Consider the following 56,441-nt stretch of genomic DNA (forward strand, 5'->3'; position numbering starts at 1 on the left):
CAAGGCTGTCCACGAACGCTGCCGCAAACCTGACAGGATGGTCGTCCGGGATCAGTTCCTCCAGCGTCGGCGGCAGCAGCCAGGCCTGTTCACGACTAAACGGTCGCAACGGCATCGTCACTACCTCTCTACCAACTATCCCACCACCTCACCTTGCTCCTCTTCACGCCAGTATACATCCGGTAGAACTACTTTTGAGACAGCCTCCCAGGGAGAGGGAGTAGTTCTTGCGCCTCCGGCCGGGGTTCCGCAACGGTCTCCCCAGGGAGAAGGGGTCTTTTTGCTTGCCGACCTGAGTTGTGCAAGTATCTCCGGTGCAAGCAGTTTTGTCAGTCCCGTACTCGACTCGGGGTCTAAGAATTGAGACCGAGAATTTGCTGCTCCGCCATCCAAACCTGTACGCGGGTTGCCCTACGCGCCGAGCCGGGGGCCTCCACTGGGACAACACAAGCCTTTCTGCCATGGGCAGATGTTGTGTGCAGGTCCTCTTGTTGGGACGCCAGTCGGACTGGGCTGTGCCTCTAGCGCGCCACTTCAGCCGCGCCGCTTGCGGTGGAGCTTTGGTCCCATTGTGGTGAAGATGGGGATTCATCCCTGGCGTTCACGACCGCCAATGCGGAGAGGACCCCAAGGAGTACGCCGAGCAGAATGCCGATACTATGCACGAAGAGACTATCCACGAGACTGTGGGCACAGAAGGCAGCCAGACTGCCCATCAGTCCGAGTGCGAGCAAGCGCCCCCACGCGTCGGAAGTTTGCCGCCAATTGTGAGCGGCCAATCGCCAGGCGAGACCCAAGAAGAGCAGAAAAGCGGTGAGTGTTAGCAGTCCCCCTTCTGCCGCTAGATTGAGGTAGTAATTATGCGCGTGGCCGACGCCGGTCGGCCAGCCGGGCAACGCATAGGTTGCATATGCCTTGGGGTAGTTGCCAATGCCCACACCGAGGAAGGGATTTTCGGCAAACATCTGCCAGCCGGCATACCACTGCGAAACCCGCTCTAAGATAGCCCAGTTGTCAGGGTTCGGTCCGGCGCGCAATTCTTGCACCAGACGCGAGCCATACGTGAACAAATCAGTCACACGGGTTAGCAATGCCTCCGGCACTAACCCAAACACCAGGACAACCAGCGTTCCCGTCATCCCACCGTATGCCAGCGCGATGGCACGCATTCGGTTGCGTTGGCTGTCGAGCAACCAAACCATGCTAAGCGCCGCCAGCGTTCCCAGCCAGGCTCCCCGCGAAAGGCTGAGCGCAATGCCGACTGCCAGTGCGATACTTGCACCCCATCCCAATAGACGTATATTGCCACGGGGTGCTGAGAGCGCTATAGCAAGTGCAATGGGGAGAATCAGCGCCAGGTAGCCCCCGTACGGGTTGGGTTGCCCAAACGTGCCGTGGGCCCGCATCAGAATGCCTCCGGCGAGAAAGTGCGGCGGGCCGATCCGGAACGCTACCTGAAGCAAGCCGATGCCAACCTCTGCCAGGGCAACGAACAACAGCACCCCGACCAATGCAGCGAGCACGCGGCGGCTACGCACCGTCGTGGCGGTGACAAGGTAGATCACAAAGAGCTCGGCCCACTTGCTAACCTCTTTTATGCTCAGCAACAGACTGTCCGCGGCGAGCGCGGAGAGTCCCATTGGAATTAATACAATGATGATGGGTATAGTCAAAGATGGCAGCGAGGGCGTGGACCACCGCCCCACGAGCATACCGGCGAGCCAGGAGAGACCGATGAGCGCGACAAGGGGCTCGTTGACCGTTATGTCAACATTGTCCGGAAGGCTGATTGTACGGATGCTGCCAAAGGGAACAGTCAACAGGAGCATGCCGACACCCAAGACCGGATAGGCAAAGACGGCCACAGTCCCCGCCACCGCGCCGATTGTCAGAAGCGCCCATAAAGGAGGCAGAAACCACGCCACCAGGAGCGCGGCGAGCACGCCGCAGAAACCAAGCAAACGCCATATTTGCATTGAAAGGCGTTGCCGAGCGTAGATCCGTTCGGAGAGCGCGGTGCTGTACTTGATCATGGTGTTCACTATAGCACGGGGCGGAGCGGTGATCGGAAAGGCACGAGGGAAGTGCGGTAGTCGTTTGCGACCGGCTGTTATGCGCTGTGACTTGGAGAATCTTTACTTGAGTTTGATAGTTGAGAGGATGAGCCCGGATTAGGGATAAATTTGCCTGGCCCTGGCGCTTTCGCGCATCGGGGCGAGAACTGTGAGGCTAATGTCGGCCCAAGTTCGTCAGAATGGTTGCGTTGCACACAGACGCCACTGGGAGCGATATCCGGCAAAGCGAAAACCACCCCTCACCCCGACCCTCTCCCCAGGGAAAGGGAGCAAGGCGACGGAGGGAGCTACGCAAGGAAAGAGGTTTATTCTTTTCCTTGCGACCAGGGCAATACAAGATTCTCCCCAGGAAGTAGAAGATTCCCCATGTCCGATCAAGTACGTACTGGAGGATTCTTGGAGCACAAAGCAAATCACGTCACTGCTTGCCAAAAGCAGCAAGAGCAGTGAGCACTCCGACCAAGTCCGACAATGAACCGCTGCGCTGGCGGGAAGTGGCCCAGGCGGTGCGGCAGCAACAGATAGGCCACAGCATAGTCTATCGCACGGAAGTAGATTCCACGATGGAAGTCTGCCATGCACTGGCACGCGCCGACGCTGAGTCCGGAGTGGTTGTGGCGGCCGACTCCCAGAGTGCCGGGCGGGGCAGGCAAGGCCGGGCTTGGCACGCGCCGCCCTCTACCTGTCTGCTCTTTTCCGTACTCTTGCGGCCGACACTGAAGCGCGATCAGTGGTTGCACGCGCTATGGCCGCTGGCGGTGGCGCTGCAAGAAGCCACGGAGCACGTAACCGGCCTGCGCGCAGCGATCAAGTGGCCGAACGACCTCATTCTATGCGGCAAGAAGCTCGGGGGGCTGCTCGCAGAGACCACGGCGGACGCCGTGGTAGTCGGCGCGGGCCTCAACGTAAACTTTCCCGCAGGAGCCCTCTCGCTCGACCAACCGGTTGCCACGGTTTCAGACGCGCTTGGCCGTCACGTCTCCCGCGAAGAACTCTTGGTCGCCAGCCTTCGTTCGTTTGACCGTTGGTACCGTCGCTGGCTTGCGGCGCCCGACGAGGTGTGGCAGGCCTGGCGAGACGGCGCGTATTTGATCGGTCAGCCTGTGGACGTATCCGTTGGCGGGAACACGTTCAGCGGAATCGCGGAGGACCAGGACCGCAAAGGGCGCCTCTGCGTCCGCGCAGCCGATGGGCGCGTGCGTCGATTCACGGCAGGGGATGCGAGCGTCCGCCCAATCCGTGCGCGGTAACGGCACGGGGAGCATGCCTGCGGCTGACCGGGTGGTGTGCCACTCCCGGATTGGGAGAGTATGCGGACCCATCGAGCGGCGCGGTGTCCCAGGAACGAAGGATTCTATCCTGCGCTCACCAATAGCAAGCTATCGCGCCACTCTACCAAACAGTCGGAAATAGGCTGGACCGGCACCGACTTCCCTCTCGCTAGCTGACCCTTGCGCAATTTTGACGAGGGCGTGCAAATTGGCTGGAATAGCGAAGATTCCCCTCTCCCCAAGAGGCCGTCTCATAATTCCGCTACAGAGCACGGTAGGTAAAATGAGGAAAGCAGCCAAGTGGCGGATCGTATTGACAGAGTGGTAACAGTGATGGAACCGGTAGCTTGAAAGCTTGATGCGACGCCCAGAAAGCAACAAACGTCTATCTCAAGACCTCGCTTAGCCTCTCTGCACGGCAGTATACTTCGGTAAGGCCAATTATGAGACAGCCTCCCAAGGAGAGGGAGTCCATTCGCCTATAGACTTGAGTTATGCAAGGGTCTCCCCAGGGAGAGGGAGTGTTCTCACCTGTAGACTTGAGTTTTGTAAGGGTCTTCCCTGGGTGAGGGAGTGTTCTCGCCTGGAAGCCTGCGCAATGCAGAAACCTCCCCAGGACGAGGGAGGTCTCTTCATCAGCAGGGACAACAAGCTGTGCAAGGCATGCCCCGTACGTGGTACGGGGCTGTCTTCGACGGAGAGTTGGATTGGACCCCAATCAGGGTTGATCGAGGAGAACCCGGAATGGGACAGTTGTTCGAGCTGCTACGCCTGCGCCTCGGCCTCCGGCTGTTGGAGTTCGATGACGACGCGCCGCTCGTCCCCGGTGCCGGTGGAATGGGTCGAGACGTCGTCGTCTTCAGCGAGGGTCAAATGGATGATGCGTCGCTCGTGGGGCGGCATCGCCTCCAGCGTGATTGCCTTGCCGTTTTCGCGAACCAGGTCTGCCAGACGGCGGGCCATACCGGTGAGCAATTCCTCACGGCGCTGGCGATAGCCGCCAATGTCGACCACGACGAGATCGTGCTCGCCAAGCTGTTTCGTCAGCATAAGATTGAAGAGGAATTGGATCGAACGCAGCGTGGTGCCGCGCTTACCGACAAAAGTGTCAGTGCCATCGCCGGAAACGTTGAGTCGGAGTGGCTCGGTTCCGGTCACCTCAACTGTGACGGTGCTGCCAAGATGGTGGAAGAATTCGCGGAGGAGTTCCGTAGCATCGTCAAGCTGTTCCTGCGCCAGCGGCAACTCCGGGGTCTCCGGCGCCGGTTCGGGGGCGGCCGCTTCCGCAGGAGTTTCTTCCTCGTCTGTCTCGTCAGCAGCGCCTTCCGGTTTCAATTCCACGAGCACGCGGGTTTCTTCACCGCCAAGGCCGAAGAGACCTCCGGAGCCCGCGCTAATGACCCGAACGGTCACAGCATCGCGTGAGGCACCGAGTTCCTCGAGGGCGTTCTGAATTGCATCTTCGACTGTTTTGCCGGTTGCTTCAACGCTTTCCGCCACCTTTTTTCTTCTCCCTCTTGCGCGACCTTGATCTGCCAGTGTTGGGCGCTTCTTTGGCAGCGCCTTCTCCCTGGTCGTCGGCATCATCCAGGCCGAGTTCTTGTAGAGTCGTTTCGGTGAGGTCGGGTATGGACGAACGTTTCACTCCCCCAAATGATAACCCACCCAGGAGTCCGCCGGGACGCTCCGGCGCCACCTCTTGCTGACTCTTTGCGGGTGCTTGGGGCGTCTTCTTTTGGCCGTCTATCTTGGTCGCTGGCGGGGCAGCGGGCGATTGCGCCGGTTTGGCACTTTGGCTGTTGCTGTTCTGGGCAACCGCTGCCGGCGCCGTTGCCGGTACGTTCAGGCCCTTGTCCCGCATGATGAACCACTGCTGCCCGATGCTGAAAACATTGGAAACCACCCAATACAGGGCAAGACCCGATGGAAACTGCATAGCAAAGAAGACAATCATGATGGGCATGAACTGCATCACGTTCTGGATCATCTGCTGCTGCGGGTCTTTGGTCATTCGATTCATCATCATGCGTTGCACGACCCACTGGGTGGCGCCGGCGGTGAGCGCCAACGCGCCGGGCAGCTTGAACGGCAAGTCAACGCCCGGCGGCAGCCAAACGTCGGGTACGGCCAAGTCGGAAAGCCATAGGAATGCCATCTCCAGGCCGGCCATCGTCACTTCGTCGTTTGTCACACCAATGATGGCCCAGTAGAGTGCGAACAGTACGGGCAACTGGGCTAGTTGTGGCAGACATCCCATGAGCGGATTAACGCCGTGCAGCTTGTAAAGCTCCATCTGGGCCTGTGCCATGGCTTGACGGTCACCCTTATGTTGTCTCTGCAATTCCTTCAGGCGGGGCGACAACAACTGCATGCGACGTGAAGAGCGCAGACTTGTCACACTGAGCGGAAAGAGAATGAGACGTACGATGACTGTGAAGATCATGATGGCAATGCCAAAGCTCGGCACGCCCGCGTATTCGGTCAGATCGTAAAGACGGAGCAAGCCGCTTTGGAGGCCACCAACGAGTATGTCGTTCCAGAGTGTGCCGAAAAATTCCACTGGAACCGCTTTCTCTTCCTAAGTGTTGCCGGGATACTTGATATTGTCTCTGTGCCTACCCACCACGGCTGTCACCGGGGTGATTCGCGGCACCCACGAGCGCGGTGTCATCCAACCTGCCGCTTTGTGTTTCTACTCTACGTCCGCCGCGTTCGGCTGCTCACGGCAGCGTCATCGCGAGCAATCTCGGGCACCGGATCGGCGCCGCCGGGATGGAACGGGTGGCACCGCGCGACGCGCTTGATGCCCAACCAGCCGCCCAGGAGCAGTCCATGCTCCACGATTGCGTCGTAGCAGTACTCCGAGCACGTAGGCGCGTACCGGCAGCTTGGCGGCAGCAGCGGCGAAATCGCCAGCCGGTATCCTTGAATGAGCCGCAGCGCAACCGAACTGCCGAGGGACACGAGACATCTTCTCCCGGTTTCTCAATCTTTCGAGGCCCTGTCGGCAAGTCCTACTCTTGATGCGCCTTGCACTCCGAGGGCAGCAGATGTGCGCGCATGAGCACGGCATGAACATGCCGGTGAAGCTCCCAGAACGAAACCCTGACTGCGTCTCGACGGGCAATGAATACAAGGTCCATGCCCGGTCGTATGTGAGGATAGTGCTTGCGCACAGACTCACGCAGCCGCCTCCGGACACGGTTTCGGGTTACAGCATTGCCAAGACGTTTCGAGGTAATGAAACCGCACCGGCTGAGCGAGAGGTGGTTCGGTTGGACTATGAGTCTAACAGTTTGCGCCGACCTAGTCGCAGCCGCCGACCTAGTCGCAGCCGCCGACTTCGTCGCAGGCTTCGACCTTGTCGTAGGCGGCGACCACGCCTTGCCCTGGGTCAGGACAAACGTAAAATCACGTTGTTTCTTAATCTTCTCCGTTTGGTTCGATCCTCATGCGGAGCCTTCTCGACGGCCCTGCGCTTTAGCGCCTCTCGCCTTCGCGCTTCCATCAAGGGACACGCGGCAAACGCGTGCGTTACACGAAAAGGAAAGAGAAGGTCAAGCAGGCTCAGACGGTAAGCCGTGTGCGATGCTTATCTCGTCTGTGCTTTAGGATTCGTCGCCCCGCTCGCGTGGACATGCGCGCACGAAACCCGTGCCTGCGCAGCCGTCGCCGCACTTTCGGTTGGTAGGTTCTCTTCGGCATTCAGAATTATCCTTCTTTCCTTTATCTGACTTTACTATAACATTCCGCTGAATCTACGGTCAAAGCACCGCTTGCCGCCCCACGAAAAGCGGTCGCTCCACTCTTTCACGGCAGGTTCTCTTCTACCCGCCCACCAAGTTCGCGCGAGACTCGCTCCTGCGAGCAGGCAAAGACTGAGAGTGCGGCGCGAGCGGCAGGACGACGGCTACCGCAGACTTAGTCTTCCAACGTGTAGCGATAGGCGGAAAACTACCCGCTGGTGCGGATAACCAGATATGTCATCGGGAACTCGCCACTGTTGCGCAGACCGTGGCGCGTGCCCTCCGGCGCAAAGAGCGCTGCCATGGCTTCCATCGGATGTTCCTCCTCGCCCAGGGTCGCCATGCCGCTGCCGGAGATGAGAAACATGATCTCTTCGCCGCCATGCTCGTGCGGCGGGTGCGCTGCCTCACCCGGATTAATGGAAGAGAGGTGGAGTTGCAGGACCTCTGCGCCGGCTTCCTCGCCTACAAACGGCAAGGAGAAACCGCGTTCGTGAACGCGTTTGCGCGCTTCGTCCCACGAAATAACGACCGGCTGTTTCATAAGTGTCATCCTTTCAACATGCCTACCGTGCGGCGTGGTACTCTCTCTTCCTCCCGCTTGTCACTCCAACGCGCCCAACCGACCATTGCGCAGGTTGCACACCTACGCTACCGGAGTACAGTCGCCCCAACGCGCATCGGGTCCAGCTTAACCGCGCGGATAGAAAGTGTCCACGAGACGGTCTACGTCCGTCGGCTCGCAACCGTACTTCTCCGTGAAGCTCTCATGGACTTTCTCTTCATATTGTGTGGTCTCCTGCAGGGGGAATGAAATGGTCGTCCGATCCTTCCCACCGGACTCCAACATCGCGATGTCCATCTCCTGGTCGAGCCGCGCGGCGTGCGCGCCATACGCGGGCTCGGCGTCTTCCCGCACTGCCGTAGCGATGCTCAGCAGTTCGTCGGCTACTTGCACCTGATTCTCGGTCAAGGAATACTGCTGGAAGGGATTTTCCCACGTAACGCGCCGGTCGGGGAGCGCCACCTCGAGGCGCTCGAGGACTTCTACGCCGTCTCGCTCGCTCGTAATGCGCTGCGGCAGGACCGGTGTGCTTTGAGCGCCCGAAAGCAGTTCGTCGGCGGGAACGGCGTGGATTTCGTCGCCCACGATTGCGCCGTGAGTTCCGTCAATCTGCGAGCAGCGAAAGGCCCCGCGACCAAGGGACCGGGCATGGATAACGTTGGAGTACGCAGAGAGCGCCGTCACCCCGTTCGCAAAATCAATGATGCCGATGGAGAGTCTTTCGCTCTCGTGGTGACGCAGCATGCGGTCGATGATCGGCACCACCGGGCTGGTATGGGAAACACCCATCACCGCCGTGGGGTCCGCCCCCGCCCAAAGGCGGAGGACGCTCATGCCGTGGTAGCCGCCCTCCTCGAAGATGCGATAGATGCGGCTGACAGTGCCGATAGCGCCGGAGTTGATAACTTCCTGCTTGAGGCGGATGAGCGGCTGGCGGTAGTAGTTCTCCGCCACTTCCAGCTTCACCCGGTTTTGTTGTGCCGTCTCGATCATCAAGTCGGCGAGTGGCAGAGTCCTCGCGATTGGCGTCTCCACGATTTGGTGGATGCCGTGTGTCGACAGAAAGCAACTCAGCGCATGGTGGGCGTCGCCGGGCACCACCACGTCGGCAATGTCTAACGATTCGTTCGCTACAAGCTCTCGCGCAGAGGTGTATGCTCTGCACCCATACCGCGCCGCCACCTCTTGGGCCCGCTCCTCCGTGGCGTCGCACACGGCCACGAAGTTGAATACATCATCCAGCGCAGCAAGCACCGGAGCGTGGGCCCCCGCGCCCCGGCGCCCGGCGCCGACCAGAGCGATATTGAGACGTTCCATGGTTTCGGCCTCCTTACCTTAAACTAACTGGGAGCTACTTACAGTCTAGTCCGCAACGGTCTCAGGATGGATGCCTGGCATACGTACGGTGTCAGTCACGTTACCGTTATTCTATGGTACGCTGGCAAATGTTGAAAGGGACAGAGGAGATGAATATGCAAGAGCCGTTGTATATTGAGGTTACGCGCGGCGCGCTTGTAGAGAGCGTACATCGTGCCCACGCTGCGGTCGTGGATAACGCCGGAAACCTTCTGTACGCCGCTGGTGATCCGGAGAGAGTTACGTTCTTGCGCTCGTCGGCAAAACCGATCCAAGCACTCGCCATGGTCGAGAGCGGCGCCGCAGGACGATTTGGTTTCACAGACCGTGAAGTTGCGGTGATGTGCGCGTCGCATTTTGGCGAGCCGTTTCACGTAGCTGCCGTGCAAAGCATTTTGCAGAAGATTGGCTTGGATGAAGAAGCATTGGCGTGCGGCACGCACGCACCCACTCACGCGCCGAGCGCGGAGGCGCTGGTCCGCGCGGGCGAGTCTCCCCGGAAGATTCACAATAACTGTTCCGGCAAGCATGCCAGCATGCTCTCGCTCTGCCGGCACGCCGGGTGGAACATTGAAGGCTATACCGCACCCGACCATCCGGTGCAGGTGCGCCTACGGAAGGTTCTGGCGGAGATGGCCGGGGTTCCCACGGAGGATGTTTACGTTGCCGTAGACGGCTGCAATGCGCCGGTATTTGCCATTCCGCTCCGCAACATCGGCCGCGCATTCGCTCAGTTAGCACAGCCTGCCGCCGTCTCACCAAACCGGGAGGCCGCGATCCAACGTATTTCGCAAGCAATGCGGGCTCATCCGGAAATGGTGTCCGGCACGAACGGCTTTACCACGAACCTCATGCGCGTGGCGGGTGACAACGTGGTGTCAAAGAGTGGCGCCGAAGGGCTCTTCTGCGCAGGCGCCCTGTCCCAAGGCTGGGGCGTCGCGGTCAAGATAGAAGACGGGGATGCTCGCGCCCACCCGGTGCTGGTGCCCGAACTCCTCGCTGCACTGCACGTCATCGACTCCGGTCAACGCGATCGACTGCGCGAACTGCACGCTCCGGGGGTCCTTAATACCGCTGGGGTCACGGTGGGAGCAATACGACCGCACTTTACGCCAACGGGCGAAATATTGTCCAAAGTAGCAATGCCCAGGTAATTGCGCCGACCGTTCCGTATTCGAACACTACCGCCATGCCCATTCTCTTGGCGCGGTACGCGCGGGCCAATCCAAGCACCACGTGGACGTGCAGCAAGAGCGCCAGCGCCTCTTGGAACGCCGGCAGCGGCCAAAAGCTCAGCGCCCACGTGATCTCGCCCACGATCAGAGCCGTCAACAAGCTGTATGTTTGAATTGCGGCCCGGGGCATACGTTCGCGAAACAGTATAGACATGCTCCCAGCGTGCGCGGCGATGGCGGCAAGCGCCGCCTGCAAGACGATATTGATATTCCACGTATCGAGTGTGACAAAGAGCATGGCAATCGCGACGTAAACGGTCGCTTGGTTGGGCCATGTGATTGAGCGCCGCGCACTGTAGTAGCGACTCTGGTGGTAGTCCATAATCGCCAGGAAAAAGAGGACGCCGAACAGGGCGCTGCCGATGAGAGTTGCGCGTTCGTCGGGGATCGTGCGCCAGAACAGCGCGCTTGCCAAGGTGAGCAAGAGCGGCGCTAACATCCATGCCGACTCTTCACGCCGGGCTCCCACGATTTCTCGCAATGCGGCAAGCACGACACCGAGCAGGACGAACACGGCAACGATCAGCAGCGGCATGGTCGCGCGCGACGTGAGCAGTACGCCAACGGTAGCAATCGCGCTCAATACGATAAGCCGGTCGAAGAGGAGCCGCTGATACCAATTCTGCACGTTGTTTGTCTACTCCCTAGGGAGACCTCTGCATAGCCCTTGCCGGGGCGGGGAAATCCCCTCTCCCGGCGGAAGCCTGTGCGCAACCCTTCCCAAGGCGGGAACGTCCCCTCTCCCGGTGGAAGAGGTTAAGAGCCTGCCCCGTACTCGTTACAGCGTATCGACACGTTACGGGGATGAGGGAAAATACCCGCAAGCCAGGCGCTTTCTTGCCGATGTTGCTCATCTATGTATGGATCCTATAGGTAAGAGGGACGGGATTAGGCAGAAATCCCCTCACCCCTGCCCTCTCCCCCAGGGAGAGGGAGTAGCTCGTACGCCTCTGGCCTAAGGTACGCACAGGTCGCTTAGAGGCAGGATAGCACGTTTTTGCTTTTGACTTGGTGCACTTCCAAGACTATACTTTAGGTGAAAGAGACGCGGGAGAATTCCCTTCTTACAGAAGACGGCGACGTAGCCAAGTGGTAAGGCGAGGGTCTGCAAAACCCTTATACAGCGGTTCGATTCCGCTCGTCGCCTCCAGCGGTCTTGCCATTGCAGGCACAGTAAGCAATTTGCTCGAAGAGCGCCCGGCGAGGCGCTTTTTCATTTAACGCTGTTTACGATACAGGCTCACTGTTGATGTCGCTTCGCGATCGGCAACAGCAGAATTGGATGGAAGATAACTCTCCGTGCCAACCGCAGGTACCCAGTCTGTGGCTGCTTCTGCTATTCGCGCTGCGCCCTGGTCTTTCCGCCCTTCCGGTCTCAAACGGACTCCACCTGAAGCCGTGTCCGACAGAGCACCCCGCCTGAACGGCTCAACTTGAGGAATCTGCGCGCCGGCCGGCAAGCGATCGTAATCCTACACGAGGAATGATCGCAGCACGTGGCGGAGGGCGACCTGCTGCTGGCGGATACGGTCGGTCAAGGGTTGTAGGCCCGGCGTTTCAAATCCCACCACGCGCCGAATGACCCCGTGCCGCAGAAGTGTCGGTTCGAGGGCGCCGGAACGGCTGGCGCGCACGGAACCGGGGTTAGACACGACGAGGCCGCTGCGATTGTAGTTGCCGTCCACGTGGTCGCCCCTGCAGACGGCGTACCCGTGGGACTCGAGGGTATCCAGCAGCGCGACGTCATCAGCGACAATCCGCGCAAAGAGAGTGCGCTCCCGCATGCCGCTTTCATACATGTAGAAGCACTGGGAGGTCACATCTTCGTGCAGCGAGACGAGCAGCTCCGCTCGGTGCTGCAGGAGATAATTCAGGACGATCTCGTTCTCGGGCTGGGCAGTGGGACGCTCGAAGTGGCGGTTGAGGTCTACGACGCCGTTGCCGCGAATGCCGCGCGCATAGCCGATTGGATTTATGAGAGGCAAGAAGATGAAGCGGATGTGCTGCGCCGCGGCATGGTTAGCCTCATCCTCCCAGAATTGAAGCAGAGCGAGCGGCCCGGCAATCTCATCACCGTGCGTGCCGGCGAGGACAATGGCGCTACGTTCGCCATCGCCTACCGCTCCGGCGTAAATCGGGAAACGAATGCCAAATCGCTCTACCGCGCCTATTTCGGTGAATGAAAACTGGGGAAACCGGGCAGCGAGCGCCTGGTACCGGTGGACAAGCTCCCATACACGGTTTGGATCGCGGCGGGGCATAGCTTAGGCGTTATCCTGACGCCCTTGCAAGGCGCTTGCTATGGTCCCCTCGTCGGCGTATTCGAGGTCTGCGCCGGTCGGCAAGCCCCGCGCCAGCCGCGTAACGCGCGTGGCGAACGTCGCGGAAACCTGAGCCACGTAGCTAGCCGTCGTGTCGCCTTCGTGGTCGGCGTCCATGGCGAGAATCAATTCCTCTACCGGTTGCGCTTGCAACCGCTGGACGAGTTCAGCGATTCTCACGTCTTCCACGTTGCGGCCTTCCAACGGCGACAAGGAGCCGTGCAGAACGTGATAGAGACCGGCGTAGAGGCCGGTTCGCTCGATTGCCAGGAGGTCCAGCGGCTCTTCGACGACGCAGATGCGACTCCGGTCGCGGTCCGGGTCCTGACAAATAGGACAGGGATCGTGCTCACTGAGATTGAAACAACGCGAGCACCAGACCGTCTGAGCGCCCAGATTCTCGAGGGCTGTCGCGAGGTTGCGGGCGAGATCCGGAGATGAGCGGAGCAAATAAAACGCCAGTCGTTGTGCTGTACGGGGGCCGATGCCGGGCAGCCGGGATAGCTCTTCGATGAGCCGAGCTACGGGCGCGGGGAGGCTCATCCGGGCCATCGCTACGCTGTCTCCTTAGATTGAGAATACGGTGGCGCTACGTCAGACCGGGAATATTCATGCCGCCCGTAACGGCGGAAAGACGGCGGCCCGCAAGCTCCTGCGATTTGCCCACGGCATCATTGACAGCGGCGACGAGCAAGTCCTGCAACATGGCAACGCCCTCTTCGTCTACCTCACCCTCCGGGGTGACGGTGGACTCCAGGACGTCGGGTAGGATTTCGATGGCATGCACTTTCTGATGGCCGGTCATAACGACCTTGACCGCTCCGCCACCGGCGGTGCTTTCTACCAACTCTCTTTCCAATTCTTCCTGGATTTTCGTCATCTTTTGCTGCATCTGCCGCAGCATCTTCATCGACATGCGCAGTTCTCCTCAATGGTGGCTGTGTATTCACAGCATACCAGATGGGCAGCAGGACGAATAGGCACGAAACTGTTCTTTACTTTTCCGTCTGACAATGCCTATAATGGTGCCAGGCCACAATACGTGTGTGGGCATGATGTGTCTTTGCCAAAAGAGTAAAACGTGAAGAGGGTGAAGGTAACCAGTGCAAGAATCACCAATGACAGAAGTTCCGATGACGATGGAGTCCTTGCTGAGCGAGATTGAAAGTTCAATTCGCACAGTGCGGCGCGGCGACGTGGTTGAAGGCGTTGTCGTGCAGTCTGCCTCTGATGAGATCATGGTGGACATCGGTCTCAAGGCAGAAGGAATTGTCTCCGGCAGGGAACTCGCGCGCATGGATGAAGCGCTCGACATGAGCGTGGGTGAGAAAGTGCTGGTGTACGTAGTAAACCCTGAAACCGCTGAAGGTCATGCGTTGCTTTCCATCCGGCGCGCGATGGCAGAACGTGCCTGGCGGGAGATCGAAGAGCGATACAACAACGGCGAAATCCTGGAAACCTCCGTTATCGACGCCAACAAAGGCGGCGTGATCGTAGACATCGGGTTGCGCGGTTTCGTGCCCAGTTCCCAGCTTGTTTCGTTGGAACGACCGCCGAACCGGGATGCGAGTGAGGAAGACCTCTTGGCGCGCCTCTCCGAGCTTATCGGACGGGAACTAAAGCTCAAGATCATCGAAGTGGACCGGCGCCGAAACCGGCTGATTCTCTCCGAACGCCTGGCGGAACGTGAGATGCGCGCGCAACAGCGCGAGCAGTTGCTCAAGGAACTCGAAGTAGGCCAGACACGCGAGGGCGTGGTGAGCAACCTTTGCAGCTTTGGCGCGTTCGTAGACTTGGGCGGCGCCGACGGCCTGGTGCACATTTCTGAGATTTCCTGGAGCCGCGTGGAGGACCCAAGTGAGGTGCTGGGCGTCGGCGAGCGCGTAAATGTCAGCGTACTCAGCCTGGACCATGAAAGTAAGAAGATCGGCCTCTCCATTAAGCGCACGGAAAAAGACCCCTGGGAAGGCATTGAGGCACGGTATCCCGTAGGCAGAGAAGTGCCTGGCATCATCATTAAGATTGCCCCCTTTGGCGCATTCGTGCGTGTTGAAGACGGTATCGAAGGACTGGCGCACAATTCCGAAATGACGCCGGAAGGGCGAGACCTCTTGCAGGAAGGCTATGAACTCACATTCCGGGTACTCAGTGCCGATCCGCAACGTCATCGCATGCGCCTATCACCCATAGACTTGGAAGAGAAGCTTGGGCACTTGATGGATGAGGCCGACGACGAGGAACCTGAGCACACCGAATTAGAGCCTGCATCCGAAGCACAGGACGACTAAGCAAGAAAGAGAAAGAGTCGATCAGGCACATAACTGCCACTGTTCCCATGTGATGTGGCAAGTACGGCGGGGCCGGCTTCTACGAAGAAGACTGCGACAATGGAGCCAGGAGTATTGTCGTGAGTCCTATGTTCGACAAATTTACGGTTCGGGCGAAGCGGGTTCTCATGTTTGCGCACGACGAGTCTCGCCGCCTTAATCACGACTATATTGGTACGGAGCACTTGCTCCTTGGCTTGGTGCGTGCCAAGAAAGGGAGCGCCGCGAAGATGTTGGCCGGCATGGGGGTGGATCACGCCACAGTGCGCGATGCGGTAAAGTCAGTTACGGAACGGGGAACACATAGCGTTGTTGGCGACATAAGCCTCACAAAGCGCGCCAAGAAGGTAATTGAACATGCCGCCGAAGAATCACACCTGATGGGACACGACTATATCGGCTCCGAGCATATTCTCTTGGGTCTCGCGCGTGACACCAACAGCACAGGCGCAAGGCTCCTAAGCGACATGGGAGTGGGGCCGGACAAGATACGCGGCGCCGTGGAGTTTGCCGCTGAACGTGGGAAGCAGATCAAAGCATCCCAGCTCAGCTTTACTCCGGGCGCAAGCAAAGCACTTGGGTTAGCAGCGGAAGAGGCGCGCCGGTTAGGGCATAGCGAAGTTGGCACCGGGCACCTGCTCCTTGGTCTTGCAAGCGAAGGCGAAGGGCTCGCGGCCGGTGAACTGCAGGGCCTCGGTGTGGACCTGCAAAGGGTGCGCCGACAGGTAAGACAGGCGGTCAGCCAAGGAGAAGCATCGTGAGTCCCCTGTTCGACAAATATACGGATCGAGCGAAGCGGGTTCTCATGCTTGCGCAAGAAGAGGCGCGCCGCTTCAACCACAATTACATCGGCACCGAGCACCTCCTGCTGGGCCTCGTGCGCGAAGGCGAAGGCATTGCCGCGAAGGTGCTCTATGACATGGGCGTGGACCTCACCAAGGTGCGCAGTGCCGTGGAGTTTATCATCGGCCGCGGCGAGCGCGTGAACGTCGGTGACATCAGCCTGACACCCCGCGCGAAGAAAGTCATCGAGCTTGCGGCAGAAGAGGCCCGACGCTTGGGTCACAACTATATTGGCACGGAGCACTTGCTGCTCGGCTTGGTCCGCGAAGGCGAGGGAATCGCGGCCGGCGTGCTGGAAAGCCTGGGCGTGAGTCTGGAAAAGGTCCGGCAGAAGGTCATCCAATCGGTGAGTCAGCAGCCCTCGCGTCCTATCCAAGAGAGCAGCGGACGCCAGTCTTCTTCGCGCACTCCCCTTATCGACCAGATGGGCATCGACCTCACGGCTGCGGCGCGTGCAGATAAACTCGATCCAGTGATCGGGCGCCAGCAGGAGATCGAGCGCGTCGTGCAAATCCTCTCCCGCCGCACGAAGAACAATCCGGCACTAATCGGTGAACCCGGCGTCGGCAAGACGGCCATTGTGGAAGGTCTGGCGCAGCGGGTCGTGTCGGGCGACGTGCCGGAAACGTTGCTCGGGAAACGCCTGCTCACCCTCGACATTGGCGCGCTCGTTGCCGGCACGAAGTACCGCGGTGAATTTGAAGAACGCCTCAAGAAGATCCTCGAGGAAATCCGTGGTTCCGGTGACTGTATGCTCTTCATCGATGAGTTGCATACTCTCGTTGGCGCCGGAGCGGCGGAAGGCGCGGTGGACGCCGCCAACATCCTCAAGCCCGCGCTGGCGCGCGGAGAACTGCAGTGCATCGGCGCGACCACATTGGACGAATACCGCAAGTACATCGAACGTGACGCAGCGCTGGAGCGACGCTTCCAACCGGTGCACGTGCGCGAACTCGACATTGAAGAAACGATTTTGGTGCTCCAGGGCGTTAAGGAACGCTATGAGGAACACCACAAAGTTCATATTACCGATGATGCCGTCAAAGTAGCGTCAGAGATGTCCGGCCGCTACGTGACCGACCGCTTCCTACCGGATAAGGCGATCGACTTGATCGATGAGGCGGCTTCCCGCGTGCGTATCCAACAAGCCAACACCTCCAACGCGCTGCGCAACGCGGTTAAAGACCTCGACGGCGTCGTGCGCGAAAAAGAAGACGCCATTGAGAGTCGTCAGTATGACGAGGCGGTTGGGCTGGGCGAAAAGGAAGCGGAACTGCGCAAGAAGATCGAAGACCTCGAGTCGGATTGGCCGAACACCGAAGAGAAGTGGCCCGAAGTTACAAAAGAGGACGTGGCGACTGTGGTCTCCATGTGGACGGGCATCCCGGTCACGCGCATCGCCCAAGAGGAATCGGCACGACTGCTCCACATGGAAGAGAACTTGCACGAGAAGGTGGTGAGCCAGGAAGAGGCCATCAGCAACGTATCCAAAGCCGTGCGGCGGGCCCGTGCCGGCCTGAAAGACCCCAAGCGGCCGATTGGCTCCTTCATTTTCGTCGGACCCACAGGCTCCGGCAAGACCTACCTCGCCCGAGCGCTGGCGGAGTTTATGTTTGGCAGCAGCGACGCCATGGTCCGGCTGGATATGTCGGAGTACATGGAGAAACATACGATTTCTCGTTTAGTCGGCGCGCCGCCAGGATACGTGGGGTACGAAGAAGGCGGCCAACTCACCGAGGCGGTGCGACGGCGCAGCTACTCGGTGGTGCTCCTGGACGAGATCGAAAAGGCCCATCCCGACGTCTTCAACGTGCTGCTCCAAATCATGGAGGACGGTCGGCTCACCGATGGCAAAGGCCGCACGGTAGACTTCCGCAACACTATCCTCATCATGACCTCCAATGTGGGCGCGCACCTCATCAAACGCGACGCCGCCGTCGGCTTCCGGCTGGAGGCCAACGACCTGCGCAATGAGGGACAACTCTACAAAGAGATGCGGGAACGCGTGATGGCGGAAATCAAGAAGACATTCCGGCCTGAATTCCTCAATCGCGTGGATAGCGTGGTGGTGTTCCGTCACCTCTCAAAAGAGGACATTATCAGCATCGTTGACATTCAGCTCGACGAAGTGCGGGCGCGCCTCACGGAGCAAGAGATTACGTTGGAAGTTACCGACGAGGCCAAAGAACTGCTGGTGGAACAGGGCTACGACCCCGATAACGGAGCGCGGCCGCTCCGGCGTGTAATTCAGAATTTGATTGAAAATGAACTCGCGGAAGGACTGCTGGCGGACAAATTCCACGCGGGCGATACGGTCGTGATTGACCGCGAAGGTGAAGAATTGCGCCTGGAAGTGCGCATGCTTGTGGAACAAACGTAGTCCGACCGTACAATCTTCTGTTGCACGAACAATAAGCAGCCCGGCGCAAGCCGGGTTGCTGGCGTTAAGCCGGCTGGGAGTGTGGCGGGGCCGCTTTCGCTACAATATATGAGACGGCAGAAGCAGAGGTGGGCATGGAGCCTGCCGGCGCACAGAAGTAAGAATCCAGAATAGGGCAGCCGGTGAGCAAGTCCAAGAGCGTGTATGTCTGCCAGCAGTGCAGCTACGAATCCCCAAAGTGGGCGGGACAATGTCCTTCCTGCCAAAGCTGGAATAGCCTGGTGGAAAGCGTGCAGCGCGAGGGCGGGGCGGGCACTTCACGTTCAAGGCGCCGACCGCTTGCTGGCGCACCGCAGGCACAAAAGCTGCAGGACATTCCTCCCAGCGACCTCATCCGCATTCCGGTACCGATCGGCGAACTCCACCGGGTCCTGGGCGGCGGGCTGGTACCGGGGAGCGCCGTGCTCCTCTCCGGCGACCCGGGGATAGGGAAGTCCACGCTCTTGCTGCAGTTTGCGCTCGCATTGGCGCACGCCGACCGGCCGGTGCTCTATGTATCCGGTGAAGAGAGCGCGGCGCAGATACGCCTGCGGGCGACGCGGCTCGGTCTCGACCCGCAGGAGCTCTACGTACTTGCCGAAATCGGCCTTGCGGACATACTGGATTCTATCGCTGACGTGCGGCCCGGTCTCGTCATCATTGATTCGATTCAAACTCTGGTAAGCGCGGAGCTCACCGGCGTACCGGGCAGCATCGGTCAGGTGCGGGAGTGCGCCTCCCAGTTGGTCGCCTTGGCAAAGCAGACTGGGATTACGCTATTCTTGGTCGGTCACGTTACCAAAGAAGGCAACGTGGCCGGACCGAAGACGCTGGAGCACATGGTGGACACGGTGCTCGCGTTGGCCGGCGACCAGCACCACAACTACCGCATTCTCAAGGCGACCAAGAACCGCTTCGGGTCTACGAACGAAGTGGGCATCTTTGCCATGCAGGAGCGGGGGTTGGTGGAAGTGCCCAACCCCTCGGCGGCCTTTCTGGCAGAGCGGGAGCCGATTCCGGGGTCTGCCGTCGCCGCGCCCTTGGAGGGTTCCCGGCCGCTCCTCGTCGAGGTGCAAGCGCTCGTAACGTACAGTCCGCTGGCGGTGCCGCGCCGCATGGCGAACGGCTTCGATCAGAGCCGCCTGCACATGCTGATTGCGGTGCTCACCAAGCGGGCGGGCTTGCGCTTGGCCGATCAGGACGTCTACGTTAACGTGGTCGGCGGCCTGGAGTTGGATGAACCCGCCGTAGACCTTGCCGTCTGCTTGGCAATTGCCTCCAGCGTTGCAGACGTGGCGCTGCCGGGCGATCTGGTTTCAATTGGTGAAGTGGGGCTGGCCGGTGAATTACGCAGTGTCTTCAAGCTGGAAGAACGTGTACTCGAAGCGACGCGTCGCGGCTACAACCGGGCCCTGCTGCCGCGCGCGAGCAAGCTTGGCGCGCTTGGAGATGCTCGCCCCGATCTTTCCCGCGCCGAGAGCGTGCGGCAGGCGATCCGTCTTGCCTTGGGCAAGACGCCAACGGAGAGCCGAAAAGGTCAAAATGGAGGTGCGCGTGAAGGCACGGAAGAAGCCGCTGCCCACCGGTGATAAGATGAGCGCTCAAGGTTCAATGTGAGCGCAAGCGAAGCCGCGCACACTAGCGAAGCTACACACACTAGCGAAGCTGGGCACACTAGCGGAACTCGGCTTATTTGTCATTTCGAGCGCAGCGAGAAATCTAAGGCGCTCAACCGCATTCACTTTGCCTCTGTATTCTCTAACGTCGGAACGTCAGTTGCTCTGGGCAGAGCTAGCTTCCCGCTTGAGTTAGTGTACAGATGGTGTCAAACAGATTGGTTCCCGTTTTCGCGGGAATTGTAAATGTCAGGTAATTCGTTGACAGATTTGAGAACAAAAGCAGCTGAACGCAGTAATCTACATGAACAGTACACATGTCATTCCGAACAGAGCGCAGCGAAGAGTCGCTAAGAGCGCGGAATCTAAGATGTTGAGCCTATTGGGCGACACGTTGCATGGGCCCTAGATTCCGCGAACAGGGTTCGACGCTCCGCTCGGAATGACATGCACCGTCAACTCCTCAGAATGGAAAGCGAATTCTGTCAACGAATAACTCAACACTTACAGGAAAGACTCACAGGCTTGAATGCTATTGTCATAGCAAAGACGAACTATCTTCCGAGCGTGCAATGCAACGTAGCCGACGCATTCCCGTCGAATGAGGTCCAGGCTCGTGACGAACTCCGGTCTTGCAGCAATCATCGTCGGCGGCGGCCGCAGCAGCCGCATGCAAGGGAGCGACAAGCTCTATGTCCCCCTTGGCGGGCGACCGGTGATTGCCGTGACCGTGGAGGTCTTCGAGTCGGCTGCGGTGGTCGACACCATCGTACTGGTCGTGGCGGCCGACCGTGTCGTGCACTGCCGAAAACTCGCCCACGAGCGAGGCTGGAACAAGATTAAGACTGTGTGTGCGGGCGGAGCGAGCCGCAGCCATTCGGTAGCCAACGGCCTGCACGCGCTGCAAGAAACACCGGCGGCGTACGTAGCCGTACACGACGCAGCGCGTCCTTTTGTAACCTCGGAACTCATTGCGCGCGGCCTGAGCGCAGCGCAGCAGCATGGTGCGGCGGTCCCAGGGATACTCTGTGCCGACACCATCAGGCGCGTCGACGAGCACGATAAAGCCCGCGAGACGCTCCCGCGCAGCGCCTTGCGTGCCGTACAAACGCCGCAGGTCTTCGCGCGCGCTTTACTTGAGCGGGCGTATGCAGAACAAGAGGCGAACTTGGACTCTTTCACCGATGATGCGGCAGTGGTGGAGTCTATGGGCGCCCCCGTCCATGTGGTGACGGGGGACTATGGTAACATGAAAATCACCACGCCGACGGACTTGGCATTCGCCCAATGGCTGGTGCAACGGAGCGATGGAGAAGCCTAATGGAGGCCGGGCAGACGGAAACGGCGCCTGCCGAACGGAATGAGAGTGAGGCGACTACTCGCGCACCGGTAATCCCACCGCTTCGCATCGGCGTTGGCTACGACGTTCACCGTCTTGTACCCGCTCGACTGCTCGTGCTCGGAGGCGTGCGTGTGGCGCACGAACTGGGTCTCGCGGGGCATTCGGACGCCGACGTATTGGTGCATGCGATCATGGATGCGCTGCTCGGGGCGGCGGGACTGCCCGACATCGGTCGTCAATTCCCCGCGGACGATCCGCAGTACCAGGACGCTGATAGCTTGCAATTGTTGGATGACGTGCGTAAGCTACTGACTGAACAACAATGGCGTGTCGTCAACGTAGATAGTACAATCTTGGCACAAGCACCTAGGCTCGCAAGCTATATCCCTGAGATGCAATCAAACCTTGCCGGGACGCTGGGTGTAGAAACAGTGAACATAGGTATCAAAGCCACTACCACAGAAGGACTTGACGCCATCGGTGCCGGCCACGGCATCGCGGCGCATGCCGTGGCGCTCCTTATGCACGACCCATCGCTACAAGACTGCGCGTGTATCTCGCCCCGCTAGGGGCTTTTGGCGATCGCGCACGGGCTGAGAGCTCAGTCTGCGCGGTCCAATGTTCACTGATGCGCAGTGTTGAGACGAGGGGATTTTTCTCATGAGCATACTCCGTGCGCTGCGGCAGGACATTCGTGTGACGCTCGAGCGTGACCCTGCCGCGCGCAACGTAATCGAAATCATTTTGGCCTATCCAGGCGTGCACGCTATCTGGTTCTATCGCCTTACCCACGCGCTGTGGCAATTGGACGTGCCGGTCGTGCCGCGTTTTATCTCCCATATCGCTCGCTTTCTCACCGGCATTGAGATTCATCCGGCGGCACAGCTCGGCCCAGGCCTCTTCATCGATCACGGCATGGGGGTCGTGATTGGCGAGACCGCGAAGATTGGTGAAAATGTCACTCTCTACCAGGGCGTCACCCTGGGTGCGCAGACGCTGCATACCGGCAAGCGCCATCCCACCTTGGGCAACAACGTTGTGGTAGGCGCGGGAGCGAAAGTCCTGGGGCCGGTGACAATTGGCGAAGACTGCGTCATTGGCGCGGGAGCCGTTGTCCTCAATGACGTGCCGCCCCATGCCACCGTGGTGGGCGTGCCGGGTCACGTGGTGGCGATGCGCGATCCCCACACAGGCGAGAGCGCGCGGGTGGTTCAGCCCGATCCCATGGCCGAAGCGCTCTACGCCCTGCAGAAACGCGTCGTAGACTTGGAGGCGCGGCTAGCGCGCTTTGAGAATGGTGGAGCGCCGGCAGAGCATGAAGAGTCGCTGGAGAGATGCCGTGACGCTTAGCATATCCAATACGCTCGGCGGCCAAAGAGAGCCGTTCGCGCCCCTCGACGGCAAGAACGTCAAGATGTACGTGTGCGGTATGACGCCCAAGCGTGAGCCGCACATCGGCCATGCGCGGCTTTTCGTCGCTATGGACATGATTCGACGCTACCTTGCCTACCAAGGCTACGAAGTCCAGCACGTGCAAAACATCACCGACGTGGACGATAAGATCATCGCGGCGGCGGAACGCGAGGGCGTGACGCCGGATGAAGTAGCGCAGATGTATACGGACGCCTATGACGCGGTGATGGGCAACCTGAACGTGCTGCGGGCCCATGAGTTCCCCAAGGTTACCAAGACCTTGCCGCAGATTATCGCTATGATCGAGGGCCTGATTGAAAAGGGGGCAGCGTACACGGCCGAAGAGGCGGTGTATTTCTCGGTCCCGGGCTTTGCGGAGTACGGCGCGCTTTCTACCCGGACGGAGGAGAGCGGTATCCAGGCCGGCGCTTCCGGACGCGTGGATGATGAGCCGGGCAAGCGCGACCCCCGTGACTTTGCTCTGTGGAAGCCGGCGAAGCCCGGCGAACCCTGGTGGCAGAGCCCGTGGGGCCAGGGTCGTCCCGGCTGGCACATCGAGTGCAGCACGATGATTTATGAAACGCTCGGCGAGCAAATCGACATACACGGCGGCGGCGCGGACCTCATCTTCCCCCACCACGAGAATGAGATCGCGCAGAGTGAAGCGTTTACGGAGAAAGTCCCGTTCACCAAGTACTGGCTCCATACCGGTCTGCTGACGATCAACGGCCAGAAGATGGCGCACTCGCTCGGCAACTTCATCACGATCGAGGACATTCTCAAAGAGTACAGCGGGCCGGTGCTGCGGCTCTACCTGCTCTCCGTACACTACCGTTCGCCTCTCACCTATTCATCGGACAGCCTCGATCAAGCGCGGTCCGGCATGGCGCGCTTGACCGGCGCGTTGCGTGTGCAGGCCGGGGGCAGCGGCAGCACCGATGCCTTACTAAGCCAGGCAACGCAGCAGGCCGAGACCGGCTTCTTTGCCGCCATGGACGGCGATTTCAACTCCGCCGGCGCTCTGGGGCAACTCTACGAACTCGTGCGCGAGATCAACCGTTTGGGGGCTGAGGCGCGGCCGTCCACCCTGCAGGCCGCTCAGGAGACGCTGGTGAACCTGGCCGATATCTTGGGTATTGACTTGCAAGAGATGCTGGAGGCGGAAATGGCGACCGGTGACGGTGACGCCGCCGGATTCATTGACCTGCTTGTGGAGCTGCGTTCCGACCTGCGCCAGGAAAAGCAATTCGCGCTGGCGGACAAGGTGCGGGATGAGTTAGCAGCACTTGGCATCGCCCTGGAAGATACCCCCGCCGGTACGGTCTGGCGGCGGACGTCGTAGCCTGGACGACGTGCCCCGACTGCGTTCTCAGCAAATGTAGGCATCACTCTAGGAAGCCGTACGTCGTCTTGTCTTGAGCAGGGTCTGTTCGCTTGCGAAAGACCGGAGCGGGGGACAAGCCCCCGCGCTACATGGCCAGAGCGACCTCCGGTAGGTGCAGGTTTGCAACCTGCACGCGACGCATTGGTAGCTTTGGCCGACCGGTCGCAAACCAATTTGGTAACACACACGCTGACCCGGCGGGGAACAAGATCTTAAATTCTCTCAGATAGTGGTTAATTGGGCCAAAGCACAACACCGTTCGCGCTGAGCTTGTCGAAGCGCAAGTGGCGGCCTCTGGGCTCAGGGCCCAGATTCGTCACTCTCTTCCTCAAAGATGTGCTGGATACTCTCGCCAAAGTCTCGCGCTTCGTCGTCGTACGTTGCAAAGGGATTTGGCATTTCCAGCACCCGGCCATGGGCGGCGATGGCTTTCCAGTCCAGCACGTAGGGTATGACATCCCAACTATTGTTGGCGGCCACGTCCTCCCAGTCGTCCACGTAGTCATAGGCGAGAAAGAAATAGCGCCGATCCCACATGAGGTTCTCCAGATTTGACCTCAGGTCTTGCCACGGGATGGCCGTATCGGCCCCGGCGGCGGCCAGCGCGCGCAACGCCAGACTCCGCCCGTGGGCGCGTGTGTCGATTGGCGCTTGCGTCTCGGCCGTATAGACGGCGTCGCCTTCCGCCCAATAGAGATTCCGGTGCAGCTTGGCCAGCACGTCGAAGAGACTGATCGACGGGTCAATTTGGTGATAGGAGAGATCGAGTTTTATCAGGTCTGGGTCGGTCCAGGCCTGGTCGCTGCCGGCATAGCGCTTGATTTGCTCATGCTTCGTAACCCAATCCAAATAGCCATCGAGTCGCGCCGGGTCCCGCTCGAGTTCGTCCAGCACCCACGCCCAATTTTCCAGAGTCCATTCCGTATCCGCGTCGCGCCCCACAAAGCGCCGCTCGGCCTCACGCAGATAGCCTCGCTGCACCTCAATGGCGGGGATGTACTCGTCGTTATCGGTACCCACCGTCCAACGGCCGCCGGTAGTCGCGGCAATGCGGCGGAGGTCTCGCACTGGATCGGCAAGGACAAGCTGCGGGCTCCAGCCCTGCTCGAGCAACTGGGCAACCAGCGCGGTCGTGCCAATCTTCAGCGCCGTCGTGTACTCCGAGCGATTTACGTCGCCGACGATGACGTGCAACCGGCGGTACGTACGCTCCGCCAGTGGCTCGTCCCGCAGATTGATGATGGGCCGTCCGCCAAAGCGCACGCGATGGCTTACATCGATGGTTACGAATTGCGCCCGCTGGGAGAGGGCAAAAGCAGCCGGGGTATCGTCGCCGCGGGGCAGCAGGCAGCCGGCTCCCGTGTAAATCTGGCGGGTAACGAGAAACGGGAGCATGCCATCGACAAAGTCGCTATCGTACGGACTCTGCCGGATGCAATAATTCTCATGGTAGCCGAACGTATGGCCGAAATAGTCTGTGTTGTTCTTGACGAAGTAGGCCTGCGACTGCAATTCGGCGGCTTTCACGGCTTGGTTGATGATGGTCTCGCCCGCTCGCTCATGGGCGACGATGTCGGTCAGCGTGCGGCACTCAGCCGTAGCATGTTCCAGGTGACCAAGGTCCAGGTACATACGTCCGCCATTGAACAGAAAGCCGCCGTTTCCCGGCACCTCGCCCCATTCGCGGGGAGGCGGGTCAATCAGACCGTGTCGACACCCGCGAAAGATAGCATCCTTCACCAGCAGGGCAGCGCGCACAGGCTGCATACTGCCTACACAGCCGTATTCTATTTCGGTGCCGAACAGAGCATCTTCCATGCTGCGTATTCCAATGTGGCGTGTGCTTAGCCGGACGAGTGCGGCGCTAGTTTTCCGCGTACGATTGTAATGGACATTCTGACCTAGCGGACAATGTAAACTCAGGCGACCTACTCTTCACGGGAGTTCATGGAGAAAGGCCGAAAGGCTACTGAAACATGCAAAAGTAGATACATGTGCCAAGAGCGTTCGATTGTTCGCCGGCCTCTCAATAAAGTTTGCCATTAGCATGGGATTCGCGGGGGAATAATTCGAACTTCACCGAGAGTTACTCGACCGGCGCCTCGGATGCGTGGCTTCGCGACCGTTGGCTACTCTCCACCAGGCTGCGGTGTGGGGTCGGGCACCTCGCGAATGATGCGCTTGATCTCTTCGTCAAGATCGTCGGTTTCGGTTTTCTCCGGCGCCTCAGTGGGCGTTTCCGTGGGCGCCTCGGTGCCTGCCTTGAAAGAACGCGGGCCACCCCGCAGCAACCCCTGCCACGCTGTAGTGTTGGAGAGTTCTTTCTGAAATCCATTCCCAGCATACCACGTCACGAGTCGCCTCCTTGTTGCACTGCTCGGCGGAGTTCTTCGATTGTTTGACACCCATCCACCAATTCTTGCTGTCTCTCCACTGTGGCTCCCCACAGTTCATTCAGAGATAGAGTGAAGGGCGCTCCGTTGTGCCCAAAGGTGACGGATCCCCACTCCATTTCCGTAATGTACGGCGCGAACTTGGCGAGGCAAGCTGCGCGCACCGTGGCACGCGTGCCTGCGGGGGCTGCGGTCTCCGCGCGGTCGATGTCCGCATCCGTCACAATGCGCTGCATCCGTCCGGCACGGGTCAGCATGTGGTAGAGGCTCACCGCAGGGTCCACCATGTGGTACGCGAGATCAAGCCGCAGCACCGCCGGGTCATCCCAGTTGACGGCGTCTTCACCGCTGATCTGGGCGAAGAGCGCGAGCTTTGCCACCCAATCCAGACGGTCGCGCAGGCGCGTGGGGTTCGCATCCAGCAGATCAAGCACGGTTCCCCACTCATCCAGCACCCAATCGGTCTCGTCATCGCGATGGCGGTATCGTTGCGCCGCTTCCCAATAGAGGCGCTGGATGTCAATGGCGCGCAGTGTAGAACCGTCGGCCATTGCAAGGGGCTGCTGCAATTTGAGATCGCGGGAGACCGTTTGGAGTGCCTGCACAGGGTGTCGGAGTTGCACCCGTGGCGCAAGACCTTCCTCGACCAGATCGAGCATCAAGGCCGTGGCGCCGACGCGCAATGCCGTGGCGAATTCGGAGCAATTGGCATCGCCAATGATAACGTGCAACCGGCGGTACTTCTGGGGGTTGGCATGCGGTTCGTCCCGCGTATTGAAGATCGGGCGCTGTGTAGTAGTGTTGATGCCAACTTCGGTCTCAAAGAAGTCCGCCCGCTGGCTAATTTGAAAACCGCCGGTGCGGCTCGTTGCCGTCTCATACGCCGCTTTCCCCGCGCCCGCATAAATCTGACGGGTGACGAAAAAGGGGATGCAGGCTGAAATCAGGTAGTCTAAAGACACGCTGCGGCTCACAAGATAATTTTCGTGGCAGCCGTAACTCCTACCGTGATAGTCTGAGTTGTTCTTGACGAGGCGCACGCCGTTCTCTGGTCCGACGGCGGCGTTGCGGGCCTGTTGGGCACGGAAGACCACACGCTCGCCGGCCCTGTCTTGGGCTACGAGATCATGCAGCGAGAGACACGCATCGGTGCAGTATTCGGGATGATTGTGGTCGTTGTAGAGACGCGCGCCATTGGCAAGCACGGTATCGGCGAGGAGGTCCTGTCGGCTGAGATGCCTGCTCTTGGCAGTGTTGCCGCGCAGGTCGTGCGGGTCTTGGTCCAAGCGTTTAACTCGTTTGCCGCGCAGGTCTACGCGCGGGTTTTCCGCCGTGTAGTCCCACCCGCGGAAACAGTCCGCCAGCGGCGCGCTGCGCACGAGCATGGCCGCCTCGTAGGCGAAATCCACGGTTTCCGCGGCGTTGGCGCAGAGCATGCCGTACTCGGTCTCAATTCCCACCGGGCGATTCATGTGTCTATCCTGACTTTGCGATTGTAGAATCTAGTATAGCAAGCCGCAGCGCGATTGGACGCCGCGTCCGCGAGACCGTCGCGTCCGCGGAGTCGCCGCACGTCGAGAGGGATTTACACAACGTGCTCAGGATTGAGACACACAGAAATGTAGCGCGGGGGCTTGTCCCCATACCGGAAATCGTTCTGGCCTTGTAGCGCGGGGGCTTGTCCCCCGCTGGCCTGGCACGTGTTACCCAAACGGGCTGCTTTTGGTCGGTCGAGCAACTCGCGTGCCCCGTGCAGGTTGCAGACCCGCACCTACCGGAGATCGCTCCGGCCTTGTAGCGCGGGGGCTTGTCCCCCGCTGGCTTGGCACGTGCTACCCAAATGGGCTGACTAGGGTCGGTCGAGCAACTCGCGCGCCCCGTGCAGGTTGCAAACCTGCACCTACCGGAAATCACTCCGGCCTTGTAGCGCGGGGGCTTGTCCCCCGCCGGCTTGGCGCGTGGTACCCAAATGGGCTGCTTTTGGTCGGCAGAGCAACTCCCGCACCCCGTGCAGGTTGCAAACCCGCACCTACCGGAAATCGCTCCGGCCTTGTAGCGCGGGGGCTTGTCCCCCGCTCGCTTGGCGCGTGGTACCCAAATGGGCTGACTAGGGTCGGTCGAGCAACTCGCGCGCCATGTGCAGGTTACAAACCTGCACCTACCGGAAACCGCTCCGGCCTTGTAGCGCGGGGGCTTGTCCCCCGCTGGCTTGGCGCGTGGCACCCAAATGGGCTGCTCTTGGTAGGTCGAGCAACTCGCGCGCCCCGTGCAGGTTGCAAACCTGCACCTACCGGCGATTGCTCTGGGCAAAAACGCGTTGCCGGCTTAGCGGGGATCCTGCGGGCCGATGTCGCCTTCCGCCAGGATGCCGTAGAGTTCCGGTCGGCGGAAGCGGGGATGGAAGACGCCTTGCGAGCGGCGCTCGGCGAGGAGTTGCTTATCGAGGTCGGCAGTGACCATCACTTCGTCATCGGCGTCATCCGGCGAGGCCGCCACCAGTTGTCCCAGGGGATTGTAAACCACGACCATGGGATTACTGTAGTGCGCGCTCCCGCCGGTTGGCGGCGGCCCACAGGCGTTGATCGCGACGAGAAAGACCCCGTTATCGATGGCGCGCGCGGGAAACGTGCGGCCGGCGTAGTCTTTCCAGGCGCGGTTGCGGCTGGCGTGGTCCGGCGGCTCGCCCCAGTCACCGACCGACCAGACGTAGGGTGCCAGAATGACCTCAGCCCCTTGCAACGCCACCATGCGGCTCGACTCCGGCAGCCAGTTGTCGAAGCAGATGTTCACGCCAACTTTGGCGACACCAATGTCGATTACGGGGGGAGTGCCGCCGCCGCGCCAGTAACCCACCTCCGCCGGTGGGATGTGTATCTTGCGCGACTTGCCAATGTACCCATCAGAACCCACGATCACGTAGGTGTTATACACAATATCGCAGTCGTTTTCGGCAATGCCGGCGGCGAGCATGACGTTGTGCTCCCGCGCCAGGTCTACGAGCGCCTGCGTGGAAGGTCCCGGCACCGGCTCGGACGCTTCCCAGATTGCCGGTGTGATCGAATAGCCGCTCAGACCAAGTTCCGGAAAGCAGATGAGATCGGGATTCTCCGCCTTGGCCCGCACGACCCACGCGGCGTGATGATCAAGGTTCTCCCGCGGCGACGCCGGGCGGCTGCACAAGGAGACTGCCGTGACACGAAAGCTATCCATAGGAAGCTGTATCTGGCGAGTTGTAATGCAATGGCATAAAATTTGTCTTCCTCAAAGGAGCGAGATTTGAGCACATCCGCACATAGCGTGCCACACTACCACTCCGATTGCAGTATTAGGATCAGACCTGGTAAGGCATAGACTTACCACTTGACCTCAGCGCTTAAGAGCCACATTGATTATCCATCGGCTCACACATCCGCGCCATGGGCGAGTTTCCATATCCATGCCTCATTGCAGCGAAAAGCACAGCAGCCTCGGCGCACGTAGGGCAACATCTGACTGGGAGCAGGGACTAGTGACCAAGTTCACAGGGGCACAATACCGGAGAGCCAGAAAAAGAAGCACCTTTTGGGCTCATTCTCCCATTAGTTCTGGGCAAACAAAGTCCACTTCGACACCGTGATCTTGGAGCGCTACACGGTGAAGCCACCAGTCCGTATCTGAAGCGTTTAGAATCTTCGGATCGGTCCCACTGGCAACAGCTACGGCAACAAACTTTCGATCATCCTGATCAAAAGAAAACAGTCTTGGGTCAGTTGGAAATTCCACAAATCCACGTTCTGCGTGAGGACTTATGTATATTCTGCGGCAGTGTTTTGGATTCGCCTGGTTCTCGAAGAGCCACTTGAAAAATGAATCTCCAAGCCCAGGTTGACCTGATGGGTGAAGGTTTCTACGGTATTCGTCCAGAATTAGGTTCTCGTAATCTAGCAAGAGGATGCACTCTCTGCGCAGTTTGCTTAACCTGGCAATACACTCACTGACGCACTCTTGATCTGCTTGCTCAGCTTTCCCGTTAGCAACGACGGCGACATTTGTATCCATTACAAAGTCCAACTTCCGCATACTCAATGAGCCAGTCCCTGTCTCTTGATAGCAGCATTGCTCATTGCTGCCATCTCACCAAATTGGTCGCCAAAGAAATCCTCTGGCCAATTTGAAATATTCCCAAATTTGTCTAGTTCGAGTTCGCTCAAATTCGAGGTCCCATCGCCGTCTGTCGAGCAAAAATACAAACGCACCCTCTCTTGATCAATCTCTCCTTCAGCAATTCGACGCTGCAGTCTGCGGAGCAAGTGCTCGCTGTGACTCTCAAACAAGATTTGCGTCCTTCGTTCATTCCAAGCGTCTATGAATACATCGGCAAGCTCAGCCTGAGTCGATGGATGCAAATGAATGTCTGGCTGCTCTAGGATCACCGTTGACCCTTCGCGTACGAAAAAGCACTGCACTAACACGGGTAATATCTGCGATACGCCAAACCCAATGTCGGTGAGAAAGACTTCTGGCGAACTAGAGGTCTTGCGAACCTTTACTTCAAAGAGCCGTTTACCCTCACCTAGCGGCTCAACTTGAAAGTCATGAACAATTCCAAGACGCTTGAGCCACTGTGCGACATACTTCTCTACGGTGAGGTGCGCTTCACCCAATCTTTCGAAATTCCCATCGCGAGTTGACAACATCGACTCAATTGCAAACTCGCCACCGGAGCCAACCCCTGAGGGCTGGGCACCCGACCACTGATAGATGCGCCTTGGATATATGCGAAAAGGGCCAACGTATCGCAAATCCTGGAGTTGCCTTGTTAGCTCATACCTAAGGCCAAATATGAAGCTACGGTCAGCGAACAGGTCTTCAGCCTGATATGGAAACTCACAAAACTTCGACTGGCGTGAATAACGATCAGGAGTCCAAGTAGACTCTGCTAGATCAAGATTCTTGCCCCTCTCGTACACTCTATATGCAAACTCACCATCTTTTTTTTTCATGCCGAACGATCGACTGTCGGCTAACTGATATTCCATTTCCTCCAACAACAGCGATCTCTTGGAGTCGATTGTATTCTCTCTTACTTCAACACTAAACCCAATCTCTTCTCCCTCACTTACAAACCCACCTTTGTAAACATCGGGTACCCTAATTCTTTCCTTAGATTTCCACTTGAGAGATATCTTTAGGGCTCTAGTCGTGTCGTGTTCATGTATGACACTATCAAAGTCGCCGAGGTCCACAAGTGTATTCTCATCGCCAAAGTGAAATACAATACCTTGGTCAGGAGCATCGACTGTCTGTTTCATAAGTAGCAAACTTTGGATGAGACTAGACTTACCAGAACTGTTGGAGCCAAAAAAACCGGTTATCGGCTTAAGCGTTACATCTCCAGTGCTCTCCCAGGGTTTAAAGTTCTCCAGCCGCATGTTTGTCAACATCTGAAATTACTCTGCTAGTAAGTTCACAAGACAAGGTCGCCCCAAGACGAACACTAACACCTGACGGGCTACCTAGCAAATTTGAACTCGATGTCTTACTGCGTGACTCTTGACCACATACCCCCTACTTGCGGGATTGACGGGAAGCTGCTAAATTACATAACAATATGGGCATCGTACGCATTCTCAGAGAGGAGCATGCTATGCGACTTCTAGACTGGAAAAGAACTATTCTGCTGGCGGCACTGGCGCTGCTGGCGTCGCTCGTGATTGCCTGCGGCGGGGATGCCGCTCCTGACGAAGAGAAGGACATGGCAGCGGCGGAATTACCGCCCTTCAAGGTTGGCGTGATGGAGTCGCTCACTGGACCGGGCGAGACCTATGGCAGCGTGGCGGTGCAAGCCAAGCAGATGGCCGTGGATGAGATTAACGCGGCGGGCGGCATAAACGGCCGCATGCTGGAGCTCATAGTCGAGGACTCCAAGTGCTCGGCCCAAGACGCCATTACTGCCTACAATAAGCTTACCGACGTGGACGGCGTCAAGATTATTCTGGGAACGTCTTGCAGCGGCGCAATGCTGGGGGCGGCCCCTCTGGCGGAAGCCGATGGAGTAATCCTCTTTTCCGGCTTGGCGACGAATCCGGATATTGCCAATGCTGGCGACTACATCTTCCGCACGTCGATCAGCGATGCCCTATTGGGCGTTGACGTTGGCAACACCATGTGGGCGGACGGTGTGCGCAACCTGGCGACCATCTCCGAGACCACCGACTACGCCGAGGGTGTGCGCCGTACCTCCGTGGCGCAATTCGAAAAGCGCGGCGGCACGGTGGTGGCGGAGGAACGCTATGGTTCCGATACCACTGACTTCAGGACCCAGCTCACAAAGCTGATTGGCGAAAGCCCGGACGCGCTGCTGATTGCCGCGCAGTCTGAGTTCACCGGCGGCACCATCATCAAGCAGGTGCGCGAGTTGGGCTTTGAAGGGCAGATATATTCCGACATCGTACCGGTTGGCGCCACGGCACTTGAAATCGCCGGCGATGCCGCTGCCGGCGCCAAGGCCATCTTGGCGGATATTTCTCCGAATAACGCCAAAGGCCAGGAAGTGCTGGCCAATTTCCGGGCGCGGTATGACTATGTCACGCTGGCCTGGTTCTTGGGCTCGGCCTATGACGATGTCTACATCACGGCCGAATGCCTCAAGCAGACTGACGACGATCAGGACGCTGACGGCATGCGCGACTGCCTGTACGCCATCACTTGGTCCGGCGCTATTGGCGAGAACTACAGCTTCGATGAGAACGGCGAGGTCGTCGGCCTTACCAACGTGGTGGTGGAAGTTCTGCCCATAGCCGAGCGGACTCCGGAGAACCAGGGCTACAAGGTGCTCGGCAGCGCGCCGACTGAATAGGGCAGGGCATATTCCAGCACGAATTAGCTGCCCTAGCGCACGTTCAAAGAGGAATTGCGCCATGCGTCAAAGACCGCCGATCCGACTTTTCTCGCTCATAGCGCTTGCGCTGCTGGCCTTGCTCGTCATCGGCTGCGGCGGCGCTGCAGTCACAGAGCAGGAAATGCCGGAGGGTGAAGAACCGCCCTTTAGGATAGGCGTGATGGAGTCGCTCACCGGCCCCGGCGAGACGTACGGCAACGTGGCGATCCGCGCCAAGCAGATGGCCGTGGACGAAATCAACGCCGCGGGCGGCGTTGACGGCCGCTTGCTTGAACTCGTTGTGGAAGACTCCCAGTGCAGCGCCAAGGAAGCGGTCGCCGCGTACCGCAAGCTGACCGACGTCGACGGTGTGAAGATTATCCTTGGCACCTCCTGCAGCGGCGCCATGCTCGGGGTCGCCCCGCTGGCGGAGGCCGACGGGGTCATCCTGTTCTCGGGGCTGGCGAGCAACCCGGACATCGCCAACGCAGGCGACTACATCTTTCGCACCCAAATCAGCGACGTTGAGGTCGGCATCGGCACCGGGAACCTGATGTGGGCCGACGGCGTCCGCAAGCTGGCTACCATCACCGAAGCCACCGACTACGCCGAAGGCGTGCGCCGCACCACAGTGGCCCAGTTCACGAAACGGGGCGGACAGGTGGTGTCCCAGGAGTCGTACGCGTCCGACGTTACCGACTTTCGGACCCAATTGAGCAAACTGTTCGACGAGCAGCCGGACGCGCTGCATCTGGCGCCGCAGTCCGAGTTCGCGGCCGGTGTCATCATCAAGCAGGCGCGCGAGCTGGGCTACGCAGGCCCCATCTACGCCGAGACGATTTCCGTGGGCACGACGGCCCTGGAGATCGCCGGCGACCACGCCACCGGGATGAAAGCTATCACGGCAGACCTGCACCCCGACAACGCCAAAGCCCAAGAGGTCTTGGCAAACTTCCGGCAACGCTACGACTACGTCACATTGCCGTGGCACCTCGGCTCCGCCTATGACAACGTGTACATTGCCGCCGAGTGTCTCAGACGAACCGGCGATGACCAAGACGCGGATGGCTTCCGCGACTGCATGTACGAAATAACCTGGAGCGGCGCGATCGGCAACGACTACAGCTTCGACGCCGACGGCGAAGTGGTGGGACTTTCCAGACTGGTCGTAGAGGTCCTGCCCGTTGCCGAAAGGACGGCGGAAAACCACGGCTACAGGGTGTTGGGGAGCGCGCCGACCGAATAGGAGGGGCGGACACAACGTCAACCGTCCTTTGGACGTATGCTTGACCGGAAAACGCAAGTCTGCGGGCAAGCGGCCGCTTACTCACTATTCCAATTGGGTTGGCGAGCGCTGCGGACGAACTGACCAATGGATTCGACATCGTCATGGCACGCAAGGCACTCCAACGGCTTGTAAAGGAGCCTTCGGCAGAGAACGGCATGTCAGGTCCCGCGTGGCCACTACGCCTACGTATATCCTGCTGAGAGAGAACGCACTTGATTGCACAACGTGTCAGCCTGAATAACCTCCTGGCAATCGTGCTCACCGCAGCCGCTGCGGCCTACGTCGGCTGGAAGATAAGCCAGTCGCCCGATCAGGCCGTGCAGTTCGCGTTCAACGGCTTGTCCGTTGGAGCCGTATACGCCATACTCGCCATGGGGTTTACCCTGGTCTACAGCACGGTCTGGTTCTTCGATCTCTACTATGGCGCGGCGGCTGCGCTCGGCGCGTACGGCGTCTTCTACCTGCGGTCGCAAGAGACCCTCGGCGGGCTCTACGCAGTAAACAACGTATTCGTGAATGTCCTGTTCGCCGCGGTGACCGCCGGTGTCGTGGCCTGGGCCCTCTACGAGAGCCTGTACCCACGCTTCCGTGCGCGTTTTAGCCCAATCGTCCTGCGCGCCATCCTGGGCCTCGTGGCGGCAGGAGCAGGCGTCTATACGGGCTATGTACTTTCGTTTCCCAAAGACCTGCACCTCACCCTAAGTCCGGTGATTGCAATCGGTGTAGCCGTGGCTTTCACCTGGTCTCTGTACCAGGTCTTGCAGGGAGTTTGCGCCGGCCGCGTATTGCTGGGGCTCGTGAGCATTACCGGCCTCGTGGCGGCGGCTCTGGGAGCATACTGCGGCTATCTCATCGCCACCACTCCCGATTCTAAGCTCTACTTGAGTTGGGGGCTCTCTTGCTTTCTGGCGGGCATCGTCGGTCTTGCCTTCTATCGGGGGCTATACGTATACATGCGAGAGCGGTCGCGGTCGCCCCTTATAATGCTGGTCGCGTCGCTCGGTATCCTGCTGGCAATCACGGCACTCACGAGCATTGTCTTCGAAAGCACGCCGCGCCCACTGCCGGAGGCGCTTGGCAACGATCCGTTGGCCATCGCCGGGGCCACTATCAAAGGCTTCAACGTCTTCACCGTGGGTGTGGCGCTCGTGGGCTTCTTGTTTCTGCAATTTCTACTCAAGCAGACCGCCTTCGGCAAGGCAGTGCGTGCAATTGGCGATGATGAAGAAGTCTCGAAAGTGGTGGGCATTAATACTACCACGGTCATTGCCGTCGTCTTCTTCATCGGCGCAATCTATGCCGCCATGGCCGGACTGCTGAGCGGCCATGACACAGCCATTCAGCCCAGAATGGGATTATTGCTCCTCTTGAAAGGCTGGATCGCCTCTGTGGTCGGCGGTATCGGCAACCTGCAAGGCGCCATTGTTGGCGGGTTCGTGCTGGGCATGATCGAGCAGTTCGGCATCTGGGACTTAGCGGGAGAGTGGAGAGACGTCATCTCCTTCTTACTCCTGATTCTCTTCCTTTCCTTCTGGCCCACGGGCCTTCTGCCGAGAAAGTAGGCGCATGCAGACAAACGCAGAGAGCAGCAGCAAGCCCACGCGGCTTCTTGGCAATTCCCAGGCACTCCTGGCATCCGCCAAGGGCAACTTGGAACTGTGGGCAAATTTGCTCATTATCGCCTGGGCGCTTGGTTTCATGCTGTGGCAAGGGGTAGGGTTTGCCATTACGGTGGGCACCGTCTTTGCCATCTGGGCGATACTCAGCGTCAGCCTGAACCTCGTCGTGGGGTTTACCGGCTTGCTCTCGGTGGGCCACGTTGGCTTCTTCGGTATCGGCGCGTACACCGTGGCGATCCTCACCTCGCGAGCTGAGTACGAACAACTGCGCACCGAGGCCATCCCCACGTTTGGCTGGCCCTTCTTCGCGGCGCTGCCTGTGGGCGTACTGCTCGCCGGGATAATCGCCATTGCAGTGGGCGTGGTGTTCAATCGCTTCCGAGACGATATCTACGTGCTCGTTTCATTTGGATTTGCCATTATCAGCTTTAACATCTTCTTGAATTGGCGGGGGCTCACGCGTGGAGCGTTCGGCATTCACGAAATTGCCCGGCCGGCGGTAGGCGGCTGGGCGCTTGACGACGAATTAGGATTCCTCATATTCGCCCTCGCGATTCTCGCGATCGTCGTGCTGCTTTCCTGGCTCATCGTGACCTCCTCGTTCGGTCGCGTGCTCACCGCCATCCGCGAGGACGAGGAGGCGATTGCGGTATTTGGCTTCCGAACTACCCACTATAAGCTCGCGGTATGGACAATATCGGCCATGATGGCAGGTCTGGCCGGCGGGCTCTTTGCAAGCTGGACAACGTTTGTAGACCCGAATTCATTCATTTTGCTTGAATCAATGCTGCTGGTCGCTATCGTGATTCTTGGTGGGCTGGCCACCATATGGGGTTCGCTTCTCGGTGCCATGGCCTTTGTGCTTCTAGAAGAGGGCATGCGCTTTCTGCCGTTCCTGCCCACTATTCACGTCGGCCAAGCGCGACTGGTCGTGCTGGGCATACTGTTAGTGCTGTTGATGCTCTTCCGGCCTCAGGGCTTGGTTGGGAGGTATAAGCTATGAGACCCGGTGCTGAACAGATCGACGATCCGTATGTCATTCAGACGGATAGCATTTCCAAGAATTTTGGCGCCGTGCGGGCCGTGCGGAAACTTTCTATTTCCATTCCCAAGCGGGGCCTGACCAGCATCGCCGGGCCGAATGGATCGGGAAAGTCCACGTTGGTAAACCTCCTGAGCGGCGTGCTGCCGCTGGACGGAGGCATCGTCATTGTAGCCGGCACCAGCCTGAAGGTGGTAAAAGCCCACGACAACCCCGCCTTCGGCTTGACCCGCACGTTCCAGGAAGTGCGACTCTTCGACCAGGTCACCGTGTGGAACAACATCATGGTGGTGCTGTCCGAACGCGGACCCTTTCGCGCGCTGCTGGAGCGCGTAAAGCCCGCGCAACGGGATAAGGTGCGCGGCATCTTGGAGAACGTCGGCCTCTGGGATAAGCGGGATGCCCTGGCCATGAATCTTTCCTACGGTCAGCGCAAGCTATTGGAAATCGGCCGCGCTATGGCTATGGAGGCCGATATCTACCTCTTCGACGAGCCCTTTGCCGGCCTCTTCCCCGAGATGGTGGAGAAGGTGAAGGAAATCATGAACCGCATGCGTGAACAGGGCGATACCATCGTCTTCATTTCCCACAATATGGATATCGTGCGTGAGCTGTCCGATCACCTTATTATCCTGGATAGCGGCAGCCTGCTTGCGGAAGGAGCAGTGGACGAGGTATTGAGCCGCCCGAAGGTGATCGAAGCCTACTTGGGAGCGTGAACTCAAGCGACGAGTGTGCTAGAAAGCTCCCGCTGGGGATGAACTGAAGCTACAGGCAGATACCTATTCCCTGACTGAATCCAATGCAGGAATACTCTAGGTGTAAAAAAACACCTGACACGGCCTACTGAACAGAAACCACTCCTGCCCCCTCTCCCACTGGGAGAGGGCCGGGGTGAGGGGAAAACTCCAGAGCACTTTCAAATTGCAAAAGCACACGCCGCAAACTCAATCCGCGAGAATCTCGACTAAGGACAACACAATGGGCACCCCCACAACCTACTAATCAGGAACCACTCCTGCCCCCTCTCCTCGGGGAGAGGGCCGGGGTGAGGGGAATACTCCAGAGCACTTTCAGATTGCTATAACACACGCCGCAAACTCAAATCGCGAGAAACTCGAGCTAGGACTTCACAATGGATACTCCACAAGAGACAGCCCAGGCGCAGGACCCCAATCCGCCTGCTGCCGGTACCATCACGAACGACGCGCCCATTCTCGAGCTCTCCGGCATCTCCGTGCACTACGGCGCCGTGGTCGCGCTCGATGACGTTTCGCTGGGGGTGCGCAGAGGCGAAGTCGTGGCCGTGATGGGCCCTAACGGCGCCGGCAAGTCCACGGTGCTCAAGGCTGTTATGGGGCTGGCGCCCGTGGTTTCGGGTGAAGTCCTGTGGCGGCGGGAACGGCTGGCGGCAAAGACCCACGAGATCGTGAAAGAAGGCATTGCATTCGTGCCACAGGGCCGGCGCGTCTTCACGCATCTCACCATCCAGGAGAACCTGGAAATGGGCTGCCTCCACTTGAAAGACAAGGCGGAGAAACAGCGCCGTCTCGAGTCAGTGATGCGCATTTTCCCAATCTTGGAGAGCAAGCGCCGCGACCTCGCCAGCGCGATGTCCGGCGGACAGCAGCAAATGCTCGCCCTGGGCCGCGGCCTCATGGCCGGTCCCGACGTGCTCCTGCTCGATGAACCCACCCTCGGCCTGGCGCCCATCGTGGTCAAAGAGGTCTTCGAGCGCGTTTCCGAGATCAGCGAGCGGCTCAAGACGACCATCATGATCGTGGAGCACAACATCAAAGGCGTGCTCGACATCGTCGACCGCGCCTACGTCCTCGATAAGGGCCGCGTCGTCTTCACCGGCACCCCCGACACCATCCGCGAAACCGACATCCTCACCCAAGTCTTTCTCGGCAAATCCGGCGCGAGCTAGCGGAGACCAGCCAAGTCTCCGCAAACATCAAGCGTATTGGATTGTGCTGACCAAGGTTGTCCTGCTGCTTGAGTCTTGCCTGTATTTGCGCTCGCATCAGCTAACTTGCTTACTAAGCCCGTGGACTCGGCAAGAAATTCTCAAGGTATCCTGCGACAGGGAGGGTGTATACTTGCAATGGACGGGAGCACTGAGTTCACATTGTGCGTATCATCAACCTGGAATACCTCTTTGAGTCCCTAAAGCGCCACGCTAGTGCCAGGCAGCAACTAGAAGCTTGGTATGACCGAGCGCGAAACGAAGCTTGGGGCACACCCGCCAAACTGAAGAAACTCCATGGCAGAGCAAGTTTAGTTGGCAAGAATTGCGCCGCTTTCAGAATCATGGGCAATCGCTATCGAGTGGTAGTAGAAATCGACTACAATCGCAAGTTAGTTGACATCCGCTTCATCGGTTCGCACTCGGACTACGACCGCATAGACGTCCAGGAGGTCTAAGGATGGCAAACCCCGATCCCATACGCACGGAACAGGAATACCAAGTTGCGCTTGCTAGGATTCGTGAGTTATTCCACGCAGAAGAAGACACGCCTGAGGGCGACGAGCTTGAGATGCTCGTTGACCTAGTCCAAGTCTATGCAGCGGAGCACTACCCGATTGATCCACCAAGCCCTAGTGTGGCTATGGAATACCATATGGACCAAACCGGCAAGGCTCCGACTGACCTGGCCTCCCTTACCAAAGAGCACGACAAGGTTTCCTGAGGTCACGTCGCACAAGCCGCTACCACGTACCGAAACGAGACGAGCGCATGGGGCAGAGGCAAGGTGACCAAAGAGGTATTTGAAGAATATGTCGCTATATGCGCGGAGTGTATAATTGACCAAAAGGGAGTCTTGACCACGCGTTGTGCGTATTGTATCTAAAAGGACGCTCAGGGAGTTTTGGGAGCGCCACTCAAGTGCAGCAGACCCTTTGCGCGATTGGCACAAAAAGGTCAAGAAGCTAGATTGGAAGACGCCAGCACAGGTGAAGGAGCACTTTCCAGACGCAAGCATCCTTCCCAACTATCGCATAGTGTTTAGGATCAAACACAACGACTATCGGCTTGTGGTGAAAGTGTTCTACCCCGGTCGCGTGGTATACGTACGGTTTATCGGCACCCATGCCGCGTATGACCGTATCAACGCGGAGGAAATCTAACCATGAATAAGACCGAAACAATTAGCAGCGAGGCTGAATACGACGCAGCTTTGGCCCGGATTTCCGAACTCATGGACGCCCTGTCAGGGCCACAGGGGCAGGAAACGGATCCGAATCACCCCCATCGAGTCGAACTCGATTCACTTGTCAGCCAAGTCGAACGCTACGAGGACGAGCACTACCCCATCGATCCTCCCAATGCAATTGAGGCCATTGCGATCGCCATCGACCAAACCGGCAAGACCCCGAGTGAGCCGCTCCCCTAACCGAAAAGCACGACACGGTCTCTTAGAGGGTGTTTCCAAAGTATTAGAGTTGTATTAGACTTGATGTATGAAACGCAAACCATACCCCAGCGACCTTACCGACCAAGAGTGGGACATTCTGCTTCCCTTACTCCCGCCCGCCAAGCCTGGAGGACGGCCACGCACAGTCGATATACGAGAGATAGTCAATGGCATCGTGTATGTTCTGCGTACCGGATGCCCGTGGCGTATGCTTCCACACGATCTCCCACCCTGGCAGACAGTGTACAAATACTTTCGCAGATGGACGCTGGACGGAACTTGGGAAGGAGTCCACGAGGCATTGCGTCCCAACGTCCGACAATCAGAGGGCAGAAGCCCGTCCCCCAGCGCAGCGATCATAGCTAGCCAGTCTGTAAAGACGACGGAAAAAGGGGGCCTCGCGGCTATGATGCTGGTAAGAAGGTGATGGGTCGCAAGCGTCACATCGCCGTGGACACGATAGGGCTGTTGCTGGCCGTCGTGGTCCACCCAGCTGACATTCAGGACCGAGATGGTGCAAAGTTGGTCATCAATAAGCTGGTAGGAAGGTTTCCGTACCTGCGATTGATCTGGGCGGACGCTGGTTACGCTGGTCAATTGGTTGATTGGGTGATGTCCTTATCGGGCTGGGTCTTGGAGATTGTGAGGCGTCCGAGAGACAGGCATCATTTTGAGGTGTTGCCGCGAAGATGGGTCGTTGAGCGAACATTGGCATGGCTCGGACGCTCTCGTCGGTTGAGCAAGGATTACGAAGCCCTGACCGAGACAACCGAGGCTTGGGTACACATAGCTATGATTCATCTTATGATCCGTCGCCTAGCTCCTTCATGACACCCTTTGGAAACACCCTCTTAGACCTTGCCTGGCAAGTAGAAAGGGCAATGAGCCCTTAGTCTATGGCCTCAATCCTGAAACATATGCCCAGCAACCCGCACACTCCGTGCCAGTACGCCCTGTATATACGATACCGTTGGGGCTAACCACCATAGTCGGACGCTTGCAGTTGAGTTCATTTTTTCTGTTTAGGCGGGGGGGGGGCAGGGAGTTCACGAAGTCGGTCTATCAACACTCCCAAAAATACTGCGATCTGAGCGGTAGAACACTTCTTGGTCACTCGGCGAATCGCTCGACCGACATCCTCGTCTGCGTACTTATGCTTCTCAAGATAGTCAATCATGGCTTCGATATCTGGTTGACGCTCTGACTGTTGCGAACGATCCTTCGGTGGATACTGGGAAGGATGTGCCACACGCGAAGGGCCGTCGTCTGCGCGTTGCACGCTCTCAGTAATCTGAATAAGGTCCTTTGCAATCGGCTGAGATGACTTCTCAGGTTGTTTGACCGGGAGGCTGCCGAACTTACCCCCTTTGCTCGCGAGATGCTTGCGGTGTTTGATGAGCAAGGTTTGACCAATCTCAAGCTTGACCCACTGCCACTCAAAGCCATCCACCGATGACGGTATGGGTTCTTTGACCGCTTTAGCATTCCCCAAGCCGACAACGTGCAGGTCGCCATTATCCAAGTGGACCAAAGCATCTGCGCGTGTTTTCGGCGCGACCCAGTGGAGTAGGTCTGGATACTGATAATCCTTTGGTGTTTTGCCATTCGCGATTGCAGATAGCCGTTCGGCCTCTGACCTAAAGAGTGCAGAATCCAGAACTTCAACAGGTGGATCCGTTTCAGCATTCACGCCAAGAATAGCGCCAGCCATGGTTGCGATCGTATCGGTGTCAGTACCAATGGCGTTGGCGGCAATTCGCAATGCTGCTTCGGGTTGTGGCTCGCACCAGGTTAAGCCTACTGCTGCCACTGCTGTTAGCATTCCGCTTCCGCGCCGCGCCGGGTCGGCAAGGTCCAAGCGATCTACGAGAGCGTCGTATCGCTCAGAGCCAGTCTGCTTTTCCGTATCAGCAGTAACTTGAATCGTGTTCCGGCAACTGTCGATCGCCCGTGTCCAGGCATCGGCAAATGCGCCGGACTTGTGCTCAAATGATCCTCGCCAGTACTGCCCAATCTCCATGTCGCCCTGAATCATCGCGGGTATCTTGGCAGCAACTTCTAAAGCATCCATAAGGTCGTCAGATGTCGGGTAGTCTCCAGCGTTCAGCGCATGGGCAAGTGCTAATGCGTGAAGAACCGCACCCATCATCCCGTCCGGGTGAGAGTGAGTACAAATGGCATTGCGTACAACGTCTGGCAGGAAAGTTGTCGGATCATTGAGAGCGTGCGCAGCCCAAACGTGCGGCTGAATGCGCATCGCGGCGCCGTTGCCCCCGGAGTCAGTCCACCCTTTGTAAGTGTTGGCGAACCACTGTACCCGTGGCCGGGCAAGGTTCGAAGCTGCGGCACTCGTGGACTTGCCTCCTCCAAGCGCATAGCTTAACCAAACCGGGAGTTCAACTTTGGAAAAGGCCTCTACGTCAAAGCCGTCTGCGCGGATAGATCTGCCGGTAGCTAGCCGCAACTGCGAATCATCCGAATAACACCCTTTCGGAAGGTTAGCAGTGACACCTACGCGGCCCCCTATCCGCCGCTTCCACTCGATGGGTTGGCAAAGAGGCTGACCCGCCGTGCGCCTCTCAAGTCCTCTCTTGTCCGTCAACTCGCTAATCCAGCCAAGAGCGTCACCGTATGCTGCCCAGAGCGCAGATCGTTGAACTCTTTCAGAATGGCTGATGGCACTGGACTCTTCGTCTTGGGTGTGGCTTGACCCCCCCCTCCCACTCAGCTTTACACCGTCATCAAACAACCGTGGTTCAGTCATTCGAACACCTCCGGTGCAAGACATACTGGAACGTCTAGACCTAGGACTCCCAAAGCCCCTTCAATATCCTCCAGAGACCGTTCTAGCTGTACATCAATTTGCTGTAGATGATCGCAAGACAGTTCACCCGGGTATAGGACTTCAGCTTGTCGGTCAGTGGGCCAAGCTGCCAACATGCCGTCGGTGCGACTGTGACGCTCATCATAGCGACCGAGTACCGTGTCCGTGAACATTAAGGAGAATCCAGCTAAGCCCTCCGCACGTTTACAGGCAGGATATATGTTGTTGGTCGTAGTAAACACAACGCCAGGGTGGGTAAGAACACAAGGGCGAAACGATAGAATGACCCAAGGGTTGTGCTCCACAGGGTGCCATTTCGTTGAATGACTAAACATCCAGTTATTGATGCGCTCTACTGAGAGATTAACATAGTCAAGCCATTCCGGGTCTTTTCGATGAGCTGCATTCGGTTGATAGACGTGCTCAAGGTATTTGTCGCTGGACACCCGTTTTCGGCTCTTGACTGCCTCTGCGGCTATGATCCCAACTGCGCCTGTCGTTGTAGTGAAGTGAACCACCTGGCTGATCCTACGACGTTCCGCAGCTACTGCGATAGCCGGGCAACCCGGAAGACGATCGATCTCTTCCACAGTTCTAGGCCGAGCCGGAATGCAGTCTCGTTCAGATACCACTCTAGACCTTTACGAGATCGTAAGTCTCAGAATCAATGTAGTCGAACACTGAAGAGCGCTCACCCGGCTTATAGCCCAACATGACAGTCTTTCTCGCACGCCCCACTCCCATTGCTACCAATCTACGTAGTGACTCGAGTGTGCCGTCCCCATCCTCATTGCCGTGTGGTGTAACCTCGTTGCTCAGTCCAGGCAATAGAACATGATCGAATTCAAGGCCTTTCGCCGAATGGATCATAGACAACGCAACCAGTTCCGGCCCCGTCGGCCACTCTGGGTTTCGAGTTAGCTCGCAATATCGAATATTCCGCTTTCCCAATGTATTTCTTAGGCAGTCGAACCAGCCCCCGCCCCAAGGCTGGAGAATTGCGATGGTTTCGCTAGTGTGGAGAAAAGGTTGCACCTGATCAAGCATGTAGTCAATCTGCGCGCTATACTTGCCCACCACTACTCGGGGGCGTATGTCAGACATCTGGCAGGACTCCTCGTCTGGAACAACACCGTCAGCGTCTGGTGGTAAGTCTGAAACAAGTGAAGAAGCAAGCCGTGCGATCTCCGCCGTGTTACGATGATTGCGAGCAAGCCTAAAGGCCATCCCTTGCCTCCTCATATCAATGCCTAGTTCTCCCCACTGGAAGCCTTGGGCATAGATTCGTTGCGCAGTATCAATTATGAATGTGGTCACGTGATCTTCATTCAAGTGCGCCAAGATGGTGCGGATCTGGTTTGCGGAAAGATCCTGCGTTTCATCGACAACCACAATGTCATAACCTTGACAAGGCACTCTCGCGGCCTTTAGCGCAACGTCATTCCAATCGACCGTGCCTTTCTCTGCTTTCATTATTTCATACGGAGCAATAACTTGGTCCAAAATCTTGTGACGAAGTTCTCGAGGGACCGCTGGCGCTCTTCCACGTCCAGACCTCGTTGCATTTAGATACCTGTCTCGGTGTCCAAGCGGGAACCTGCCCTGGACGTACTTGACCTCATCGTAGAAGTATTCCTGATTTTCAAAAGGAACACCTGCCTCTCTCAGTAAGGAACATATCCACTGACGTCCGTCGTCCTTTAGGATGTTTGGTTCCTCAAGAAGACTCCTCGCCCAATACCCAAAAGTCTCAACATCGAGGACGATGTCATCCAAAATGTCGACCTGCTCTGCTGCGAGCTCACTAATGTACCCTCTCAATGTTCGATTGAATGTTAGTACCAGAACTCGCACAGGATCTATAGAACCTAAGCGCGCACGTCGATTCCGACGCGAATTGCATAGCTGTCGGAGGCGAAGCAACGCTGCGGTAGTTTTGCCGCTACCTGCAGCACCTCGAATCAGTCGGAAGCCCGGTTGAGCATCAGTCAATATTCTGAGTTGTTCGGGGGTAGGAGTTATTCTCTGTAATGTACGCACTTGCGCCCCGACTATACGGTATAGCATACTCATGGCTGGCCTGTGTCAGCCTGCTCTGAGTTGCCATCACACTGAAGAAAAGTAGCCAGTCTGTATACCGCTAGTTGATTACTACACCCTCTTGGCCGGCGATGCTGATTTGTTGGGCTACTGCTCCTGCTACGTCGCGGTAGATGGCGGCCAGGGGTGAGTCCGGTTGCGTGGCTGCGATGGGTTTGCCTTCATCGCCGCCCTCGCGGATGGCCACGTTCAGGGGCACCTCGCCGAGGAAGGGCACGCCCATGGCTTCCGCCGCCTGGCGCGCGCCGCCGTGGCTGAAGATTTCCGTACGTTCGTCGCAGTGGGGGCAGAGGAAGTAGCTCATGTTCTCCACGATGCCCAGGATGGGCACGCGCAGTTGTTGGAACATGCCGATGGCTTTGCGGGCGTCGGCCAGAGCTACGTCCTGCGGCGTGCAGACGATCACCGCGCCCGCGCCGGGAATGGACTGCGCCAGGCTGAGGGGGGCGTCGCCGGTGCCGGGCGGCAGGTCGACCACCAGGTAGTCGCGCTCGCCCCAGTGGACGTCGCCAAGAAATTGCGTGAGTAGGCGATGGACGATAGGCCCGCGCCAGATCATGGCCTGCTCCGGCTTGATGACGAAACCGGCCGACATGAGCGTAATGCCGTAAGCCTCAGCGGGGATCACCTTGCTGCCCGCGCCGCGCAGTTGCGCCTGCGATCCCATCATCATGGGAATATTCGGGCCGTAGACGTCGGCATCCAGCAGACCAACCTCCGCGCCGGTCTGCGCCAGCGCAATTGCCAGATTCACGGCGGTGGTGGACTTGCCCACGCCGCCCTTGCCGCTGGCAACGAAGAGCACATTCTTTACATCCGTCAAGAATTCCGCCGACTCAGGGGCCAGGCGCTTGGCCACTTCCGACCGCGTATCGATCTCCACGGCCTGTACGCCGGGCACGCCCAAAAGCGCCTTCCGGCACTCGTTTTCCAGGTGCTCCTTCATGGGGCAGGCGGGGGTAGTCAGTACCAACTGAAAGGCCGCCGTGCCCTTCTCGAAGGTCATTTCCCGCACCATGTTCAGTGTAACGATGTCTTTATGCAGATCGGGGTCCTGCACCACGCGCAGTGCGTTTACCAGGTCGTCGGTTTGCGGAGTCCCATTCACAGCCATGCCTTAATGCCTCTCTCTCAGTTTCTTGATTGTGCCGAATGTCCTGCGTTAGTGTGATGCAGCCTGTTTTGAGTTCTTTACGTAGTTCAACCAAGCGAGCGGGATTGCATGGAACTCGCCCTAATCCTCTGTCTGAGTGAAGCTGCCACGTAGCTCCGTCAGGCACCTGAATGCCTACACTATCGACACCTGGCAACCCCTCACTTCGGCCCTCTCCCCAGGGAGAGGGGGAAGTCCCCGCCCTTCTGGTGAAAAAAGCGCAAAAGTCTTATTGGTAGAAGTCCAGAGCCTCATCCCCTGCAACGCGTCGTGCCATTCAAGCAACACAACGCGGTTGCGATACTTCATTAATTGTAGTATCGCTCAAACTCAACGATAGCATGTTTGAAAACGGAGTGTAAAGCAATCACTCGTGCGATTCGTCTCGTAGTCGGGCGCGCGAGGCGTCGTATCGCGGCCAGCACGTGCAGAATCACAGGGTAGAGTACAATGGGTCTTGATGGGAATCAGTGTCAGGTGCGACACCAATTGAGATTTCGTTTCGTGAAACTGAAAGACGAAGGATTGCTTGTCTATGTTCGATAAGACTGCCTTGGCAAACGGTATGCGCGTAGTCTCCGCCACACTTCCGCACACGCGCTCGGTCTCGGTGATCGTGCTTGTGCGTGCCGGGTCTCGCTATGAGCGCGACCCTGAAGCCGGCATCGCCCATGTGTTTGAGCACATGCTCTTCAAAGGCAGCAAAGGTTGGCCGACGGCGCAGATAGTCAGTGAGTCCATCGAGGGTGTTGGCGGATCGATGAACGCCAGCACGGATAAGGAAATCGTCGACTACTGGTGCCGCGTGGCCCAGCCGCACTACACATTGGCGATGGACTTGCTCGCCGACATCTTCCTGAACCCGCTGCTCGAGCATGAAGAACTGAAGCGCGAGCAAGGCGTCATCTTGGAAGAACTGCGCATGTATCATGACGATCCCCGCAGTTGGGTCAGCATCCTGAGCGATCAGATCTGCTGGCCGGGGCACCCCCTGGGCAGAGATATTGGCGGCAGCGCCGAAACCGTGCAAGCCATTACGCCGGAGATGATCCACGATTACCGCGGCCGCATGTATAGTCCGGAGAATACCGTGCTGGCAGTAGCGGGCAACATCACCCACGAGCAGGTGGTGGCCGATGCCGAACGCCTCTACAGCGCTTGGACGAACGGCGCGCCGGGGGACTACCTGCCCTGGACTGAAACCGATGCAGGACCCAATGCCATCGGCGAAGCGCGAGAATCCGTCGAGCAGATGACCATGCTGCTTTCCTTCCCGAGCCTCTCGATGTTCGATGAAGACCGGTATGCGCTGGGCCTGCTCAATACCATACTGGGTGAGGGCATGAGCTCACGCCTATTCCTGGAGGTCAGAGAAAAGCGCGGTCTGGCCTATAGCGTCGGCTCCTACCCGCGCCACCAACTCGACACCGGCATCTTTACCATCTATGGCGGCGTTGATCCCGATCATGCAGCGGATGCCCTGCGCTGCATCATGGACCAAGTACACGGTCTGCTTGAGCCCGTGCCGGAGACGGAGCTGCGGAAAGCGAAGGAGTTTACAAAAGGACACCTCCTGCTCGGCTTGGAAAGCACGCAAAGTGTGGCCGGTTGGGGCGGCGTGCGCGAGCTTCTCCACGGGGAACTCATCACGCCTGATGAAGCCGTTGCCCGCATCGAGGCGGTGACCGTGGACGATATCCAGCGCGTGGCTAAGCGACTCTTCCCTTCCAACGCCGCAAAACTCGCCGTAATGGGACCCCGTGACCTCAGCCAAGAACTCTTGCCAATCGTGACGCAATGAGGCAATTGCTCCACACGAGGCGCGACTGACACATTTCGCTTCCGGGAGGGACACGTACGTGCGGCATAGGCGCAGTTTCAAGGTCATTCTCACGACTCTGGGTGCTTTGTCACTCGTGTGCGTGTTCCTGACCGGCTGTTCGCTCGGCGATAGCGAAGGTCCTCGTTTGGCGTTTAGCAGCAGTGTGCGTCTCGATACGCAAGGGGCAACGCACATAACGATTGTGGTGCGGAATGTGGGAGAGCGACTCTATACCGATGACGAAGAAATCGACGGCCGCGGTGAGGTGTTCAATAGCTCGGAGCAGTTGCTCGCACGCTTCGCAGAACTACCGATAGGGCGACTGGCGGTGGATGAGGAAGCAACGTTAGCCACCTGGCAAGGCACCCTGGAGCCGGACACGTATCTCATGCGTTGGACCACCTCCCGCTTCGGCGGAGTGGAGCTGGAATTCACTCTGCTGAAGCGCTTTGGGGTGTTGGAAGTTGGCTCAATCAGGGAACGAATACTTGCGCCTGATCCCGCTCCCACATCCCCATCCTAGTTTGGCGAGTGCTCGCATCCCTTGCAGCACAACCCACCTTGGCGGACTTGGGTCGTACGCGTATCCATCCGGTAGACGTAGCTGTCATTGGGCAAATGCCCGTCTCAATGCAGATAAGGCTCATTTGCAGGCGCTCACCGCCTCTTTTCTCCCTTTACGCGCTTTGATAACGATGCCCACGGAGGGAGAACTCTCAGTGCGAATCGGCTGTGGATCGTCAAACGCGTTTACCAGACGCCGCACCCAGGAAATCCAGCGAGAGTTCTTCTCTTCTTGACCGAACCGATTGCACGATGTGCAGAATCCTCTTTCAATGATGTTCTTGCCGATACCGTATAGCAAGAAGTGGGCAAACGGCAGGCATCGCGGCGTTGTAAACCACAACTCCTCGATCACAAACCCGGCCGCACGAACGCTGCGAGTAATCTCTTCCGCCGAATAGAGCCGCACGTGATCCGCCCAAATGCCGGCAAGCCACCAAATATGCGCAGGCACGTGCGTGCCAAAAGCGCGTTCGAGAATCCAATTCAATGGGTCCCACAGGAATGGATACTTCGCGTGAGGTACCGAGATGAGTAGCAGTCCGCTATCGCCGAGCACACGATGTAATTCCGCAAGCGCAGCCCCGTCTTCGACGATATGTTCCAGCACTTCGGAGCACACAACCGCATCAATCGCACCCGCTCCGAATGGCAGTGCGCAAGCGTCCGCACGGCCGAGATCTACGGCTGTATTCTGTGTCTGCACCTTGGCCGCGGCGACGTAGTCTGCGTTGAAATCTATGCCGATTACACCGGCCTGGGGATAGAGCGTGTTGAGAGCTTTCACATAGAATCCACGACCGCAGCCGACGTCGAGAATGTGGCCACTGCCGGCGGGTTGAAGATGGCGCAGGATCATCGCGGCTCTTGCGGCAAACGCAGGGTCGATTTCACGTGCCAAGTATCCGGCAATGGACTCGTCAAGAGAAGGTGTCATGCTTGACTATCCCAGTTTTTCCCTCACAAAGACATCTGCGCTAAGGACGTGCCTGTGACTGAAGTTCTCCTACGTCCAGCTCGCAATGCGCATCGGCGCGGCACCACCCCGGCCGGCGGCATACCGCGCCGTGGCTGTTTCTCAACGTAGCGAGGTGCACCGAATCGTAGTAGCATACAAGCTATCACAGAATACAGTCTAGCCTACGTCGTTCTTCGTGCGCTCGCAGGGCAATGCTACGTTTTGCAGAGGCGCATTTCAAACTGCCGCGCAACTTCAATTCCTGCCACGAGATGTCACATGTACGCCAAACTCCTACCGTCGAGCGCGTGCATGTAGGAAGTCCGCCATGCGCATCCTATATCTCACTACGTATTATCTGCCGCACAGCAGTGGCATTACCGCCTACATGCACCGCGTCGCTCGGGAGCTGGCTCAGCGCGGCCATACGGTTACAGTGCTTACCTCCCGTCACGACTCTGCGCTGAGTGCGGAGGAGTTGTTGGAGGGCGTTCGCATCGTACGGCTTCCAGTACTCTTTCGCGTCAGCAAAGGGCCGGTGATGCCCGCGTTCTTTGGTGTTCTGGGCGCGTACTTGCAGGAGCACGATGTAATTCACATCCACCTCCCCTTTTTTGAAGCTGCATATGCGGCCATCATGAATCGCAGGCGCAAACCGCTTATCCTCACAGTCCATACCGATCTTCATTTGCCTGCGGGGGTTGTCAACCGGCTCGCGAGTGCCGCGGTCAACGTGATGCAGCGCGTTGCGGCGCGGCACGCTGACTGGCTGTGTTCCTACACGTGGGACTTTGCTCGACACTCGTACCTCCTTTCCCCCTTACTCAGAAAGGCACTGGTTATTCACCCGCCGGTCACGGTAGCCGCCCCAACTGAGGCAGACATCGCTGCCTTTCGCCTGCAACATGATCTTGACGGAACGCTCATAGGGTTTGCCGGTCGCTTTGCCGAGCAGAAAGGCCTCCATGTGCTTTTCGACGCCCTAGCTAAAGTGCAATGCCGCGTGCCGCACGCACGTCTGGTGATTGCAGGTGACTACCGCAATGTCGTTGGTGAAAGCTACTACGCCCGTTTGCGTCCTCAACTTGACGCACTGGGGGATCGAGTTGTGCTACTGGGACATCTGGAAGGGAAGTCGCTTGCCTGCTTTTACGCGGCGTGTGCTGTTCTGGCGCTTCCGAGCACAAGCCCGATGGAGTCATTTGGCATCGTGCAGGTTGAAGCCATGCTGTGTGGCACACCGGTCGTCGCGTCCGATCTTCCCGGCTGTCGCCAACCGGTGCGCCTCACCGGCATGGGACGCATTGTGCCGCCAGGTGACAGCGATGCTCTGGCCGCGGCGTTGCTGGCAGTGCTAGAAGACCCCGGCCGCTACACGCAGTCACCCCACGAGATCGCCCATGTTTTCGACTACGAGCGCACCATAGACTTGCACGAAGAGCTATATCGCACGAACAGGGTTGTCGAGGACGACCGCAAATTCGAGCCGCCGGCTGCTTCCCAAGGGTCACGCCAAGAGTTGCAAGTGGAATGAGTAGCCCTGGCACATCCGAAACTGCATCCAGGAGCCAGCGCCGCTCCGACCGCGCGCTCGCCGGAGATGTGTTTAGCCTGGGAATCTATGGTATATGGCGATTCGGACCGTGGCTGCTTCTCGCCACAGCGCTGTTGGTCGGCGCGTGGTTTCGGTTCACCGGCCTGGACTGGGATGCCAGCACGCACCTCCATCCGGATGAACGCCATATCACCATTACGACGGCGCAGGTGCAGTGGCCGGGATCTCCCTTGCAGTACTTCGATACGGAGACCTCGCCCCTCAATCCATACAACCAGGGCGTTGGCTCCTTCGTCTACGGCACGCTGCCTATGTTCGTCACCAAGGCCGCGGCCGGCATTGTGGACAAAGATGCCTACGACGGCATTCACCTCGTCGGTCGCTTCCTCACGGCCACTTTGGATGTCCTCATTATTTTGCTAGTCTTCCTCATTGCTCGCCGTCTGAGCGGCCGCTGGGGAGGAGCATTGGCCGCCGCTCTCTACGCCTGCGCGGTGCAGGCGATCCAGCAAGCTCACTTCTATACTGCCGACACGTGGGTAACATTCTTCGCTACGTTTGCGCTCTGGTGGGCGCTCCGCTGGCAAGAAGATGGCCGATGGTACAACCTCGTCGGTGTCAGCGTCATTGCCGGCATGGCCCTGGCAAGCAAGCTTGGCGTAGCGACGCTTGCCGTTCCGATCGGCGTTGCATTCATGTTGCGTGCCTGGCGGGAAACGCAATCACCGGCCTTGGCCCTGACCGGACGTCTGCTGGCGCGTCTCAGCGGCCATCTGCTGTTGGGCGGTGTGCTGGTGTATGCTACGCTCCGCCTCTTCTTGCCATACGTCTTCGCATCTGCTTCCCCATGGGACCCACGGCTCAATCCGCGCTATACTCAGGACATCGAGACTTTGCGCTACTTGGCGGGGGGAGAGGCAGACTTTCCGCCGTCGTTTAGCTGGGCTACGGCCAACTACCCGTTGTTTCCTCTCGAACAAATGTTTCGCTGGGAAATGGGGTGGGCGCTCGCGGCAGTTGCGTGGCTGGGGTTGCTCTGGGGCATCTGGCGCATACTACGGCACAAAAACCTTGTTTTCGCGCCTGTTGTCGTGTGGGTGATTGTGCACTACGGCTACCAGGCCGCTCAATTCGCCAAACCGGGGCGCTACTTTCTGCCGGTCTATCCGGCATTTGCCGTACTTGGCGGCGTATTCCTCTGCTGGTTCGCCTGCAATCTCTCGCAGGGCAATGTACACGCCTGGCTGCAACGCATCGGCCCGCTGGCAAGGTTTGCCCGCAGAGACAGAGCCGCACGGCGCAGCCGATGGCTGCCTTACGCCGGCCTGGGACTTACAGTCGTCGTGCTGATGGGTGCATTTGCCTGGGCATTTGCCTACACACGAATCTACACCGAGCCGGTGGCCCGCGTACGCGCCAGCGAATGGATCTATCGGAACGTCCCAGCCGGCGCAGTGCTCGCAGCAGAACACTGGGATGACGCGCTCCCGCTGCGGCTCTCCGAGCAGGTGGGCACACCCGGCCAATTTCAATATGTTCAGCTTCCCGTCTTCGCCCCGGACACGAGCGAAAAACTGGAGGAGATGGTCCACGCCTTGACTCAAGCGGACTACGTTGTCATCAGCAGTAACCGCACCCACGGCGTCATCCGGCAGCTTCCGGCGCGCTATCCCATGACGGCACAGTACTATCGTCAGATCTTCGCGGGTACGCTTGGCTTTGCACCCCTGCGGACCTTCACCCATTTTCCCAGTCTCTTCGGCTGGGAAATTGACGACAGTCAAGCGGAAGAGCAGTTCATTGTTTTCGACCATCCGACGGTCCATGTCTTCGTGAAGACCGCCGGCTTTGATCCGGAACGGGTGAGAGCAGTGCTCTCACCGCACCTTTCGACCTTGCCTCAAGCCCTCACACCGGGGCAACTTGCGTATAACGGCCTCTTACTTACTGCGGCGCAGCAGGAGGGCCTCAAAGAGCGCGGCACGTGGTCGGCGTACTTCGACCGCAACAGCATCGTCAACGCTGTGCCGTGGCTGGTGTGGTGGCTGGCGATTCTGCTCCTGGGTTGGATAACCTGGCCCTTGCTGTGGCGTATCTTTCCCATGGTGCCCGATCGCGGCTATCTGCTGGCGAAGAGCATCGGTCTTCTCTTCAGCGCGTACATTCCCTGGTTGCTGGTAAGCAACGGTTTGCCCGCAACCGGACGCGCCGGCACGTTGCTTGCCATCGCCGTGATTGGACTGGCCAGCGCCTGGGTGCTTAGCCGCACCTGGAAGCGATTCATTCACTTCTTGAAAAAGCAACGCGCGGAGATCTTGATTGGCGAAGCGGTCTTTACCGGCGTCTTTGTGTTCTTCCTTTGGGTGCGCCTGACGAATCCCGATCTCTGGCATCAGCACTACGGCGGCGAGAAACCGATGGACTTTGCCCACGTGAATGCTCTCATCAAAGCCGGAGCGTATCCGCCGTACGACCCGTGGTTCGCGGGCGGTTATGTCAACTATTACTACATGGGGCACCAGGTTTTCAGCTCCTTGATTCGCTTGCTCGGAATCGTACCGTCGGTGGCGTACAACCTGGTCGTGCCGCTGATTGCCGCCCTTCTGGCGGCAAACGTATACACGTTTGGGACTACGGTATGGCGTCACGCCACGCGCGGCATGCGGCTGCTCGCGGGAGTTGGCGGAATCGTCTTCGTAGCGTTGCTAGGCAACTTGGAAGCCGCCCTGCAGTGGTTTCGGAAACTAGCGGCGATTGATACTCCCGACCACTTACCCACAGGCGGCGCATGGCTGGGACAAACCCTGGTCAACCTACTGCGGGGCGAGCCGCCACCCGGCTTTGACTACTGGCTCAGCACGCGGCTGATCGAAGGCGCCATTCACGAATTTCCCTTCTTCAGCTTCCTCTACGGCGACCTGCATCCCCACGTGCTGGCGCTTCCGTTCACCATGGTGGCGCCGGTGGTCGCTTTGGCCTTAGTCTTGAGCTACCGGAATAGACCTGCGTACGAAGCGCAGATCACCGGCCCGGCTCCGGTCAATTGGCTGCGTCCGCTGCTGCGCTTTCCCACGTTACCGCTGTTGCTTCTCGGTGGGTTCGTGCTGGGCTTTCTCCGTACCGCGAATACGTGGGACTATCCTACCTACGCTTTGCTCCTCGGCGGCGCGGTGGTGCTGGTCGAACGTCGCGGTCTGATCCGGTTGGAGATACCGGCATGGGTGCGCCTCGGCGCAGCGGGTATCGGACTATATCTCGTCGGTCGCATCGCCTTTGCACCGTATCTCGACCACTACCAGTCGTTTTTCCTCGGCGTGAACGGCACTGAATTCCAAACCCCGCTGTGGCAGTATCTCGTGATCCACGGCGTGCTGCTCTTTTTCGTCGCCGCTTTCTTGGTGCGGGAGTTGCTCCACTTGCGCTCAGCGTACGACATCCGCGTCTTAGGCACTTTGCTCGTACTTCAGATTGCGCTTGCAAGTGTGCTCTGGCAGCGGCCGATCGTCCTCTTGCTTCAGACTGCCCTTGTGTTGGCGCTCCTCGTGGCATTGCGCCCCCAAGCGGCGCGACCCACTCGACTGCTGGCCGGTATGGTAGCGCTGGCGGCGCTGCTGGGCATTATCCCTGAATTCCTCGCCATTGACGGCGACGTGGGGCGCATGAACACCGTCTTCAAGTTCTATCTCCAAGCCTGGACTCTGCTGGCACTCGTAGCGGCTGCCATGCTGCCGTACCTCTGGCAGCAGATCCACTTGCGGCGCATCCTCCTGCCGGTGGGCGCACTGCTCGTCTTACTGGCCCTGCTTTACCCGCTCTCGGCGATTCCGAGCCGCGGTCAGCACCGCCTGGTACCGGACCTCGTCACCCTGGACGGCGCGGCGTTCATGGAGCAGGCGGTGATCCACGATCAGGACCGCGAAATACCGCTCAAGTGGGATGCGGAAGCAATCCGCTGGCTGCAAGACAATATCGAAGGTACACCCACGATGTTGGAAGCGACCATCCCCTACTTCCGCTGGGGCGCGCGCGTCGCCATTCACACCGGCCTGCCCACGGTGCTGGGTTGGGACTCGCATGAATGGCTCCAGCGCTGGGAATACCGCCCCATGATCGAGCAACGCAGGGTGGACGTCCAGACGATCTACGAGACCGCGGACTACGGCCTGGCTTTGCGGCTGCTGCGGCAATACAACGTGGACTACATCTACCTGGGAGACCTGGAACGCGCCTACTACACGGGCCCAGGCCTGGGGAAATTCGACCTGATGGGCGACTTGGGAATTACGCCAGTCTACGCCAACGAACGTGTGACGATCTACCGCGTGGAGCAGCGCTGAGGAAACTATGACAAGCCTAAGGGATCGTAGGCACTTCTCAGTAGATCCCAACATCTCCCTAATCCCGTTTTACGCTGGGGTAAGTGTCACAGTACCCTATGTGGTGTGTGCCTTCTGCTTCCTTACGGATAAGCGCGAGCACGGCTGCAGTTGCTTCTTCCTCGGAGAGACCGGCTTGCACCTGTGAGGCAGCAGCTTTCAACCAGATCTCCAGCATGTGGTTCTGCCCTTGGTCAAGCTGATTGGGATTTGGCTTTCCGGCTATGCCAAAGCGTTCATACCACCATACGAGGCCAACTGTATACGCAAGCACTTCCTCGGCCTCACACCCCTCTTTGGATGCGAGTGGCCTTCCCTCGCGCGCAACCTGATGGAGATAGGCATGGATGATTTCATGTGCTAGCACTGCTGCTAGAAGGTCTACGCTAAATTCCTGGTAGTACCTCTGGTTGAACACGATACGCTCTCGGTTGGGGTCATAGTGAGCATAGGTACCTTCACGCAATGCCTTCCATTCAACGACTGTGCCAAGCTCTTGCCAAGAGGCCATCAGCCCCTGCCCGGTAGGAGTAGTTGCCATTACCGTTGCCGCCTG

The 56,441-nt window shown here is 58.6% G+C and carries 48 protein-coding genes and 1 tRNA gene; 26 read left to right on the plus strand and 23 right to left on the minus strand.

Features of this window, described 5'->3' with window-relative positions:
- Positions 1-521: 521 nt before the first annotated feature.
- Positions 522-1,976 carry an O-antigen ligase family protein gene (locus OXE05_00005; GenBank protein ID MCY4435701.1) on the minus strand — a complete coding sequence of 485 codons (1,455 nt, stop codon included), beginning with the start codon at positions 1,974-1,976 and terminating at the stop codon, positions 522-524.
- A gap of 545 nt (positions 1,977-2,521) precedes the next feature.
- Between OXE05_00005 and OXE05_00010 the strand changes: the two genes are divergently transcribed.
- A complete protein-coding gene (locus OXE05_00010; GenBank protein MCY4435702.1) occupies positions 2,522-3,325 on the plus strand; it encodes a biotin--[acetyl-CoA-carboxylase] ligase in 804 nt (267 codons plus the stop codon).
- A gap of 786 nt (positions 3,326-4,111) precedes the next feature.
- Here the strand turns inward: OXE05_00010 and OXE05_00015 are convergent.
- The 7 genes from OXE05_00015 to OXE05_00045 form a co-directional block, all read right to left on the minus strand.
- The gene (locus OXE05_00015; GenBank protein ID MCY4435703.1) at positions 4,112-4,846 is read right to left on the minus strand and encodes a Jag N-terminal domain-containing protein; all 735 of its coding nucleotides are present in this window, start codon (positions 4,844-4,846) and stop codon (positions 4,112-4,114) included.
- On the minus strand, positions 4,830-5,906 hold the full coding sequence (locus OXE05_00020; GenBank protein ID MCY4435704.1) for a YidC/Oxa1 family membrane protein insertase: 1,077 nt from the start codon (positions 5,904-5,906) through the stop codon (positions 4,830-4,832). The genes OXE05_00015 and OXE05_00020 overlap by 17 nt, the downstream gene beginning before the upstream one ends.
- A 137-nt stretch (positions 5,907-6,043) precedes the next feature.
- A complete protein-coding gene (gene yidD, locus OXE05_00025; GenBank protein MCY4435705.1) occupies positions 6,044-6,310 on the minus strand; it encodes a membrane protein insertion efficiency factor YidD in 267 nt (88 codons plus the stop codon).
- A gap of 50 nt (positions 6,311-6,360) precedes the next feature.
- Complete coding sequence (gene rnpA, locus OXE05_00030; protein MCY4435706.1) at positions 6,361-6,774, minus strand: ribonuclease P protein component; 414 nt, start codon at positions 6,772-6,774, stop codon at positions 6,361-6,363.
- A 139-nt stretch (positions 6,775-6,913) separates the two neighbouring features.
- Positions 6,914-7,051, minus strand: coding sequence for a 50S ribosomal protein L34 (gene rpmH / locus OXE05_00035; GenBank protein MCY4435707.1), 138 nt, complete (start codon positions 7,049-7,051; stop codon positions 6,914-6,916).
- Positions 7,052-7,300: 249 nt separating this feature from the next.
- The gene (locus OXE05_00040; protein ID MCY4435708.1) at positions 7,301-7,636 is read right to left on the minus strand and encodes a cupin domain-containing protein; all 336 of its coding nucleotides are present in this window, start codon (positions 7,634-7,636) and stop codon (positions 7,301-7,303) included.
- Between the two features lie 147 nt (positions 7,637-7,783).
- Positions 7,784-8,974, minus strand: a complete 1,191-nt coding sequence (locus OXE05_00045; protein MCY4435709.1) for a Gfo/Idh/MocA family oxidoreductase — start codon at positions 8,972-8,974, stop codon at positions 7,784-7,786.
- A 155-nt stretch (positions 8,975-9,129) separates the two neighbouring features.
- On the opposite strand from OXE05_00045, the gene OXE05_00050 reads away from it, so the two are divergent.
- Positions 9,130-10,167, plus strand: a complete 1,038-nt coding sequence (locus OXE05_00050) for an asparaginase (protein ID MCY4435710.1) — start codon at positions 9,130-9,132, stop codon at positions 10,165-10,167.
- Here the strand turns inward: OXE05_00050 and OXE05_00055 are convergent.
- A complete protein-coding gene (locus OXE05_00055) occupies positions 10,121-10,876 on the minus strand; it encodes a hypothetical protein (GenBank protein ID MCY4435711.1) in 756 nt (251 codons plus the stop codon). The two genes, OXE05_00050 and OXE05_00055, sit on opposite strands and share 47 nt — an antisense overlap.
- Before the next feature lie 447 nt (positions 10,877-11,323).
- Between OXE05_00055 and OXE05_00060 the strand changes: the two genes are divergently transcribed.
- Positions 11,324-11,398: transfer RNA gene (locus OXE05_00060), tRNA-Cys, on the plus strand.
- Positions 11,399-11,720: 322 nt separating this feature from the next.
- Here OXE05_00060 and OXE05_00065 read toward each other — a convergent pair.
- Genes OXE05_00065 through OXE05_00075 form a run of 3 tightly spaced genes read right to left on the minus strand, consistent with a single transcriptional unit; the run spans position 11,721 to position 13,485 of the window.
- Positions 11,721-12,509 (minus strand): succinylglutamate desuccinylase/aspartoacylase family protein, encoded by a 789-nt coding sequence (locus OXE05_00065; protein MCY4435712.1) that lies wholly within the window; start codon positions 12,507-12,509, stop codon positions 11,721-11,723.
- 3 nt (positions 12,510-12,512) lie between these two features.
- On the minus strand, positions 12,513-13,121 hold the full coding sequence (gene recR, locus OXE05_00070; GenBank protein ID MCY4435713.1) for a recombination mediator RecR: 609 nt from the start codon (positions 13,119-13,121) through the stop codon (positions 12,513-12,515).
- Between the two features lie 37 nt (positions 13,122-13,158).
- Entirely contained in the window at positions 13,159-13,485 is a 327-nt protein-coding gene (locus tag OXE05_00075; protein MCY4435714.1) for a YbaB/EbfC family nucleoid-associated protein, read from the minus strand.
- A gap of 202 nt (positions 13,486-13,687) precedes the next feature.
- Between OXE05_00075 and OXE05_00080 the strand changes: the two genes are divergently transcribed.
- The 8 genes from OXE05_00080 to cysS all read left to right on the plus strand — a co-directional run bounded on the left by OXE05_00080 (position 13,688) and on the right by cysS (position 23,871).
- A complete protein-coding gene (locus OXE05_00080) occupies positions 13,688-14,857 on the plus strand; it encodes a S1 RNA-binding domain-containing protein (GenBank protein MCY4435715.1) in 1,170 nt (389 codons plus the stop codon).
- 128 nt (positions 14,858-14,985) lie between these two features.
- A complete protein-coding gene (locus OXE05_00085) occupies positions 14,986-15,657 on the plus strand; it encodes a hypothetical protein (protein ID MCY4435716.1) in 672 nt (223 codons plus the stop codon).
- A 44-nt stretch (positions 15,658-15,701) separates the two neighbouring features.
- Positions 15,702-18,119, plus strand: coding sequence for an ATP-dependent Clp protease ATP-binding subunit (locus OXE05_00090; GenBank protein ID MCY4435717.1), 2,418 nt, complete (start codon positions 15,702-15,704; stop codon positions 18,117-18,119).
- A gap of 182 nt (positions 18,120-18,301) precedes the next feature.
- Positions 18,302-19,747 (plus strand): DNA repair protein RadA, encoded by a 1,446-nt coding sequence (gene radA / locus OXE05_00095; GenBank protein MCY4435718.1) that lies wholly within the window; start codon positions 18,302-18,304, stop codon positions 19,745-19,747.
- A 643-nt stretch (positions 19,748-20,390) separates the two neighbouring features.
- Positions 20,391-21,095 carry a 2-C-methyl-D-erythritol 4-phosphate cytidylyltransferase gene (gene ispD, locus OXE05_00100; protein MCY4435719.1) on the plus strand — a complete coding sequence of 235 codons (705 nt, stop codon included), beginning with the start codon at positions 20,391-20,393 and terminating at the stop codon, positions 21,093-21,095.
- Positions 21,095-21,685 (plus strand): 2-C-methyl-D-erythritol 2,4-cyclodiphosphate synthase, encoded by a 591-nt coding sequence (gene ispF, locus OXE05_00105; GenBank protein ID MCY4435720.1) that lies wholly within the window; start codon positions 21,095-21,097, stop codon positions 21,683-21,685. Before ispD ends, ispF begins: the two co-directional genes overlap by 1 nt.
- 91 nt (positions 21,686-21,776) lie before the next feature.
- Positions 21,777-22,466 (plus strand): serine O-acetyltransferase, encoded by a 690-nt coding sequence (gene cysE / locus OXE05_00110; GenBank protein MCY4435721.1) that lies wholly within the window; start codon positions 21,777-21,779, stop codon positions 22,464-22,466.
- A complete protein-coding gene (gene cysS, locus OXE05_00115; protein MCY4435722.1) occupies positions 22,432-23,871 on the plus strand; it encodes a cysteine--tRNA ligase in 1,440 nt (479 codons plus the stop codon). The genes cysE and cysS overlap by 35 nt, the downstream gene beginning before the upstream one ends.
- Before the next feature lie 342 nt (positions 23,872-24,213).
- On the opposite strand, the gene OXE05_00120 is transcribed toward cysS, so the two are convergent.
- From OXE05_00120 to OXE05_00145, 6 genes are all read right to left on the minus strand, one after another.
- On the minus strand, positions 24,214-25,731 hold the full coding sequence (locus OXE05_00120; GenBank protein ID MCY4435723.1) for a proteasome accessory factor PafA2 family protein: 1,518 nt from the start codon (positions 25,729-25,731) through the stop codon (positions 24,214-24,216).
- Positions 25,732-26,042: 311 nt separating this feature from the next.
- Positions 26,043-26,267, minus strand: coding sequence for a hypothetical protein (locus tag OXE05_00125; GenBank protein ID MCY4435724.1), 225 nt, complete (start codon positions 26,265-26,267; stop codon positions 26,043-26,045).
- A complete protein-coding gene (locus OXE05_00130) occupies positions 26,264-27,778 on the minus strand; it encodes a proteasome accessory factor PafA2 family protein (protein ID MCY4435725.1) in 1,515 nt (504 codons plus the stop codon). The genes OXE05_00125 and OXE05_00130 overlap by 4 nt, the downstream gene beginning before the upstream one ends.
- Positions 27,779-28,631: 853 nt before the next feature.
- Complete coding sequence (locus OXE05_00135; GenBank protein MCY4435726.1) at positions 28,632-29,516, minus strand: carbon-nitrogen hydrolase family protein; 885 nt, start codon at positions 29,514-29,516, stop codon at positions 28,632-28,634.
- Between the two features lie 357 nt (positions 29,517-29,873).
- Positions 29,874-30,344, minus strand: a complete 471-nt coding sequence (locus OXE05_00140) for a hypothetical protein (GenBank protein MCY4435727.1) — start codon at positions 30,342-30,344, stop codon at positions 29,874-29,876.
- A 23-nt stretch (positions 30,345-30,367) separates the two neighbouring features.
- Positions 30,368-31,717 carry a DUF3696 domain-containing protein gene (locus tag OXE05_00145; protein MCY4435728.1) on the minus strand — a complete coding sequence of 450 codons (1,350 nt, stop codon included), beginning with the start codon at positions 31,715-31,717 and terminating at the stop codon, positions 30,368-30,370.
- Positions 31,718-31,932: 215 nt separating this feature from the next.
- Here OXE05_00145 and OXE05_00150 point away from each other — a divergent pair, with 215 nt between their 5' ends.
- The 11 genes from OXE05_00150 (at position 31,933) to OXE05_00200 (ending at position 41,364) form a co-directional block, all read left to right on the plus strand.
- Positions 31,933-33,144, plus strand: coding sequence for an ABC transporter substrate-binding protein (locus OXE05_00150; protein MCY4435729.1), 1,212 nt, complete (start codon positions 31,933-31,935; stop codon positions 33,142-33,144).
- 61 nt (positions 33,145-33,205) lie between these two features.
- Positions 33,206-34,411, plus strand: coding sequence for an ABC transporter substrate-binding protein (locus OXE05_00155; GenBank protein ID MCY4435730.1), 1,206 nt, complete (start codon positions 33,206-33,208; stop codon positions 34,409-34,411).
- A 254-nt stretch (positions 34,412-34,665) separates the two neighbouring features.
- Positions 34,666-36,015: a branched-chain amino acid ABC transporter permease gene (locus OXE05_00160; protein ID MCY4435731.1), complete on the plus strand. Its 1,350-nt coding sequence runs from the start codon at positions 34,666-34,668 to the stop codon at positions 36,013-36,015.
- A gap of 4 nt (positions 36,016-36,019) precedes the next feature.
- Positions 36,020-37,075: a branched-chain amino acid ABC transporter permease gene (locus tag OXE05_00165; protein ID MCY4435732.1), complete on the plus strand. Its 1,056-nt coding sequence runs from the start codon at positions 36,020-36,022 to the stop codon at positions 37,073-37,075.
- Positions 37,072-37,833 carry an ATP-binding cassette domain-containing protein gene (locus tag OXE05_00170; GenBank protein MCY4435733.1) on the plus strand — a complete coding sequence of 254 codons (762 nt, stop codon included), beginning with the start codon at positions 37,072-37,074 and terminating at the stop codon, positions 37,831-37,833. The genes OXE05_00165 and OXE05_00170 overlap by 4 nt, the downstream gene beginning before the upstream one ends.
- Before the next feature lie 416 nt (positions 37,834-38,249).
- The gene (locus OXE05_00175) at positions 38,250-39,044 is read left to right on the plus strand and encodes an ABC transporter ATP-binding protein (protein MCY4435734.1); all 795 of its coding nucleotides are present in this window, start codon (positions 38,250-38,252) and stop codon (positions 39,042-39,044) included.
- A gap of 203 nt (positions 39,045-39,247) precedes the next feature.
- Entirely contained in the window at positions 39,248-39,541 is a 294-nt protein-coding gene (locus OXE05_00180; protein ID MCY4435735.1) for a type II toxin-antitoxin system HigB family toxin, read from the plus strand.
- A gap of 2 nt (positions 39,542-39,543) precedes the next feature.
- Complete coding sequence (locus OXE05_00185; protein MCY4435736.1) at positions 39,544-39,807, plus strand: hypothetical protein; 264 nt, start codon at positions 39,544-39,546, stop codon at positions 39,805-39,807.
- A 145-nt stretch (positions 39,808-39,952) separates the two neighbouring features.
- Positions 39,953-40,246, plus strand: coding sequence for a type II toxin-antitoxin system HigB family toxin (locus OXE05_00190; protein MCY4435737.1), 294 nt, complete (start codon positions 39,953-39,955; stop codon positions 40,244-40,246).
- Positions 40,247-40,248: 2 nt separating this feature from the next.
- Positions 40,249-40,512, plus strand: a complete 264-nt coding sequence (locus tag OXE05_00195; protein ID MCY4435738.1) for a hypothetical protein — start codon at positions 40,249-40,251, stop codon at positions 40,510-40,512.
- A gap of 67 nt (positions 40,513-40,579) precedes the next feature.
- A protein-coding gene (locus OXE05_00200; GenBank protein MCY4435739.1) for an IS5 family transposase occupies positions 40,580-41,364 on the plus strand; the annotation gives its coding sequence in 2 pieces (ribosomal slippage) (positions 40,580-40,931 and positions 40,931-41,364; 786 coding nt in all).
- Positions 41,365-41,542: 178 nt separating this feature from the next.
- Here OXE05_00200 and OXE05_00205 read toward each other — a convergent pair.
- The 3 genes from OXE05_00205 to OXE05_00215 all read right to left on the minus strand — a co-directional run bounded on the left by OXE05_00205 (position 41,543) and on the right by OXE05_00215 (position 46,571).
- A complete protein-coding gene (locus OXE05_00205; GenBank protein ID MCY4435740.1) occupies positions 41,543-43,297 on the minus strand; it encodes an ADP-ribosylglycohydrolase family protein in 1,755 nt (584 codons plus the stop codon).
- Positions 43,298-43,990: 693 nt separating this feature from the next.
- Entirely contained in the window at positions 43,991-45,424 is a 1,434-nt protein-coding gene (locus tag OXE05_00210; protein MCY4435741.1) for an AAA family ATPase, read from the minus strand.
- Positions 45,425-45,497: 73 nt separating this feature from the next.
- Positions 45,498-46,571 carry an Mrp/NBP35 family ATP-binding protein gene (locus tag OXE05_00215; GenBank protein ID MCY4435742.1) on the minus strand — a complete coding sequence of 358 codons (1,074 nt, stop codon included), beginning with the start codon at positions 46,569-46,571 and terminating at the stop codon, positions 45,498-45,500.
- Positions 46,572-47,145: 574 nt separating this feature from the next.
- Here OXE05_00215 and OXE05_00220 point away from each other — a divergent pair.
- Complete coding sequence (locus OXE05_00220) at positions 47,146-48,411, plus strand: pitrilysin family protein (GenBank protein ID MCY4435743.1); 1,266 nt, start codon at positions 47,146-47,148, stop codon at positions 48,409-48,411.
- Positions 48,412-48,469: 58 nt separating this feature from the next.
- Positions 48,470-48,955 carry a hypothetical protein gene (locus OXE05_00225; GenBank protein MCY4435744.1) on the plus strand — a complete coding sequence of 162 codons (486 nt, stop codon included), beginning with the start codon at positions 48,470-48,472 and terminating at the stop codon, positions 48,953-48,955.
- A 120-nt stretch (positions 48,956-49,075) separates the two neighbouring features.
- Here the strand turns inward: OXE05_00225 and OXE05_00230 are convergent, their stop codons facing one another.
- Positions 49,076-49,933 carry a class I SAM-dependent methyltransferase gene (locus OXE05_00230; GenBank protein ID MCY4435745.1) on the minus strand — a complete coding sequence of 286 codons (858 nt, stop codon included), beginning with the start codon at positions 49,931-49,933 and terminating at the stop codon, positions 49,076-49,078.
- Positions 49,934-50,282: 349 nt separating this feature from the next.
- Between OXE05_00230 and OXE05_00235 the strand changes: the two genes are divergently transcribed.
- The gene (locus tag OXE05_00235; GenBank protein MCY4435746.1) at positions 50,283-51,488 is read left to right on the plus strand and encodes a glycosyltransferase family 4 protein; all 1,206 of its coding nucleotides are present in this window, start codon (positions 50,283-50,285) and stop codon (positions 51,486-51,488) included.
- Positions 51,485-55,846 carry a DUF2298 domain-containing protein gene (locus OXE05_00240; GenBank protein ID MCY4435747.1) on the plus strand — a complete coding sequence of 1,454 codons (4,362 nt, stop codon included), beginning with the start codon at positions 51,485-51,487 and terminating at the stop codon, positions 55,844-55,846. The genes OXE05_00235 and OXE05_00240 overlap by 4 nt, the downstream gene beginning before the upstream one ends.
- Before the next feature lie 58 nt (positions 55,847-55,904).
- Here OXE05_00240 and OXE05_00245 read toward each other — a convergent pair.
- The coding region (locus OXE05_00245; protein ID MCY4435748.1) for a hypothetical protein at positions 55,905-56,441 on the minus strand (537 nt) is incomplete at its 5' end.

Source organism: Chloroflexota bacterium (genome assembly GCA_026710945.1).
GTDB lineage: Bacteria > Chloroflexota > UBA11872 > VXOZ01 > VXOZ01 > VXOZ01.

What these genes read in the sequence shown, in the direction of transcription:
- OXE05_00005 (MCY4435701.1), bottom strand. Translation starts at nt 1,976, where the DNA reads ATGCAAATATGGCGTTTGCTTGGTTTCTGCGGCGTGCTCGCCGCGCTC.
- rpmH (MCY4435707.1), bottom strand. Translation starts at nt 7,051, where the DNA reads ATGCCGAAGAGAACCTACCAACCGAAAGTGCGGCGACGGCTGCGCAGG.
- OXE05_00040 (MCY4435708.1), bottom strand. Translation starts at nt 7,636, where the DNA reads ATGAAACAGCCGGTCGTTATTTCGTGGGACGAAGCGCGCAAACGCGTT.
- OXE05_00045 (MCY4435709.1), bottom strand. Translation starts at nt 8,974, where the DNA reads ATGGAACGTCTCAATATCGCTCTGGTCGGCGCCGGGCGCCGGGGCGCG.
- OXE05_00050 (MCY4435710.1), top strand. Translation starts at nt 9,130, where the DNA reads ATGCAAGAGCCGTTGTATATTGAGGTTACGCGCGGCGCGCTTGTAGAG.
- OXE05_00065 (MCY4435712.1), bottom strand. Translation starts at nt 12,509, where the DNA reads ATGCCCCGCCGCGATCCAAACCGTGTATGGGAGCTTGTCCACCGGTAC.
- recR (MCY4435713.1), bottom strand. Translation starts at nt 13,121, where the DNA reads ATGGCCCGGATGAGCCTCCCCGCGCCCGTAGCTCGGCTCATCGAAGAG.
- OXE05_00075 (MCY4435714.1), bottom strand. Translation starts at nt 13,485, where the DNA reads ATGTCGATGAAGATGCTGCGGCAGATGCAGCAAAAGATGACGAAAATC.
- OXE05_00080 (MCY4435715.1), top strand. Translation starts at nt 13,688, where the DNA reads ATGACAGAAGTTCCGATGACGATGGAGTCCTTGCTGAGCGAGATTGAA.
- OXE05_00085 (MCY4435716.1), top strand. Translation starts at nt 14,986, where the DNA reads ATGTTCGACAAATTTACGGTTCGGGCGAAGCGGGTTCTCATGTTTGCG.
- OXE05_00090 (MCY4435717.1), top strand. Translation starts at nt 15,702, where the DNA reads ATGCTTGCGCAAGAAGAGGCGCGCCGCTTCAACCACAATTACATCGGC.
- ispF (MCY4435720.1), top strand. Translation starts at nt 21,095, where the DNA reads ATGGAGGCCGGGCAGACGGAAACGGCGCCTGCCGAACGGAATGAGAGT.
- cysE (MCY4435721.1), top strand. Translation starts at nt 21,777, where the DNA reads ATGAGCATACTCCGTGCGCTGCGGCAGGACATTCGTGTGACGCTCGAG.
- cysS (MCY4435722.1), top strand. Translation starts at nt 22,432, where the DNA reads ATGAAGAGTCGCTGGAGAGATGCCGTGACGCTTAGCATATCCAATACG.
- OXE05_00120 (MCY4435723.1), bottom strand. Translation starts at nt 25,731, where the DNA reads ATGGAAGATGCTCTGTTCGGCACCGAAATAGAATACGGCTGTGTAGGC.
- OXE05_00130 (MCY4435725.1), bottom strand. Translation starts at nt 27,778, where the DNA reads ATGAATCGCCCGGTGGGAATTGAGACCGAGTACGGCATGCTCTGCGCC.
- OXE05_00135 (MCY4435726.1), bottom strand. Translation starts at nt 29,516, where the DNA reads ATGGATAGCTTTCGTGTCACGGCAGTCTCCTTGTGCAGCCGCCCGGCG.
- OXE05_00140 (MCY4435727.1), bottom strand. Translation starts at nt 30,344, where the DNA reads ATGGATACAAATGTCGCCGTCGTTGCTAACGGGAAAGCTGAGCAAGCA.
- OXE05_00145 (MCY4435728.1), bottom strand. Translation starts at nt 31,717, where the DNA reads ATGCGGCTGGAGAACTTTAAACCCTGGGAGAGCACTGGAGATGTAACG.
- OXE05_00150 (MCY4435729.1), top strand. Translation starts at nt 31,933, where the DNA reads ATGCGACTTCTAGACTGGAAAAGAACTATTCTGCTGGCGGCACTGGCG.
- OXE05_00155 (MCY4435730.1), top strand. Translation starts at nt 33,206, where the DNA reads ATGCGTCAAAGACCGCCGATCCGACTTTTCTCGCTCATAGCGCTTGCG.
- OXE05_00165 (MCY4435732.1), top strand. Translation starts at nt 36,020, where the DNA reads ATGCAGACAAACGCAGAGAGCAGCAGCAAGCCCACGCGGCTTCTTGGC.
- OXE05_00170 (MCY4435733.1), top strand. Translation starts at nt 37,072, where the DNA reads ATGAGACCCGGTGCTGAACAGATCGACGATCCGTATGTCATTCAGACG.
- OXE05_00175 (MCY4435734.1), top strand. Translation starts at nt 38,250, where the DNA reads ATGGATACTCCACAAGAGACAGCCCAGGCGCAGGACCCCAATCCGCCT.
- OXE05_00185 (MCY4435736.1), top strand. Translation starts at nt 39,544, where the DNA reads ATGGCAAACCCCGATCCCATACGCACGGAACAGGAATACCAAGTTGCG.
- OXE05_00195 (MCY4435738.1), top strand. Translation starts at nt 40,249, where the DNA reads ATGAATAAGACCGAAACAATTAGCAGCGAGGCTGAATACGACGCAGCT.
- OXE05_00205 (MCY4435740.1), bottom strand. Translation starts at nt 43,297, where the DNA reads ATGACTGAACCACGGTTGTTTGATGACGGTGTAAAGCTGAGTGGGAGG.
- OXE05_00210 (MCY4435741.1), bottom strand. Translation starts at nt 45,424, where the DNA reads ATGCTATACCGTATAGTCGGGGCGCAAGTGCGTACATTACAGAGAATA.
- OXE05_00215 (MCY4435742.1), bottom strand. Translation starts at nt 46,571, where the DNA reads ATGGCTGTGAATGGGACTCCGCAAACCGACGACCTGGTAAACGCACTG.
- OXE05_00220 (MCY4435743.1), top strand. Translation starts at nt 47,146, where the DNA reads ATGTTCGATAAGACTGCCTTGGCAAACGGTATGCGCGTAGTCTCCGCC.
- OXE05_00230 (MCY4435745.1), bottom strand. Translation starts at nt 49,933, where the DNA reads ATGACACCTTCTCTTGACGAGTCCATTGCCGGATACTTGGCACGTGAA.
- OXE05_00235 (MCY4435746.1), top strand. Translation starts at nt 50,283, where the DNA reads ATGCGCATCCTATATCTCACTACGTATTATCTGCCGCACAGCAGTGGC.
- OXE05_00240 (MCY4435747.1), top strand. Translation starts at nt 51,485, where the DNA reads ATGAGTAGCCCTGGCACATCCGAAACTGCATCCAGGAGCCAGCGCCGC.